The sequence below is a fragment of the Mesorhizobium sp. M1D.F.Ca.ET.043.01.1.1 genome (genome assembly GCF_003952385.1).
Classification (GTDB): Bacteria; Pseudomonadota; Alphaproteobacteria; order Rhizobiales; family Rhizobiaceae; genus Mesorhizobium.
Genome location: NZ_CP034444.1, coordinates 4946389 through 5002042 on the forward strand (window position 1 = coordinate 4946389; position 55654 = coordinate 5002042).

Below are 55654 nucleotides of genomic sequence, written 5' to 3' on the forward strand. Positions count from 1 at the left end.
ACCGGCCGCACTTTCGGCGCAGCCGGTCGGATCGCAGGTCAGGCTTCGGCTAGAGCGGTTCACCGTTTCACGGAAACGTCGAACCGCTCTATCTCTTTGTTTTTACGCAATTCCGGACGGAAAACCGTTACACACTTTTCCTGGAATTGCTCTAGAGTCCGCCGCCCATCAGGTCTTTCACCTTCTTGGCCGCGTCGTCGGCTGCCTGGTCGACGGTCATCGCTCCGGTCAGCGCATTCTGCAGCATGTCCGGGACGATGATGTTCATGATCTCGGGCGACTGCGGCAGCGCCGGGAAGGGGATGCCGTATGGCAGCATCGAGGTCGTGACATCGAGGAACTTGATGTTGTCCAGGCGTTCCTTCATCCACTTGGTCTTGAAGCCGTTGAGGTTGCCCGGGTTCGAGCCGGCGTAGGCCATCTTCAGCGACCATTCGGGGCTCGTCCACATGCAGATGATGGCCTTTGCCGCCGGCTCGTCCACCTTGCCGCCCTCGACATATTCGGGCTTCAGGATGTGAATGTTCGAGCCGCCGAACACGACGGCGCGCTTGCCGTCCGGACCGGTCGGAATGAGGCCGTAGCGCATGTTGTCGATGACCGTCTGCGCCTTGTCCTTGTCGGTGCCCGTCGCCTTCTTCTGCAGGTCGAGCATGACGTTGTAGTCGGACGGGTGCGAGATCATCATGCCGAGCTGGCCGGCCAGGAACAGGGGCTGGTTGTCGGCCTGCTGGTTGGTGAGCGCCGAAACCGGAACCGACTTGTCCCGGACATACATGTCGTAGGAGGCCTGCAGCGCCGCCTTGCTCTGCGGACTGTTGAGCTCGATCTCCTTATAGGTCGGGTTCGTCTTGGCTTCGTCGAAGACGCCGCCGCCATAGGCCCACAGCTGCGGCATGAAGCGGTAGGGCGTGTTGCCGGCGTTCTTGCGCGCCACGAGGCCATAGCCGGCAATGCCGAGCTTGTCGTGGATCTGCTTGGAATATTTGACGACGTCGTCCCAGGTTGCCGGAGGCTTGTTCGGATCGAGGCCCGCGCGCTTGAAGATGTCGGCGTTCCAGATGAACGCCATCGTCTCGTTGTTGGTCGGGATACCGTAGGTCACGCCATCCCAGGTGACGGCCTTCAAGGCGCCGGGCCAGAAATCCTCGGTCGAATACCCCACATCCTCGGGCTTGAGCGGCTGCAGATAGCCCTTCGAGGCGAACTCGGTGCCACCCAGGATCTGCAGGCGGACCGCCATCGGCGCCGCATTGCCAAGGAGCGCCGTGCGGAACTTGTCGAGGAGATCGTTATAGGTGAGGGCTTGTTCCTCGAGCTGGATGTTCGGATAGGTCTTTCGGAAGGTCTCGAAGAAGTCCTTGTAGTACTGGCGCAGGAGGTCGGGGTCGCCCTCGAACACGCCCTGATACCAGAAAGTCAATCGCCCCTTGTAGTCGAGTGGGGTGACCTTGGCGCAATCGCCCGCCGTGTCAAAATCCTGCGTGCCCGCAATCGAGCGCACATACTCCGGCGACCACTTGCTCAAGTCGACCGGCGGTGCGGCCAGCGCCGGCGCCGACATCAACGATGCCATTAAAGCAGTCGAAACAGTGCCGCGCAGGACGGCACCGCCGAGTGTAATCCTCGTCATAGGTATCCTCCAGGTTCTCTCCCACGCCGCTTCGCTTCGGGGCAAGCGGTCCTCGCTCGTTCGACCGCGGGCATCTGCTTCGTGTATCCCATCGGCCATCTTGTACGTTTTCAGATCGTGAATTGTCTGTCAACGCGCCAGATCGTACATTGTTTATCGAAACTTTGCGTGATAATCGGATAATGTGTGTATTAATCTAGGGGGAACCGGCCTTGGCCGAAGCAAGCGATTTCAAAGCCAAGCCACCTGCGGGGATCGATCCCCTAGGGGCCTCCAGCGAGGGCGCCTCGCTTTATGAACTGATCAGGGAAGACATCATCGAGGGACGGCTCGCCGCCAACGAACGGCTTGTGGTCACCGATCTCGCCCGGCGTCACGGCACTTCGACCAATCCTGTGCGCGAGGCCCTTCAACTGCTGCGCGGCGAGGGCTTTGTCATCTTTGCCCCCAACCGGGGCGCGCGCGTGCGACCCATCGATCAGGAATTTGTCCGCGATATTTACGAGATCGGCGTTCTCATCGAGCCGGCCCTGACCAGGTGGTTCGTGAACATGGCTACCGGCGAGGACATCGCCGAACTCGAACGCATCCAGGGCCTGATCGAAGAGAACAACTTTTCCGATACGTTGAGGCACAGCGAGCTCGATACCGCCTTCCACACCGTGATGTACCAGCGGCACTACAACCGCCATGCCGCCGAGCTTTGGTGGAAGCATCGCGAAGTGCTGCGAGCCGTGAGCCGGCGTTTCGATTTCACCCTCGCGCGACGCGCCGCGATCATTCGCGAGCACCGCGAGCTCATCGCGCTCGTAAAGGCGGGAGAAGGCGACAAGGCGGCCGAGCTCGTTGCCCGCCATGTCGAGGGTTCCGGCCGGCACATCCTCGAACATATGCGGGCCCGCAACGCCGCACGGGCCGGATAGGACACACCCGGTCTGGAACGTCGTCAGCCAGACCATTCAGACAAAGGTAGCTGACATGAAAATCACGAGCATACGGCCGTGGCTGATCAAGTCCGGCGGTTCTTACTGGGGAGAGTACCTGTTCGTCGAAGTGACGACCGACGAGGGCGTGAGCGGATGGGGGGAAATCACCACCACGACGAAGCTGGCCAATCGCGCTCTCTGCACGATCCTGCGGCAGATCGGCGCCGCCATGGCAGGTGAGGATCCCGCGCGCATCGAATATCTCTGGCACAAGATCTTCCGCAGCTTCACCTACATGGGCAGCCGCGGCGCCGCCGTCGAATGCGTCAGCGCCATCGACATAGCCCTCTGGGATATCCGCGGCAAAGTCCTCGGCAAGCCGATCTACGAGCTGCTGGGCGGACCAGTGCGCGATGAAATTGCCCTCTACACCCACCCCAACCAGGCCAAGTTTACCAGCAAGGAGGCTGTGGTCCGTGAAATTCGGGATATCGTCGAGTCCGGACATACCGGGCTCAAGTTCGACCCTTTCCCCCATCAGGGGCCCAGCGTCGATGGCCTGCCCCGCGAAAGGCGGGACGGCTACCTCGACGGCGGCATGACCCGCAAGGACGAGCGCGAAGCGGCCGAGCTTACGGCCCTGATCCGCGAAACAGCGGGGCCCGATGTCGACATCCTCATCGATGCGCATGGCCGCTTCGACGTTCCCACCGCCATCCGCCTCTGTCGCAGCCTCGAGGAGGCCGGCCAGATCGACTGGTTCGAGGAACCGTGCCCGCCCGAAAGCCTCAACGCGCTCAAGCAGGTGCGCGAGAAGGTCAGCGCCGCCATCTCGTGGGGCGAGCGCGGCCACACGAAGTGGGATTTCGTGCCGGTGCTCGAGAACAAGCTCGCCGACTACATCATGCCCGACGTCACCTGGACCGGCGGCATTACCGAGCTCAAGAAGATTTCCGCCCTGTGCGAAGCCTATTACGTCCCGGTCTCGCCGCACGACGCTGCGGGGCCGATCAACGTGGTCGCGGGAGCGCAGGTGATGATGACCGTTCCCAACTTCTACAAGCTGGAGACGTCGGAGTGGAATCTCGGCAAATACGATCACCTCATCGACAGGCCGCTCGACGTTTCGAACGGCAGCCTCAAGCTGACGTCGAAGCCCGGTCTCGGTGTCGAGATGAACCGCGACTATCTGCAGGCCCACGAAATCGAGCTGGCCTAGCGACCTTCCATGCCGGCCAGCATGTGGGCAACAAGCCCCGCCAAACAGAACGAGGATAGGCCATGCCAAAAACCGATGGAGCCGACGAGGCCCTCAATCGGGTCAACCCGAATTCCAGGCCGTCCGACCTTCGCATCACCGACATGCGGGTGGCTGAGATCGTCGGCGCGCCTTTCACCTCGGCGCTGCTCAAGATCTACACCAACCAGGGCATCGTCGGGCTTGGCGAGGTGCGCGACGGCGCCAGTGCCACCTTCGCGCTGATGCTGAAGAGCCGGCTGCTTGGCGAGAACCCTTGCGACATCGACCGCCTGTTCCGCCGCATCAAGCAATTCGGCGGGCACGGCCGGCAAGGCGGCGGCGTCTCGGCGGTCGAAATCGCGTTGTGGGACCTCGCCGGCAAGGCCTATGGCGTCCCGATCTACCAGATGCTGGGCGGCAAGTTTCGCGATCAGGTGCGCGTCTACTGCGACACCGACGCCGAGAAACCCAGCGGCACCGAAACCGGCAAGCGCCTCAAGGCGCGCATGGACCGCGGGTTCACCTTCCTCAAGATGGACCTGGGCTTGATGCAGATCGCCCATATACCGGGCGCCGTCGTCGCGCCCGCCGGTGCGCTCGAAGGGTTTCACGGCAATCCGCGCGGCCGCGGCGGCACGCTCGAGGAGCGCAAGGCCCGCAATCTCGCCTACGATGCGCAGAACGTGCAGCACCCGTTCACGGGCCTGCATTTCACCGAAAAGGGGATCGACCTGCTCGAGCAGTACATCCACGAGGTTCGCGAGGTCATCGGCTATGAGATCCCGTTAGCCATCGATCATGTCGGCCACATCTCGCTGCAGGACGGCATACGCCTGTCGCGCCGTATCGAGAAATACGTGCCGGCCTGGCTCGAGGACGTGATTCCCTGGCAGTACACCGAGCAATACCGGCGGTTGCAGGAGGCCACCGCGGTGCCGATCTGCACGGGCGAGGACATCTACCTCAAGGAGGCCTTCGAGCCTCTGCTGAAGAGCGGCGGCCTCTCGGTCATCCACCCGGACCTGCTGACCAGCGGAGGCATCCTCGAGACCAAGAAGATCGGCGACATGGCGCAGGACCACGGCGTCACCATGGCCATCCACATGGCCGAAAGTCCGATCGCGGCGATGGCCGCGGCACATGTCGCGACCGCGACCGAGAACTTCTTGGCGCTCGAATACCACTCCGCCGATGTCGACTGGTGGGACGATATCGTCACCGGCCTGCCCAAGCCGCTCGTCAAGGACGGCTTCATCACCGTCCCGGACAAGCCGGGCCTGGGGATCGACGACGTGGTCGACGAGGTAATCTCGCTGCACCTGCAACCGGGTGTCACGGGGATGTGGCAATCCACCGAGCGCTGGGACAATGAATATAGCTGGGACCGGACCTGGAGTTAGCCCAGATCCTTCCCTCATTCCCCCAGACTCACAGGGCCAACGACCGACCATTCGTGTCGACCTCTCCCAAAGGAGAGGCGAAGAAAGAAAACGGACGAAACCATGATCTACGAACTGCGAATCTATGACTGCCTGCCGGGCAGGCTGCCGGCTTTGCTCAAGCGCTTTTCCGACCAGACGCTGGCCATCTGGGAGAGGCATGGCATCCGCCAAGCCGGGTTTTTCACCACGGCGATCGGCGAAAACAGCAATCGCCTCACCTACTTCCTCGCCTGGGAATCGCTGGCCGAGCGTGAGGTGAAGTGGGCGGCTTTCGTCACCGATCCGGCATGGCACAGGGCTCGGGACGAGTCTGAGCGCGACGGGCAGATCATTGCCAATATCAGCAGCCAGCTGCTCACGCCGACAGCTTTCTCGTCTGTGAAATAGGACTGCGAGCCATGAAGATCACCGACCTGCGCTGTGCCGTCATCGGCAAGCACCCCATAGTGCGCATCGTTACCGATGAGGGCCTCTATGGCCTTGGCGAGGTCGAATACACAAAGACCTATCTCAAGCCCTTCGTGCTGCATTTCCGCGAGGCGCTGATCGGCGAGGATCCGACCGACGTCGAGCGGGTGATGCTGAAGATCCGCCAACGTGGCTCTTTCAAGCCCCACGGCGCGGCGGTGAGCGCCATCGAACATGCGCTGTGGGACATAGCCGGCAAGGCCGCGGGCGTGCCGGCCTACAAGCTGCTCGGCGGCAAGGTGCGCGACAAGGTGCGGGTCTACAACGGCTCGATCCGCCGCAAGCGCACGGGCGACCGGCCGGAAGACTACGCCGCCGACGTCAAATGGATGATGGAGCAGCCGCAGAACTTCTTCATGATCAAGCAGGGCATCTCGTTCCACTCCAACATGAAGGACACGATAGAAGGCTTCCACTACGGCGTGACGCAGAAGAAAGCCGGCTATCACGGCGCCATGGATCAGGGCGTGATCAGCGAGCGCGGCTTCAATCATATGCTCGACTGCGTCGTCGCGATGAAGGAAGTGCTGGGCGACAAGGTCAGCCTGGCGCTCGACTGCGGACCGGGCTGGATGCTGCCCGATGCGATCAGGTTCGCCCGCGCGGTCGAGAAGTACAATCTGATGTGGCTCGAGGACATGCTGACCGGCGACTACGTGCCGTGGGTCAATCCGCAGGCCTATCGCGAGCTGACCACCTCCACCTCGACGCCGATCCACACCGGCGAGCAGATCTACCTCCGGCACAATTTCAAGGAGTTGATCGAGACGCAGGCGGTGCGCGTGATCGGCCCCGATCCTGCCGATATCGGGGGCATTGCCGAGCTCAAATGGGTCGCCGAGCACGCCTACATGCACTCGATCCTGATGGCGCCGCACGGCACCGCCAACGGCCTGCTTGGCCTCGGCGCGCTGATCAATGTCTGTGCCACCTTGCCCGCCAATTACATCGCCTTCGAATATCCGAGCGCCTCCGATCCCTGGTGGGAGGACCTCGTCATCGGGCTGCCGCCGCAGATCGTGAAGGACAGCATGGTGGACCTGCTGGAAGCGCCGGGGCTGGGCCTCGATATCGACGCCGAAGCGGCCAGGAAGTATCTCAGGGAAGAGGATGCGGGCTTCTTCGACTAGATCAATTCCAGGAAAGTGCGTGGCGGTTTCCCGTCCGGAATTGCGCAAAAACAAATGCTTGGAGCGGATCAGCGATTCTGTGAAAGGTGAACCCGCTCCAGGCCACGCTTCCTTCGTTGTGGCCAGCCAGCTTCGTACCTAGCCGCGGGCGGGGCTCTGCCGTACGGGTCATGGCGCCGTGAAGCTGTTGGGCGCGGGCATGAACGATGAAGATCCCGCATCGTGCGTCCCGATCCGGCCGAAATGGTCATTTTCCGGATGCCGAAAAGATCCGTTCAGCGATGCGGTCGAGCGAGAGCGAGCCGGCGCCACGCGTCAGCACAATGAGCAGCAAGGATGCCCACAAGAGGTGCTCCGCCCAGTTTTCCGGATAGACGAAGATCTGGATGACGGACACGACGCCGAGCAGCATCAGCGCGGCGGGGCGCGAGAACAGTCCGAAGAAGATCAGCACCGAGCCCGTCAGCTCGGCGGCCGTCGCGAGCGGCGCGGCGATCGAGGGATCGATGAACGGCAGGTTGTATTCGTCGGCGAACAACTGCAGCGTCACCGGCCAGGATGCGAGCTTCGACTGCGCCGATTGCCAGAAGACATGTGCGACCGCCACGCGTGCGGCGAGCTGGACCAGCGAAAACGGGATGTGCTCGGGCAGCTTGATGATGCGCCTGTAGAGGCCGACAAGACCGGCCGGGTTGGACGAAGATTGCTCTGAAATTGCGGTCATGACCGTCTCCATCAGTTTGAGGGGGAATTCGCGGCGACCCGCACATTGGTGACGAGCCTGTCGCGAAACAGACGCACAAGGGCGGAAACCAGGTCGAAGGCGGGGTCGAGCGCCAGGGCACGGCCAGTGGCATGCTCGAGGCCGAGACCGTGCTTCAACGAATGCCAAAAGGCGAAGCTCGCGCGGTCGAGCAGAAAGAGCCGGACGTAGTTCCCCGATCGCCACAACGCCACGCGTTCGGGGCGCCTTGCCCAGGTGCTGTTTTGGTCGACCGCCGTCTCCTGTTGATGCGCCATCCATACCGACAGGATCGACCAGTGCGAGATGATCAGTCGCAGTGAGGGCTGGAGCAAGATATCCGGCGAGAGCCCAAGGTCGGTGTTGCCGTATTCCGCGAGGCTGCGGGGTGGCAGCGAAGCCGTATCGAGCGCCTCCGCGATGGCCCATTCGAGCCGCGCCGTTTCGGCGACGATTGGCATGTCGGACAGCGTGTCGATCGATTTCAGGAAGCGCGGGAAGCCGGCGCCATAACGTGCCAGACGCGACTCCACTGGCGGATGCCGTCGAATGAATTCGCTGGCCGCAAAGCGGAAGAAGCGCTCGTCGACGAGGCGGACGGTCACAGGAAACACCGCCATCAGCGCCGCGGTCAGCGAGCTGCGCGTGTTGTTCTGGTAGATGCGCAGGCGGGCCAGCGGATCGGCCTTGCCGGCGGTCAGCATGTTTGCGGCGACCACTGGCTCCATGGCCAGCACCGAGCGCGCCATGGTGGTCTGCAGGTGTTCAAGCGGCAGCATGGTATTCCTCCTCGATTGAGACCAGCGCCGCAGACATGGACGGCCTGGCGCGCCTGGCGGCGGCAAAAGCGGCAAGCACCGGCATGCTGGTCGTCGTTTCGCCTTCGACAGGAAGGCAGATGGGCGTCGGTCGCGCTTCGGTCGTTTGCTTGCGTATCGCGGCTTGCCTGCGGTTGAACAGGATCGACGCGGTCAGCATGTCGGCCCACATCGCTTCGCCAAGCAGCACATCAAGAACCGGAACGTCGGTGTCCCATTCGATCAATGTCGGGCGTGGCCCGAGCCGGTCTATGGCATGCTGGTAGAGCGCCCAGACGACCGGGGGCACACGCGAGCCATGGTCGTCGATGAGCACGGTGTCGGCTCCGACCTGGTTGGTCGCATGCCCAGCGAGATGGATCTCGCCGATTGCCCCGGCCGGCAGCGCATCGATGAAGGCTTTGGCGTCGTATTGCAGATTATGGGCCGAGACCTGGACGTTGTTGACGTCGAGCAGCAGGCCGCAGCCGGTCCGCGCCACGAGCTCGGCCAGGAACTCGGCCTCGCTCATCAAGGAATCCGCGAAGGCCAGATAGGCCGACAGGTTCTCGATCAGCACGCGCCGTTTCAGCGTGTCCTGGACGGTCTCGACATTGCGGGCGACGATCGCTAGCGCCTCTTCGTCATAGCGCAGCGGCAGCAGATCGTTGAGGTAGGCGCCGTCGGCGACGCTCCAGGCGAGATGCTCGGAGACCAGGTCGGGCTGGAAGCGCTCGCAGACCTTGCGCAGCCTTTCCAGATGGTCGCGATCCAGGCCGCCTGCGCTGCCCAGGGACAAGCCTACGCCGTGCACGGACAGCGGGTAGATCCGGCGCAGTTTTTCCAGCGCCTCGACGCCGGCGCCATCGCCCATGTAGTTCTCGGCGTGGACCTCGAGCCAGCCGGCGGAGGGCCGCCGCGTCAGCATTTCCGCGACGTGCGGCGAGCGAAGACCGATGCCCGCCGATGCTGGGATTGCGAGTGGTGAAAACATGGTGGACATCGGTCTCCTCCTTTTGGTCTGGTCGCTCGAGGTGGAAAGTCGGCTACGCTTTCGGCTTGTCGCTGCCGCCCGTGATCTTGGCGCAGCTGCCGGCAGGCACGTAGAGCCAGGAATCCGGCTGGTTGTCGGCGGTCGAAGTGCCGGCGCAGGAATGCGTCGCGGTCTGGCAGTCGTTCTGGCCTGCCTTAACGACGCCGTAGCATTTCTCAAAGGCGAAGCCGGGCTTGGCGGCGGGGCCGCTGTAGGCCGCCGTCGCGGCGAGCGAGGTGGCGGCTGCAAGGGCCGATCCGATAAGGGTCTTGGTGCTGATCACAGACTTGTCTCCTGGTTGGCGTTTCGAGAGAAAGACCGGCCTCTAGGCCCGTCTGGTGATCAGTGTCTCCGATCGTCGGGCCGAGCTGAAATGCTGTCTCGGCATCGAATTGATACGCAGCCACTATGTCCCCGGAAGCGACGCGAAAAAGCCCTCCGGCGGGGCACCGGAGGGCTTGGCGCCTGCATTCGGGAGTATGCGAAGCAGGCGCGGCTAGGCGGGAGGGAGGCGCGCCTAGGTGTATCGTCTTTCGCAATTCATGGCGGCGGTTTCGTCGGTGCGCAGAGGACCGGCGGCAAGCCAGTCCGCTGCACGCTGCCGCCCTCTGTCGCGCATGCCTGTCAACTCGCCCCAGTCGATCCAGGGTCTCACGAAGAACGCAGCCCCAGCTCGGTACTGGCTGTCGAAGATGGTGTGAACCGGCGCGCATTTGGTCGCGCATTGGGTGGCGGCGACGCTGCGATCCGGACACGGTGCCACGAACAGTGAGGGCCTGCCCGCGATGACAAGGCGATGGCCGGCTTTCGGCGACCGGGGAGGCGGCAGCTGCGAGAGCTCGCCGTCGCCCCAATAAATATCGCCGTCGATCTCGACGGGCGCGGAGATGAACGGGACGGTGGCTGCCGCCACGATCGCGTTGATCGACAACTGCTCGCCGGAGAACATCTTCACGGCGTCGGTGCGGGCGTTGACGGCCAGGACGCCCAGTTTCACCGGGCAGCGTTCATCGCGGATTTGCTCGATGTCGATTGACTGTTCCAGGATCGATCGAAGCAGGCCCGCTCTGTCGACGGCGAACATCGAGGCGTGGCTGACGCGCCGCCAGAAATTGGCGAGCGCCGTCCGCGCGCCGCGTCGTCCGCCGAGGCTCAGGCCATAGGCAAAGACCGCCGCTTCCACCGCTCCGAAACCAGAGGCGGTTATGGCCTCGAAGGTGAAGGTCGGCTCGTCCAGCAGGCGGTCGAGCACACCCCAGACGAAGGCGCCATTCGCGTCGCTTGCAAGGACAATATCGACCGACAGGACACCCTCCAGCCCGGAAGTCGTTCCGCAAATGATGGCCCGGTCAGTTCGCGTTTCGGACTGGACGTGCATTTGTCTGTCTCCATCCCAAAGCCGCCGACAGGGCGACTGGTGAAAAGACTGCCGCATCTTCTTCCTTGGCCGAAATGCCAAGGCGGCATGAAGTCGATAGGCAGATTGCATTGGCTGCCGGTCTGCGCGCGTCGCAGTCTCGACCAGGCCGGGTGATGCGATGCGTGTCGCCAGCTCCGGTACCGTTGTCGGAACAGGAGATGAATGATGAGAAGACAACTCGCCTGCGTGGCCACACTTGCAATCGGTATCGGTGTGAGCCCGGCGTCAGCCAACCCGTTCAGCGACCTCGCCGCATTGCCGACATTCTATACGGACGCCACGATGAAGACGATGAAACCGATGGCCGGGTTCAAGAAGGCTTGGTTCGCCCTGTCAAAGCATGACCGGATCAAGATGACGAAGGCTTGCAACGATCCGGCGATGAGCAAGCCTCACGCCCAGTTCTGCGCCAACGTCCTGGCTTTGGGCGGAGCCAACTAGCGACTGTGCCGGTAAGCATCCGTGAGATGCCGAGCCGGCATAGCCTTCATACGCAGGTGGCATTGTCCAGTTGGCAGGCGGTTGCAGCAAAGTTCATACCGGCAAGGAGGAACCAGTAATTCCGAATTGCTGTCGATCAATTCAACGGTTGTCCACAGGATGACTACCCAGCCAAAGAAGGACTTAAAATGAATCTCAAAGCTATCTGCCTCGGCGCTTTTGCCCTTACCGTTCTTGGCGGCGTCGCTTTCGCCGGCGCCCTTGACGAACCGTCCAACATGCAGCCCTTCTTCACCGATTTCGGCATGAAGACGATGAAGCCGAGTGTCGATTTCGAAACCGCGTGGAAGGCGACGCCGAAATCGACGCAGAATGCGATGATGAAGGAATGCAACGACGCCGCCATGAGCAAGCCGCACGCGCAGTTCTGCGCCCAGCTCTTTGCCCTGGGCCATCACAGCTGACACTGCGGACGGCGACCAGATCCTGGACGCTCAGTTGGCGGGCCTTGGCCCGCCAACTGCCATGACGAAAGGCTATCGACTTAATAGCCCCCCTGCATTGGCGCGATGGAACGCTTTGCGGCACGGTTCGAGCCTGCACTTTCATCTCTGCAGCTGAGGGACGATCCGCATGGACATTCATCACATCCGCTATTTCCTGGCCGTGTGCGAAACGCGGAACTTCACGCGCGCCGGCGAAAGATGCAACGTGACCCAGCCGGCGTTGTCGCGCGCCATACAGCAGCTGGAGGACGAGGTCGGCGGCCTGCTGTTTCGCCGCGAACGGAACCTGACCCATCTTACCGATCTGGGCGCATTGCTTCGCCCGCGGTTCCAGCAGATCCTCGATGAGGTGACCGGCGTGCGCCAGGAGGCGTCGAGATTCCTCTGCCTGGAGAACGCCAATCTCAAGGTCGGCGTCATGTGCACCATCGGTCCGCGCCGCTTCACCGGCCTGCTGACCGATTTCAACAGGCGGCAGCAGGGCATCCAGCTGCAGCTGGTGGAGGGTGTGCCGGCCTCGCTGTCGCAACTGCTCGAAGCGGGTGAGATCGACGTCGCCATCATGGCGTCCAGCAACGCTTTTCCGGAGCGCTTCGACGTCACGCCGCTCTATCGCGAGCGGTTCGTCCTGGCGTTCCCGAATGGCCATCGGCTGGCCCGCAACGACAATGTCGCCATTTCCGAGCTCGACGGCGAGAACTACCTGAGGCGGCTGAACTGCGAGTATCGCGATCACCTCGCCGGTCTCTGCAACGATCGCGGCGTGAAACTCAGGATCTCCTACGCCAGCGAGCGGGAAGACTGGATCCAGAACATGGTTTCCGGCGGGCTTGGCATCTGCTTCATCCCCGAGTTCAGCGCCGTCATCCCAGGCTTGCAGATCAGGCCCGTCATCGATCCGGAAGTCTGGCGCGAGGTCTCGCTGGTCGTGGTGGCCGGGCGCCGCTTCTCGCCGGCGACATCGACGTTCGTGAACAGCGTCAAGGCGCACAGCTGGCCGGAAAGCGGCATCGACCTGTCGGTCAGGAAAACGGCCGCGTAGCAAATCGAAGTGAAAGCCTGACGCGGTGATGAATGTCATGGCGGAGATGGCTTGTTGGCGCGATGATCCACCATAGTTTTCAGGTATCGATTTAAGAGCCAGTCAGCATTTCTCTTTCTTCGAAGCTGCCGTCACTCTCCTGTCATGCCCCGCTTCCGCGATTGGGCACCGACAAAGGAGAACTAGACATGGCTTCCAAGACTATTGCATTGCGGGTGCCGCTGAAGCTGGCGCTGACGCTCGGACTTCTTACCGCAACCGCCGCGTTTTCCGTGGCCCCGGTCTTCGCAGGCGAGTGCCCTGCCGGCCAGGCCGCCACGACCGACATCCAGGAACATCCCAGCAAGCCGGTCGGCGTGACCGACACGGTTCTCGCGGCGATCGACCTGAGCAGCAAGGGCGAGGCCTGGAAGGGCAACATGCTGCGCCTGCGCAAGCTGGTCGTTCAGCCCGGCGGCGTCGTGCCGTGGCATGAGCACAATGTCCGCCCGGCCAACATTATCGTCGTCGAAGGCTCGATCACCGAATACGCCAGCACCTGCAAGGTCGGCATCGAGCATCCGGCCGGCGACGTGACGGCCGAGTTCGGCCAGCTCGCGCACTGGTGGAAGAACAACGGCAAGGTTCCGGCCGTCCTCTACTCGGCCGACGTCCTGCCGCCGGCCATGCACGACGACCACATGATGTGAGCCGCTCGTCGCAGTGAGCCGATCCCAGCAACCAAAAAGCGCGTCCTCGGGCGACGACCCGGGGACGTGTCACCCACGGAGCCTGTCATGACGACCAGTGACCATACCGAACCGACGCGGCTCCGCATGGTGGCCGCGGACAGCTGGCGCTTCGGCCTGATTGCGCTGATCGCGTTCCTGACGCTGGTCGATCTGTTCGCCGCCCAGGCCATCCTGCCTTCGCTGGTGACACGATTTGGCGTCAGCCGCGCGACCATGGGCTTCGCCGTCAATGCCAGCACGTTCGGCATGGCGGTGGCCGGCATCGCGGTCGCGCTCTTCGGGCGCGGCATCGATCGCCGCAACGGCATCTGGATCAGCCTGGCCATCCTGGCGATCCCGACGACGCTGCTTTCGCAGACCGACAGCATCGTCGCCTTCGCCCTGCTGCGCGTGGCGCAAGGCCTGTGCATGTCGACCGCCTTCACGCTGACGATGGCCTACCTCGCCGAGCATTTTTCCGCGCGGCAGACGACGAGCGCGCTCGCGGCCTATGTGACGGGCAACGTCGCCAGCAACTTCTTCGGCCGGCTGATGTCGGCGGCAGTCGCCGATACGTTCGGCATCTCCACCAACTTCCTGACCTTCGCCGCCCTCAACCTTGCCGGCGCCGCCCTTGTCTGGTTCACGCTGCAGAAGACCTCGGCAATGATGCGCGCCGGCGCGACCGGCGGGGTCGCCCGCGCGGCCTGGAAGGCGCCGCTGCAGAATCCCGAGCTGCGCGCCTGTTTCGCGATCGGCTTCCTGATCCTTTTCGTCTTCATCGGCACCTTCACCTATGTGAATTTTCAGCTCGTCGCGCCACCGCTGTCGCTGACGCCGATGGCTCTGGGCACGGTCTATTTCGTCTTCCTGCCGTCGATGCTGACGACGCCGCTTGCCGGGCGCGTCGCGGCAGGTCTCGGTGCGCGCGGAGGGATCGGAGCGACGCTCGGGCTGGCGATCGCCGGGCTGCTCCTGCTGCTTGCCGCCAGCCTTCCGGTCGTTCTTGTCGGGATGGCTTTGGTTGCCATCGGCACCTTCCTGGCGCAGGCAATCGCCACTGGGCATGTGAGCCGGACGGCCTCCCGCGACCGCGCCGCCGCGAGCGGCATCTACCTTGCGTCCTATTATGCGGGCGGGCTCGCCGGAAGCTTCATCATCGGGCAGCTCTACGACCATATCGGGTGGACGGCATGCGTGGGCGTGCTCGCCGCGGTTCTCGCCGGCGCCATCGCGGTCGCGCGCGTGCTGCAAACGCCAAGGACGTGACATTTTCGAAACCGACACCTTCGCCATCCAACAAAGGAGACTGACATGACAAACCACCTGAAAACCCTTGTTGCCGGCACCGCCATGCTGATGGCGGTTGTCCTCCCGGCCGCCGCATCCGACGGCGTCGTCACGGTCAAGAGCGACTATTCCGTCGCCGAGACCGTCGCCCGCATCAAGAAGGACGTGCTGAAGAAGGGCATCATGTTCTTCGGCGTGATCGACCAGGCGAGGCTCGGCAACAAGGCCGGCAACGACGTCAGGCCGTCGCGGCTGGTGATGTTCGGCAATCCGGCGCTCGGCACGACCTTCATCACGTCCAATCCCGAGGCCGGGCTGGACTGGCCGGTGCGGGTTCTGGTCTACCAGACCGCGGACGGTTCGGTTTACGCCGCCTACAGCGATTTCGACTGGATCGCCAAACGGCACGGCATCACCGACCGCACCGCGCAGTTCAAGATGGCGACGGAGGTCATCCAGTCCGTGACCACGACGGTGAGAAAGAACTGAGCGCACGTGCGGCGGAGATCCGCTGCCTGGGCATTCGGGGAAGGCGCGCCTCGCGCTGCGAAAACTACTCGGCGGCGGCGGCGGACAAAGCCTTCGCCCGCTCCCCGAACCATTTCTTCTGCGTGGCCTCGCGCACCAGCGCGCCGACCGCGGGCGAATGCCGGCGGCCGCGCACAGTGACGAGATTGACCTCGCGCCAGAATTCCGGCTCGGTGATCGGCAAGGCCACCACGCCGGGATGCTTGGCGGTGTGCTCGGGCATGAATCCGAAACCGAGTCCGGCGGCGATCATGGCCAGCGTCCAGTCGTCGCGATCGCTCCAGTAGACGGGGCTGACCGTGACGCCCTGCTCGGCGAGGATCGCATCCGCATAGCCGGCAAACTCGCAGTTGTTGCGGTGGATGTAGCTTTGTTGCTCATATCCTTCACCCGCACCACGCTCTGGTTGGCGAGGCGGTGGGCCATGTGAACAGCCATCACCATCTGTTCTTGAAACAGGTGCAGGGAATGCACTTCTTCGTCGGGGACATTCGACGGCAGCGCATAGATGGCGGCCTCGAGGTTGCCTTCCAGCAACCTTCGCCTCAGGCTCACGGCGTCTGAATCACAAAGGTGAAGCTCCACGCCGGGGTGATGTCCGCGGACGGCCGCGATGAGCTCGATGATCTCGTCCGGGGCGATCGTGCTCATGATGCCGACCCTCAGTGGCATCTTTTTCAGATTCACATACTGCTCGGCGATCTGCTTTGCCTGGCGCGAGTTCGCGAAGACGCCCTCGAGATAGGTCTCGACCATGCGGCCGAGCTCGGTGAGGTGGGTGAAGCGGCGCTCGCGGTGGAAGAGCGCGCCGCCGAATTCATCCTCCAGCAGCTTGATGGCGCGCGACAGCGCCGGCTGCGTCACATTGCACTGCTCGGCCGCACGAGTGAAATTCAACTCCTTGGCGACTGCCAAGAAGTATCTGACCTGGCTGATCTCCACTGCACGCTTCCCTCACCGGCCGCGCATACGGCACGACCCCGCGTTGCCGGACGATCTTACTAGCTGCCCTTACGTCAAACAACCCGATCGACATCCAGTCGCGGCGCGACGGTCTGACCGTCGGCTATCGAATCCATGTCTCAACGGCATTTCCGCGGTTTCGGGCAGCTAGCCATACTGATCCGCAGATCAAGAGCCGGGCGCTGCCCGTCGCTCGCAGACGCCGGGCCTGCGGCCCAAACAGAGGGAAAACCAATGCTTAGTGGCAAGACAGCACTCATCACCGGTTCGACCAGCGGCATCGGCCAGGGTATCGCGGAAGCCTTCGCGGCCAAGGGCTGCAACATCGTTCTGAACGGTTTCGGAAATGCCGGCGAGATCGAGTTGCTGCGGGCGAAACTGGCCGCCGACCACGGCGTGACCGTCCGCTATGACGGCGCCGACATGAGCAAGAGCGACGCCGTCACGGCGATGATGGACAAGGCCATCGCGGAATTCGGCGCCGTCGACATCCTGGTCAACAATGCCGGCATTCAGCACGTCGCGCCGATCGACGACTTCCCGATCGAGAAATGGGAAGCGGTCGTTGCGATCGATCTGATGTCGTCCTTCTACACGATCCGCCGCGCCCTGCAGGCGATGAAGGCCCGCAAATGGGGCCGCATCATCAACGTCGCCTCGGCGCACGCGCTGGTCGCCTCGCCCTACAAATCCGCCTATGTCGCGGCCAAGCACGGCGTCGCCGGCCTGACCAAGACCGTCGCGCTGGAAGTCGCCGAGCAGGGCATCACCGTCAACGCGGTCTGCCCCGGCTACGTGCTCACCCCGCTGGTCGAGAAGCAGATACCGGACACGGCCAAGGCCCGCGGCATCACCGAACAGCAGGTGATCAAGGATGTGCTGCTGGCCGCGCAGCCGACCAAGCAGTTCGTCACCGTGGAGCAGGTCGCAGCGCTCTGCCTGTTCCTCGCCTCCGACGAAGCGGCCTCGATCACCGGCGCCGTCATGCCGATCGAAGGCGGCTGGACCGCTCACTAGATCCGGCACGAGGAGCCAAAGCCATGAACAAGTTCACGCGAAATCCGCCCGTCTCCGAGCCGGCGGTCGAAGTCAGCCATCAAGGCGAGGCCAGACGCCAGACTGTCCTTGTCCTGCAAGGCGGCGGCGCGCTTGGCGCCTACCAGGCCGGCGTCTACCAGGCGCTCGTCGAAGGCGGCGTTGAACCGGATTGGGTGATCGGCACCTCTATCGGCGCCATAAACGCCGCGCTGATTGCCGGAAACGAGCCCAGGGATCGCCTGCCGAGGCTCCAGGAGTTCTGGGAAGGGGTTAGCCGGAGCAGCCCGCTCGACGAGTTCTTCCGGATGATGGTTCCGAGCAACATCTTCGCCAATATGGGCACTGTGATGCGCGGCATCCCGGGGTTCTTCGAGCCCAACCCAAGCGCCATGTTCGGGGTCAATCGCGAGGTCGGCGTCGAGAATGCGTCCTATTACACCACCGATCCGCTCAAGAGGACGCTGGGCAATCTGATCGACTTCAACTACCTCAACGGCCGCCACACGCGGCTGACGGTCGGCGCGGTCAACGTCAACAGCAGCGAGCTCAAATATTTCGACACGCGCGAGATGACGCTGTCGGTGGCGCATGTCATGGCATCTGGCGCCCTGCCGCCGGCATTTCCGGCCGTCTGCATCGACGGCGAGCCCTACTGGGATGGCGGCATCTATTCGAACACGCCGATCGAGGTCGTGCTGGACGAGCGTCCGCGGCGCGACGCGCTGATCTTTGCCGTCAATATGTGGCAGCCCCGTGCCACCGAGCCGAAATCGATCTGGCAGGTCATGGGGCGGCAGAAGGACCTTCAATACGCCAGCCGCGGCAAGAGCCATGTCGCCCGCCAGGAGCAGTTGCACCGGCTGCGCCATGTGGTGCGCGAGATGGGAAAGCTGGTGCCGGAGGACCGGCGCGAGGATCCGATGTTCAAGGAACTCGCCTCCTATGGCTGCCCGTCTGTCATGCATCTCGTTCGGCTGCTTTCGCCGCGCCTCGACGGCGAGGACCACACCAAGGACATCGACTTCACCCGCTCGGGCATCCGCACCCGCTGGCAGGCGGGATACGAGCATGGCCGGCGTGTGCTGACGGACAAGCCCTGGGAATGCGAAGTCGACATGCTGCAGGGCATCGTCATCCACGAATCGCAAGAATGATGGGCTCAGGTGCCCTGGCGCCGAGCAAACAGACGGAGACCACCGATGCAGATCATCGCTCCCGGCATGCGGTTGATCCCGGAAGCCGTGCTTGCCAACAACGCCGCGCTCTTCCGTACGATCCCGGAGACACCTTCCCATGCGGACAAGTCACTGCATCGCGTGGTCATCGTCGGCGGCGGCGCGGGCGGACTGGAACTGGCGACGCGCCTCGGCCGCAAGTTCGGCAGGCGGCGAGCCTCCATCACGCTTGTCGACCGCAACCGCACCCATATCTGGAAGCCGCTCCTGCATGAGGTGGCATCCGGCGCGCTGAACGCGTCGCACGATGCCGTCGAATACATCGCTCATGCCAGCCGGCACCACTATCGCTACCGCATCGGCGAGGTCGTCGGCATCGACCGTGCCAAGCGCCAGGTCTTTGTTGCTCCCAGCTTCGATGATGACGGCAGGCAGGTCATACCGCCGCGGGTGCTGGGCTATGACACGCTGGTGCTCGCCGTCGGCAGCATCAGCAACGATTTCGGCACGCCGGGCGCTGCGCGCCATGCCTTTTCGCTCGATACGGCCGAGCAGGCCGCCCGCTTCAACAAGCGCATGATAGACGCATGCCTGCGCGCCAATGCGCAATACGAGCAGCTGTCGCCCGGTCAACTCCATTGCGTCATTGTCGGCGCTGGCGCCACCGGCGTCGAGCTGGCGGCCGAACTGCACAAGTCGATGCGGGAAATTGCGTCGCACAATCTCGACAACATCGATTTCGAGAGGTTGATCCGCATCACCATCGTCGAGGCCGGGCCGCGCATCCTGCCGGCACTGCCGGAACACATGGCGCGCGCTTCGGCGCAACTGCTCGTCAAGCTGGGCGTGCAGATCCGCTGCGGGATCAAGGTCACCGAAGTGACCGAGGAAGGCATCCGGCTCGACGAGAAACTGTTTGTGCCGGCGGAGCTCGTCGTCTGGGCGGCCGGGATCAAGGCGCCAGATTTCCTGAAAAGTCTCGATGGCCTCGACACCGATCGCATCAACCGCCTGAAGGTGGACGAGACATTGCGTGCGGTCGGAGACGAGAACGTGTTCGCGATTGGAGACTGCGCGAACTGCGTCCTGCCGGGCGAAGACAATGCTTTGCCGCCCCGGGCGCAGACAGCGCATCAGCAGGCAGATCACCTGGTGAAGGTGGTCGCCGTGCGCCTCGCGGGACGGGCCGCGCCGGCCTTCCGCTACCGCGACTACGGCTCCCTCGTCTCCCTCGCCGACTACGGCGCGTTCGGCAGCCTGGTCGGTGGCCTGAGGATCGAAGGCCTGCTTGCCAGGCTTGCTTATCGCTCGCTCCACAAGATGCATCTCAGGGCGGTGCACGGCCTTGCAAAGACCGTGTTGAATTCGATCGGCGAGATGGTGATCAGGCGCACCAGGCCCCGGATCAAGCTTCACTAGCGGCGGCGGCGCTGCGATGGAAAAGTATGATGTCGTGATCCTGGGCGGCGGCAACGCCGGAATGGGTGTCACCGTCGCGACCCTGCCGCGGGGGCTTTCTTCGCGCTCGCCATGAAACACGCCATCATGGCATCGCAGCCTGCCGGCATGGTTCCACGGCTTCCCGACATTTTCCGCCGATATCAGGAACATGTTGTAACGAACTGGGGTGATGCGGCGAACAGAATGCGAACCTCGTCCGCTTTGATGCGCGCAAGGCATCAAAACCATGCAAGAAAAACATGGCCGTCGCAGAGGGGCTTCGATGATAGGCTGCTTCAGATCGATGAAAGTGCAGAAATGGCCGCCGACGACCAGCCCATGACATTCGAACAGGCCGTCCAGGCAGCCGTCGAACTTGATGCGCCTCTCAACGAGCGGCTGGCGGTGATCGCTGCGGCGGTCCGACGGATCGACGGGAATTTCGCCGATGCGGTAGACCGCCTGGTGGAACGCCTGGAGAAACAGGGAGCCGGAGCAGCGGCGCCAACTCCGGGCGATGTCATGCCACCGTTCCTGCTGCCCGACGACGAGGGCAGGCTGGTTGGCCTTGCCGACATCCTGCTCAAGGGTCCCGCCGTTATCACTTTCCAGCGCGGGCATTGGTGCCCTTACTGCCGGCTGAACGCGATCGGCATCGTCGAAGTCCAGCAGGAGATCGCTGCTTTGGGCGGGCAAATCGTGGCGATCATGCCCGAGCGAGGCAAGTTCGCCAGGGCGATGAAATCCGCGGTTGGCGCAAGCTTCCCCTTCCTGACCGACATGGACAACGGCTACGCCCTGTCTCTCAACCTGGCGATCTGGATCGGGGCGGAGATGGAGCGATTGATGGGCGTTGCCTATGACCTGCCAAGCTACCAGGGCAACTCCAGTTGGTTCCTGCCGATCCCGGCGACCTTCATCGTCGGGACGGACGGCGTCATCATGGATCGCTTTGTCGATCCCGATTACCGCCGGCGCATGGACATTGACGACCTGATCGCCGCGCTCAGGCGGGCTCGCTGACGCCGAAGGACGACCAGTCAGCCGACCTCAGCAGGTTGAGCAAGGTCGTGGCGACCGCGGATCGATGCCTGCCGGCAACCGCGTAAACGGAGACGATCCGCGAAATGTCGAGGTCGCGAAGCTTCAGCCGGCGCGTGTTCGGCGACCGGGGTGCGGTCAGGGAGACGAATCCAACTCCGGCGTTGGCCTCGAGCAGCGCGAGAAGATCCTGGTCGGTCTCGACTTCGTGCGCGGTTCGAGGGGTAAGGCCTTTCTCGGAAAGACGGCGCGACAATTCCTCGCTGGTTTCCCAATCGATACGGCTTAGAACCGGTTCGGCGGCCAGCTGGGTCAAGGCGACATCGGCCTCGTTGCGCCGCGCCAGCGGATGATCGGAATTAACCGCGAGCTCTATCCCCTCCTGGAACAGCGGCCATGCGTCCAGGCGATCCCACGCCTGTCCCAGCGGGCCGGCAATCGCCAGCTCGACATCGCCACTCTTCAGCGCGTCGATGACGGCAGCCGGCGAGCCACGGTTGATCTTGAGGTGCGCGCCAGGATAGGCCCGGAACAGCTCCGTGAAGGGCGAGACCAGCAGGGCAGTATTGATACTGTTGGAAATGGTGACGTTGAGCGGCGCGACGTCGCTGCTTTGCACCGCCTTTGCCAGCGATTTGGCGGAAGTGGCGGCGTCGTAGCACTGTTGCAGCAGCGGCAGCATGCGACGCCCAAGCTCGGTCAGGTGAGAATGCTGGCGCTCGCGCCGAAGGAGCTCTCCACCCAGTTCCTCCTCGAGCGTCTTGATGGCACGGGTCAGCGCTGGCTGCGTGACATTGCATTCCTCGGCCGCCCTGGTGAAGTTCAGCGTGTTGGACAGGGCCAGGAAATAGCGGACCTGCTGCATCTCCATGTAATTTCGCCCCCTCAGCGAAAATGGTCCATCAGCGACCACGCATGTTGGCAGGCTAACGCAATCGAGCGATTTCGGCAAAGCATGGCCAGTCCGAAATGTGCCATGCAGCGGCCAGCCACCTGGAATCCAGCTTGCAGGCCGGGTATTTGTCTGACATGATTTAACACTTCCTAATGTTGCACTTGGCGATTGGGGCATAGTGATGGCTAAGGAATCTTCGAGTGCCGCTGCTTCAGCAAGCAAAGCGGACGCAAATCTGATAGGTAATCCAGAGGGAAACGGACTGAACTTCATGGCCGCCCAGGCACGCGAGGGCGGGGCAGGCGGTGACGCTCCAGGTGTCGACAAGATACGCGATCTTTTGTTCGGCAACCAGATGCAGGACTATGATCGCCGCTTCTCCAAGCTTGAGGAGCGGTTCCTGCAGCGCTTCAAGGATGTCGAATCCGAAGCCAAGCGCAATCTTGAAACCTACGAGTCGAATGCGAAGAAGCAGGTTGACTCGCTGGCGACGCAGTTGCGCAACGAAAAAGATGCGCGAGCCGAGGCTGACAAGGAGATCGACCGCAATCTTCGCGATCAGAATCAGGCGCTCGAAAAGCAGGTGCGCGCGTTGTCTGATCAATTGAGCGAGCTCGAGCGCGAAATAGCGGATCGCATGAACAGAAGCGACCATTTGCTGCGCGAGGAAATCAAGCAGAAGAACGAAAGCGCTCAATTGCTGATGGAGAAGATTTTTTCCGATCTCAGCAACGTCAAGACCGACCGGAATCTTTTGGCCGGCCTGTTTGTCGAGGTCGCGAAGTGTCTCAATCAGGATCCCGTCGGCAGCAAGGGCAATTCGGAGCGTGGCTGGAAAGTGAGTTGATCGGAACTTGACGTCGAGCGTCGAACCAATCAGCCTACCTCAAAGACGAGCTTCGAACGATACCGAGATTGATCGCGAGGCTTTGGCCCGCCTTTTGGTGGAAATTGCCCGGAACGTCGATCCGGACAACCATGCGCTTTACGAAGGAATTCCAGCCGCAGATCATCAACTGGAAACGCTTCGCCAGTTGCTCGTCGGCGGCGAGATCTCGGAACTTTCACGGGTTACGCACCTGCTCGACGAACCCGAGCAGCTTGCGGCCGCGGTGGGGAACGTTCTCCCCGACGCTACCGCGCGCGCGTCTCATGAGCAACTCGGCGAGGCCCTCGCGCCGGCTGTCGAGAGGGCCGCGCAGCGGTCCATCCAGAAGAATCCGCACACGCTGACGGATATATTGTATCCGGTGTTTCTGCCGGCCATTCGCAAGTCGATCGGCGAAAAGATCGACCAGACCTTCCAGTCGCTGAATGAATCTTTAAGGCATATATTCACCTGGCACGGACTGAAGTGGAGATTTGAGGCCTGGCGCACCGGCACAAGCTTCTCCGAGGTCGTTCTCAATCATTCTCTCGTCTACCGTGTTGAACATGTCTTTCTGATCAGCCGCAGTTCCGGGCTTCTGATCGCGCATGTAACGGCCGAAAACGCCACCAGCGAAGACCCTCAGCTCATTTCCTCGATGCTCAGCGCAATCCAGGATTTTGTGAGGGACTCGTTCAACGAGAAGGAACAGAGCGGCCTCGACACCATCCGGTTCGGGGAGCTTCGCCTCTGGTCGGAAGTCGGACCGTTCGCGACCTTGGTGGCGGTGATCCGGGGAAATCCGCCGGAGGAACTTCATGAAGTAATCCGCGATGCATTGCTTCGCATCCACGATGAATCCTCGCAGGCTTTGGAGCGGTTCGACGGTGACACGTCGCAGTTGCCCGGCGTGGAGACGCAGTTGCAGACCTGCGTCGAACTGCAGCATACGGATTCGAAAGAAGGATTTCCCTGGCTGGTGGTGACGGCGGCCCTGCTGATTTTGATAGCGGCAGGCGGCTGGTTCTTTCTCTCCTGGCAATCCGGACAGCGCTGGCAGGCCTATGTGTCGCGCCTGGCGGCCCAGCCTGGCATCGTCGTTGCCGAACAAAAGGTGCGCGGTGGCGAATTCTATATTGCCGGCCTGAGGGACCCGCTTGCCGCCGACCCGCAGTCGCTGTTGTCCGGAACTGAGGTCGATCCCGCGCGCGTTCACGCGAGCTGGCAATTCTACCAGAGCCTCGAGCCGGAGTTCGTGCTGAAGCGGCTGACGGCGTCACTGGCCCCGCCGGAGTCGGTGCGGCTTTCGGTCGTCGATGGCCGCATCGTCGCCGAGGGCGAGGCAACCACCGCGTGGATCAACCGGGCGCGAGCCGCCGCCCAGCAGCTTTCGGCAGGCGGACCGGTATTCGATATCGCCGGGGTCCGCGATGTGAGCCCCGAGGAGCGCTGGCAGGCCTATGTGTCGCGGCTGCAGACTCAGCCCGGCATCATCGTTGCCGAACAGAATGTGCGCGATGGCCAGTTCTATATTGCCGGCCTGAGGGACCCGCTCGCCGCCGACCCGCAGTCGCTGTTGTCCGGAACGCAGGTCGATCCCGCGCGCGTTCATTCAACCTGGCAGTTCTACCAGAGCCTTGAGCCGCAGTTCGTGCTGAAGCGGCTGACGGCGTCGCTGGCGCCGCCGGATTCTGTGCGGCTTTCAGTCGTCAATGGTCGCATCGTTGCCGCGGGTGAGGCCACCACCGCGTGGATCAACCGGGCGCGGGCCGCCGCCCAGCAGCTTTCAGCCGGCGGACCGGTCTTCGACATCTCCGGGGTCCGTGACGTGAGTCCCGAGGAGCGCTGGCAGGCCTATGTGGCGCGTCTGCAGACTCAGCCCGGCATCATCGTCGCCCAGCAGAACGTGCGCGACGGCCAATTCTATATTGCCGGCCTGAGAGACCCGCTTGCCGCCGACCCGCAGTCGCTGCTGTCGGGAACCGAGCTCGATCCCGCGCGCGTTCATTCAACCTGGCAGTTCTACCAGAGCCTTGAGCCGCAGTTCGTGCTGAAGCGGCTGACGGCGTCGCTGTATCCGCCGGATACAGTACGACTTTCGATCGTCAAGGACCGCATCGTTGCCGAGGGTGAGGCTCCCGACACCTGGATAGATCGAGCGCGTGCAGCAGCTCGACAGCTTTCAGCAGGCGGACCGGAGTTCGACATCTCCAAGGTTCGTGATGTTAGCCCCGATGCACGCGCGGCGGAGCATTGGCAGTATTATGTGTCGCGACTTGAGGCCCAGCCGGGAATCATCGTCGCTCAACAAACGGCGAGGGGCGGACATTTCTACATTTCCGGTCTGAGAGACCCTCTTGCCGTCGACCCGCAAGCTCTGCTGTCCGGAACGCAGGTTGATCCTGCCCGCGTTCATTCACAGTGGCAATTCTATCAGAGTCTTGATCCGAAGTTCGTGGTGAAGCGGCTGACGGCGTCGCTATCCCCGCCGAAATCGGTTCGGCTGTCGATCATCCAGGGCCGCATCGTTGTCGTGGGCGAGGCTCCTGCCGGCTGGATCGGCCGGGCGCAGGCCGCCGCCGAACAACTTTCGGCGGACGGAGTGGTTCTTGATGTCTCGCAGCTGCGCGAGCTGAACCTTGCAGAACTTAATCATTTGAGAGATTCCATCCAGACGACCGATATTTTCTTCTCTTCCGGGAGAGTTGTCCCGGGACCGGAGCAGACGCCGGCGCTCGACAGATTGGCTGATCAATTGAAGGAATTCGCCGAAAATGCCCGCAAGGCAGGCGTGACAGCGCGGTTTATGTTGACCGGCCATTCGGACACGACGGGCCGTGAGACGGCCAACGCGTCGATCAGCGCCGCCCGCGCCGAGACGGTTCGCGCGCTTCTCAACAAGCGCGGCGTCGCTCCGGAACTGCTGCTGGTTCGAGGCGCTGGCACCTTTGAGCCAGCGGTGCCCGAAAATGAAAATAGTCGAACTGGGAACTCCACCAATCGCCGGGTTTCGGTTACGGTGAACTTGGAGTAGTGCGGGGCCCAGGATGCTGCAAAAAAAGATCTGCATGTTGGGCGGGTTTGCTGTCGGCAAGACGAGCCTGGTGCGCAGGTTCGTCCAAAGCATCTTTTCAGATACCTACTTGACCACGGTGGGCGTGAAAATCGACAAGAAAAGCGTCGCGTTTCCGGACAAGACAGTGGACCTGATTTTGTGGGATCTGGCCGGCGAAGACGATATCGGCTCATTCCGCGTCAGCTATGTGCGCGGTGCGGCCGGGCTCGTGCTTGTCGTCGATGGAACCCGGCCCGCCACTCTCGCCGTGGCGCTCACGCTGCGTGAGCGGGCCGAGGCCGAATTCGGCACCATGCCGTTCGTATTGCTATTCAACAAATCCGATCTGGCCGATCGGTGGGCGATATCGGATGGCGAGATCGACGAACTGAAGCAACGTGGCTGGCAGATCTATCTGACAAGCGCGCTTTCGGGCGTACATGTCGACGATGCGTTTCGTCAGCTTGCTTCGATGGTCGCCAAGTAGACCATGGCCAGCGTGCCGAAAGAAGTCAGAAGCTGGATATACGATTTCTTCTATAATGAGCGTTCTGCCGCATATCTGAAAATTGACGCCCGGCAATGCATAGCCGCGAAGGGCGGCAACATTGAACATTACGGACTCTCGTCGCTTCGCGTCGGCAAGCCCGTCTCCGACCAGCTTGAGTTCATGGAAGGGCTGCTCCCTTGCCCGGAACTTCCATTTCACATGCCTATGATGGAACTGCCCGGCGGGCGTGTCGCGGACCTCCATCTCTTTGGCGACGGCAGCTCGGTGTGGCTGCTCTTTCTCGACGCCACTCCCGAACGCGACCACCAGCAGCGTCTTCAACAGAAGGCTTATGAAATGACGCTCCTGCAAGAGAGGGAGCGTCAACTCAATGCGAAACTGCAATCGACGAACGAGGCGTTGAGGGAGAGCCAGGAGGGTTTGTCGCGCGAATACAGGCGCGCCGAATCCCTTCTCCTCAACATTCTTCCGGCGTCGATCGCGGAGCGGTTGAAAGCGGACGAACAGATTGCGGACAGCCACGCAGAGGTGAGCGTGCTTTTTGCCGACATCGTCGGTTTTACGGAAAGGGCGCGCAACGTCGGAGCCGCGACGACGCTCGCTATCTTGAACTACTTCTTCAAGGCGGCGGATCTGCTCTCGGAACAATATGGTTGCGAAAAGATCAAGACCATCGGCGATTGTGTCATGGCGGTCGCCGGCCTGCCCGTCGCGCGATCCGATCATGCGGAAGCCCTTGCGCACTATGCGCTTGAGCTGCGGGAGACGGCGAGGCGCGAGCGCTTCGCAGGCGAACCGCTAAGCCTCAGGATTGGAATCCACTCCGGACCGATCGTGGCGGGCGTGATAGGCAAAAGGCGGTTTGTCTATGACCTGTGGGGCGACACCGTCAATCTCGCCGCGCGGATTCAAAAGGCCGCGGAGCCCGATGAAATCCGCATTTCGGATGCGACCCACGAATTGCTCGGCGCGGATTTTTCTTGCGACCCACTCGGGGAAACCGAATTGCGTGGAACAGGCCGCGTGCGAATGTGGCGGCTCCGGGCCTGACTTGGCGCCTGAAGCGCGTCGCGATCTTCAGATTCGCTGCATGCAAGCCACGCCCGACGCGGCGAATTCGCAACCTTACTCGGCGGCCGTCTCCGATGGCGCCTCTGCCGGCCCCGAAGGCTCGGCCTCGGCACCCGGCTTGCGCCATGAAAACAGCGACCTGAGCGTGACGTAGAACACGGGCGTCAGGAACAGGCCGACGAAGGTGACGCCGAGCATGCCGGAGAACACCGCGGTGCCGAGCGACTGGCGCATTTCTGCGCCCGGGCCCGTCGCGATCAGCAGCGGCACGACGCCGAGGATGAACGAGAAGGCGGTCATCAGAATCGGCCGCAGCCTGAGCCGGCAGGCTTCGACGGCAGCCTCGGCGGCCGACAGGCCGCGTTCCTGCGCCTGCCGCGCGAATTCGACGATCAGGATCGCGTTCTTGGCAGCAAGCCCGATCAGCACGATGAGGCCGATCTGCACGAGGATGTTGTTGTCGAGCCCCCGGAAAGACACGCCGAGCAACGCCGCGAGCACGCCGAGCGGCACCACAAGCACAATGGCGAACGGCAGCACCAAGCTCTCATATTGCGCCGCCAGCGCCAGGAACACGAACAGCACCGACAGTCCGAAGATATAGACAGCGGCATTGCCGGTGTTGCGCTCCTGATAGGCGAGCTCGGTCCATTCATAGGAGGTACCGTCCGGCAGCGTCTTTGCCGTGATCCCTTCCATCAATGCCAGCGCGTCGCCCGTGGAAACGCCGGGCGCGGCGTTGCCCTGCAGCGGCACCGAGACGTACATGTTGTAGCGCTGGACCAGTGCCGGGCCGGTGACGTCGCGGATCTCGATCAACGTGCCGAGCGGAACCAGCGCGCCGGCCGCCGAGCGCACCTTCAGTTTCAAGATATCGGCGCGATCGAGGCGGAACGCCTGGTCGGCCTGCGCCCGCACCTGGTAGACGCGCCCGAAAGCGTTGAAGTCGTTGACGTAGGCGGTGCCCAAATTGATCGACAGCGTCTCGAAGATGTTGGGGATCGGCACGTTCAGGATGCGCGCCTTGTCGCGATCGATCGCCAGGAAGAATTGCGGGCTCGACGCGGAGAATGTGGTGAACACGCCCGTCAGCCCCGGCGTCTTGTTGGCCTTGCCGGCGATTTCGTTGGCAAGCGCCAGGATCTGCCGCATGTCGGCGCTGTTGCGCTCCTGGATCTGCAGCTTGAAGCCGCCGGCATTGCCGACGCCGCGGATCGGAGGCGGCGGCAGTGCGATAATGAAGGCTTCCTTGATGCTTTGCAGGCTGCCGAACAGGTTGCCGATGACCTGGGTCGCCGACTGGCCGGCTTTCAGTCGCTCGTCAAACGGCTTGAACCTGGCGAAGATCACGCCCGCGTTGCTGGCGTTGGTGAAGGTCGCGCCGGAGAAGCCGGCGAAGGCGACTGCGTAGTCGACGCCTGGCGTTTTCTGGATGATCTGCGACGCCTGCTGGATGACCGCATCGGTCCTCGACAGCGAGGCGCCGTCCGGCAACTGGACGACGACGATCGCATAGCCCTGGTCGAGCGACGGAATGAAACCGCGCGGCACCGCCTGCACCATGTAGACCGTGGCATAGATGAGGGCCGCGAAAACGGCCAGCATGGCGGCGATCGTTATCCACGAGCCGACCAGCACGCGGACGATGCGCGAATACCAATGGGCGACCCTGTCAAAGCCGCGATTGAAGCCGTCGGCGAGCCCCCGTCCGAGCCGCGCCAGGAAAAAGCGCGGCATCGCCGCCGCGGCGTAGTGCGGCTTGAACAGCAGTGCGGCCAGCGCCGGCGAAAGCGTCAGCGAATTGAATGCCGAGATCGCCGTCGACACCGCGATGGTGATCGCAAACTGCAGGTAGAACTGCCCAGAAATGCCGGGGATGAAGGCCGTCGGTATGAACACGGCTATCAGCACCAGCGAGATCGCGATGACCGCCGTTCCGACTTCGTCCATGGTCAGGTGCGACGCCGGATTGGGCGCCAGCCCTGTGGCGATATTGCGCTCGACGTTCTCGACCACGACGATAGCATCGTCGACGACGATGCCGATCGCCAGAACGAGGCCGAACAGCGTCAGCATGTTGAGCGAGAAGCCGGCGGCGTAAAGCACCGCCAGCGTGCCAATCAGCGACACGGGGATGGCCACGATCGGCACGATCGCCATGCGCCACGATTGCAGGAAGACGATGATGACGATGATGACCAGCAGCATCGCCTCGAGGATCGTCTTGTAGACCTCCTGGATCGACTCGGCGACGAACTCGGTCGGGTTGTAGACGATGTCGTAGCTCAACCCTTTCGGGAAGTCGAGGGAAAGCTCCTTCATCTTGTCCTGGATTTCCGCGGCTGCGGCGAGCGCATTGGTGCCCGGCCGCTGGAAGATGGCGAGCGCCACCGCCGGTTTGCCGTTGAGATAGGAGTTGGTGACGTAATCCTTGGCGCCGAGCTCGATGCGCGCCACGTCCTGCAGCGAGATCAGGCGGCCGTCATCGGTCGATTTGACGATCACGTATCGGAAGTCGCGTGCGTCGTTGAAGCGGCCTTGCGTGGTGACCGTGTACTGGAACGCCGTGCCGGTGTTGGTCGGCGGCGCGCCGATCGAGCCGCCCGACACTTGCACGTTCTGGTCGCGCAGCGCCTGCACCACATCGCCCGAGGTCATGCCCAGGGCGGACAGTTTTTCCGGATCGAGCCAGATGCGCAGCGAATATTCGCGTTCGCCGAAGATGATGAGGTCGCCGACGCCGTCTAACCTGAGCAGTATGTCGCGCACCCGCGAGCGGGCGTAGTTCGAGACGTAGAGCTGGTCGTAGGTATTGTCGGGCGACAGCATGTGCACGACCATCATCAGGTCGGGCGAGCTCTTGATGGTGGTGATGCCGAGGCGGCGGACTTCCTCGGGCAGGCGCGGCTCGGCGACCGACACGCGGTTCTGCACCAGCACCTGCGCCTGATCGAGATCGGTGCCCAGCTTGAAGGTGATGGTCAGCGCCATCGCCCCGTCGCCCGACGAATAGGACGACATGTAGAGCATGCCCTCGACGCCGTTGATCTCCTGCTCGATCGGCGTTGCCACCGTCGCTGCGACCGTCTCGGCGTCGGCGCCCGGATACTGCGCGCGAACGACGATGGTCGGCGGGGCGATCTCGGGATATTGCGCGACCGGCAGCTGGGTATAAGCAATCCCGCCGAGGATCAGCAGGACGACCGAAACGACCGATGCGAAGATCGGACGGTCGACGAAGAAATGTGCGAACCTCATTGCTGCAACTCGGCGGTCTCGGCCCTGGGCGGCAACGTCACCATCTCGACCTTCACCTTGGTGCCCGGCCTGGCGTGCATGAGCCCGTTGACGATGATCGTCTCGTCGCCGGTCAGGCCCTCGCGGATCACCCTGTAGCCGTCGAGACGCGGGCCGGTGCGCACGGGCTTCGCCGATACCGTCCCGGCCTCGTCCACCAGGAACACGATGCGGCGATCCTGATCGGCGCCGATCGCCTCGTCGGGCACCAGCACGCCGCTATACGGCAGCGACCCCGGCACGTTGATGCGCCCGAACATGCCTGGCTGGAGAATGCCATCGGCGTTGGGAAACCTCGCACGCACCCGCATGGTGCCGGTCGCGTTGTCGATCCGGTTCTCGGCAAAATCGAGCTTGCCTTTGAATACCGCCTGCGCGCGGTCGGCGACGTGAACCACCACGTCGAGCCCGCTGGCGCCTTCCTGCATGCTGCCGCCACGCGCCTTCGCGTCGCGGGCGTAGCTGAAATACAGGCGCTCATCGACGTCGAAATAGAAGTCGATCGGATCGCGCGTGACGATGGTTGTCAGCAAGGTGGAATCCGGCTGCACGAGGTTGCCGACCGACACCAGCCGGCGGTCGATGCGGCCGGACAAGGGCGCCTTGATCTCGGTGAATTCCATGTTCAGGCTGGCCGTCGTCAGCGCAGCCGTCGCGCCCTGCATCTGCGCCTGCGCCGAAAGGTATTCCCGCCGGCGATCGTCGACGGTCGCGGTTGAGATATTGCCGGTCTTGGCGAGTTCGTCGGCGCGATCCAACTGCATCTTGGAGAATTCGAGCAGACTCTTGGCGACGTCCACTTGCGATTTGGCGGCATCATAAGCCGCCTGGTAGGGACGCTGGTCGATGGTGAAGAGCAGGTCGCCCTTGTTGACCAGTGCGCCGTCCTGGAAGCTGACCTTGTCCAGATAGCCGCTGACGCGCGAACGGATGGCGACCTGGTCGACGGCTTCGAAGCGCCCGACGAACTCGTCATCTTCGACGATTTCACGGACCACCGGCTTGGCCGCCGTCACCACGGGTGGCTGCTGGTCCTGCGCAAACGCAACGCTGCTGAAAGCCACGCCGAGCAGGAACGCCGCCGACACAGCGGCGCGGGCAAGCCAGCCGGCCGATCGACGGGGTCGCCCGCCCGCGTCGCGATGCAATTGCCCATTCTCTCGGGTGTCCATTTGCATCCTCGCTCGCCGGACTTGGAGGTCTGATGATAGGCTTCTAGGCTCAGGCTTTCTCTTCGCGATCAGAGCCCTGCAGTGCGCATGGCGACATTGATCATTTTCCAAGTGGGCTGAAATGTCCATCCTGTGGCTGCCCCGCCATCGGGCTAGGTCAGCCGCGGCGAAAGGCCCCGGCTTTGGCGAGGGTGGTGCCGCTGAGCGCGTTCGGCTGTCTGTTCACGCCCGGCTGCGCGGTCCTTCTCCCGACCGGCCTGAGGTCCCGGAGCGCCCGGCTGCCCTCAACGGACATGGATCGAAGGGACCCACGGGCATTGCCCTCATGGTCAAAAGACGAGCCTATATCCTGAAGAGAGCAAGCCGGCGATCCAAAGCAATGCGCTTTTTAGTCGGGAAGGCCAGCCTTGCGGTAGCCTTCGACGAAGCGCTGGAGCACTTCCTCGTCGTCGAATGGCTGCGATGTTGCCCAATGCCTGATGCTGAAATGGGGATTGCTCATCATGAAGAACTCCGCTTCCTGACGGGCTTCATCCAGGCGCCCGACCTGCGCGAGGGCTGCCGCCAGCATGCGCCGCGACGTGGTGCGGTAGGTTTCCGGTTTGCGTAAAGCCTCGACCGCGGATTGATAGTCGCCGAGCGCATAATAGGCTTGGCCTGCCATCCAATAGTACCACCCCGGTGGGTGCGGATTGAGCCGCAAAGCCCGCTTCACGAATTCGACGCCCTTGACCGCGTCGCCCCTCAAGGTGATGAGATCCGAGCGCATCGCCCAGGCATCGGCATGGTTGGGATCGAGCTTGAAGGTCGTCTCGAATTCGGCATCCGATTCCGCGTATCGCCGTTCGTGACCAAGTATGATTCCCAGCACCCAGCGGTTCCCGGCATCGTTAGGGTCGAGCGCCACAGCCCGCTGCGCTTCATCCAGCGCGCGAGGCTGGTTGGTTTCCTTCGGCTCGTTCCAGAACAGCCAGCCGAGCCAAAGATTGAGGGCCAGCAAGCTATGTGCTTCGGCATAGTCGGGATCGAGTCCGATCGCCTTTTCCAGGAGCATGCGCGCTTCCCGCGCGCCTAACCCGGTCTGAAAACTGACGCCGCGGGCTCGCACGCAGAGGTCATAGGCTTCGAGACTTGTCGGCCGTTTGCGCGCCGGCTGTCCGGCCAATCGGCCGATAAGGGCTTCGACGATCTTGGCCGTGACCTCGTCCTGCACTGCAAAGATATCCTCGAGGCCGCTGTCGTAGCGCTCGGCCCAGATATGATCGCCGCCGATCGCGTCGATCAACTGCGCATTGATGCGCACGCGCGCCGCAGCGCGCCGGGCGCTGCCTTCAACCACATAGCGCACCCCAAGATCACGCGCGGCCAAACGCACATCGACCGATCGCCCCTTGTAAGCAAAGGTCGAGTTGCGCGCGATGACGAAGAGGCCGGCTGAGCGAGACAGATCGGTGATCAGGTCTTCGGTCAAGCCGTCGACAAAGGTTTCCTGCTCCGGATCGTTGCTCATGTTGGTGAAAGGCAAAACCGCGATTGAGGGCTTGTCGGGCAATTCCAGCGATGCCAATCGCCCGACCGGAGCTGCTCTCGGAAGCTGCAGGTTCACGCGATAGCAGTATATCGGCTCGGCTATGTTCTTCACCCGCTGCTCGCCCATGGGCTCGAACGCAAACGCTAGCTTCTGCCTGACCTCCTTGGACACCTTCTCCGAAACGCAGATGCCACCGGGCTCGGCGAGTTGTTGGAGGCGCGACGCCACATTCACGCCCTCGCCATAGCGATCGTCCCCTTCGACGATCACTTCCCCAAGGTTGATTCCGATCCGGACTTCGAAGCGCTGGTCTTCGGCGACGCTCGCGTTACGTTCCGCCATGCCGCGCTGAAGCGTGACCGCGCATTCGACCGCATCTACCACGCTGCCGAACTCCGCCAGCAGGCCGTCTCCCATCAGCTTGAAGATTCGCCCGTGTCGCGTCTCGATTTCCGGCTCGAACAGCTCTTTGCGGCCACGTTTCAGCCGATCGAAGGTGCCCGCTTCATCCGCCTCCATAAGCGCCGAGTATCCTACGACATCGATGGCAAGGATGGCAGCGAGCTTCCGCTCCATGTCGAGCCCCCGTCAAGATCCGCGACACGCAAGCCGCAGGCCCGAGGCAGGTAGGGACCGGGGCTTCCAGCGTGCCCTCACCAGCCTATCATACCACAGGTCACGCTTCGTGATGCTATGACTCGCGCGACGCCTTGGCGATCCTGCCGCAGCGCCACTGACGAGCGAGTCCCACCTTCCCTACCGCTTGTTCGCGGCAGTTGGCTCGCAATCGGACCGTGACGGCTTCGGGTCCAATCCAGGACCTTAGCTCCATCGGTTTAAATGTCCGCTATTCGCTTCGCGTACGCCAGAGGCGGTCGGTCCGCCCTCGGCCCCAAACAGGACGCTGACCTGCTCGATGTTGAGCGACGCCATGGCGACTATGCGGATTCCTGACCGTTTGTTACGCAGACTAACGACGCTTCGACCTTGAAGCGCTTCTATGAATTAACTAACTATTTGAAATAATTGACTTATTAGAAAAATTCTGGCGGAGAGAGCGGGATTCGAACCCGCGTTACGGTTTCCCGTAAACACACTTTCCAGGCGTGCGCCTTCAACCACTCGGCCACCTCTCCGTCCTTGCATCTCGCGCTTGGCCGGTTTCGCCGCGCGGGTTGGGGAGATGCGCCTCCCTCGGGAAGTCCTCGACGGAGGATTTGGGGTGCCTTCAACCGGCGGGCGACCCTTTCCCAGCACCTCTAGCCGTCTAGGCAAAACAGGCGCGGGGCTCATCTAGTCGATCCTAACGCGAAAGCCAAGCCATAATGACTGCACAAAAGCTTTTGCCGCGCATGGCCGGAAGGTGCTTTCACCAGGGGGGCGGCTTCCGAATGATGTGCACAGGCCGGGTCGCGCCGCTTGCCGCGCTTGACTTCGGTCGCGGCCGCCTGTCGACTGCCTGAAATGTTCGTTTTCTGCGCAATTCCGGACGGAAAACCGCTGACGCACTTTTCCTGGAATTGCTTCGTTTGGTTTAGGCAGTTCCGGACGGAAAACCGCTAACGCACTTTTCCTGGAATTGCTTTGGGCTTTGCGAGGGGCACTGTCCTGACATGGCATCGATCGACCAGGAACCCGCGGGCCGGCCGGACAGCGGGCTTTCCTTCATCCCGGTGGCGTGGCTGATCATCGTCATGGGCCTGTCGGCCTATGGCCTGATCTCGAACTGGCGGCTGATCGGCGACTTCAACCTGCCGCAAAGCGTGTTCTTCCTGATTTATGGCGGGCTGGCCGGCAGTGTCGTCACGATCCTGTGGGGGCTTTACCTGCTCGGCCTTGCCTTCAACCGGTCGACGCGCTTCCCGCGTCACTACACCATCTGGCAGGTCGTCATCCTCCTGTGGCTCATCGTGCGCCAGGCCTACACCCTTCTGGTGCCGGACTTCGTCTTCTCGGCCGAAGCGCTGGGCTTCACCGTGGCCGAGATCGCCGTCGGCCTGCTCTGCATCTATCTCCTGCGGCATGGCGCCGGCGCCGAGGCCGTCTATGCCAATCCCGAGACCGAGCGCCCGCCGCTCCTGGTCTCGCTCGTTGCCGCGCTGCTCGGCATCATCCTTGGCGGCGCCATCGGCGCTTGCGCGGGATTTTTCGCCGGATCGCTGATCGCCGACGCCACCCATATGAGCTGCTTCGAAGGCGCCTGCGGGTTTTTCGCCGCCTTTATCGGCCTCGCGGGCCTGATCGTCGGAGCAATCGCCGGCGGAATCTTCGCCGTCTGGCGGGTCAACCGGCGCAAACCGGCAAAAGCAGCCTAACCTCAAAATCGCGTGTCGCGATTGCGTGGCGGTTGCGCACGCTCTATGTCGGTTGCGGGGCAAACGGGAGCTTTTCCCGGGGAGTGCGTTGGATGCTGCGTTTCATCTTTCGGCTAGCGGCCATGATTGCATTGTCGATTTCGGTCATCATGGCGGTGATCGACACCACGCGCTCGGTGGCGGCGTCCGCGCTCGTCATGACGCCGCTCAACGCGAGCTGGCTGGCGGTATCGCCCGACACCCGCGCGGCCTTCGAAACCTATGTGCGCGCCAAGGCCAATCCGCTGGTCTGGGACGGCGCCGTTGCCTGGGTACTCGGACAGCCGGGGTTCGCCGTGTTCGCAGTATTGGCGTTCCTGCTCTACGCCATCGGCTACCGTCGGCGCCGCCACGAATTCGCCCCGACCAACTGACGCACACGTTTCGCTCCGCTCGAAACAGTCCGCCTGGACGCTTTTTCCAACAGGTCAAAATTCCACGTGAATTTTGTTTCGGGCCGTGCCAGATTGGCCGCCAGCGGGGAGGGGCAAACACTTCCTGCCTGACGTCGCGTGCCTGCCGGAGAACCGGGCGGGAATGCGGTGCAAACGGAAAAATAACCGACAGGGTGTGGATCACATGAAACGTATCGTTCTCGGCCTCCTGGCCGCTACCGCAATGGTTCTTCCGGCTTTCGCCGCGGATGTCCAGCCGGCCATCCTCTACGATCTCGGCGGCAAGTTCGACAAATCCTTCAACGAGGCCGCCTTTCACGGCGCCGAGAAGTTCAAGGCCGAAACCGGCGTCGCTTACGTCGAATTCGAAGTCTCCAACGCCTCGCAGCGCGAGCAGGCGCTGCGCCGCTTCGCCGAGGACGGCCGCAACCCGATCGTGATGGCCGGCTTTGCCTGGGAGGATGCGCTGAAGAAGGTGGCGGCCGAATATACCGACCTCAACTTCGCCATCATCGACGATGCCGTCGACCTGCCCAATGTCCGCTCGCTGGTATTCAAGGAGAACGAGGGCTCCTACCTCGTCGGCATCATGGCGGCGATGGCGTCGAAGTCGAAGAAGGTCGGCTTCGTCGGCGGCATGGACATCCCGCTGATCCGCAAGTTCGAATGCGGCTATGTCGGCGGCGCCAAGTCGGCCGGCGCCACCGACGTCATCCAGAACATGACCGGCGACACGCCGGCCGCCTGGAACGACCCGGCCAAGGGCGGCGAGATCGCCAAGACGCAGATCGACCAGGGCGCCGACGTTGTCTACGCCGCCGCCGGCGGCACCGGCGTCGGCGTGCTGCAGGCGGCCGCGGATGCCGGCAAGCTCGGCATCGGCGTCGATTCCAATCAGAACGGCCTGCAGCCCGGCAAGGTGCTGACCTCGATGCTGAAGCGCGTCGACGTTGCCGTCTACACCGCCTTCATGGACGGCAAGAACGGCACCTTCAAGGGCGGCGTGCAGAATCTCGGCCTTAAGGAAGGCGGCGTCGACTACGCCATGGACGACAACAACAAGGCGCTGGTGACCGACGAGATGAAGGCGGCCGTCGAAAAGGCCAAGGCCGACATCATCGCCGGCAAGGTCGAGGTGCACGACTACACCGCCGACAACAAGTGCCCGTATTGATCGGCAGTTGAATCAAGGTTCATCGACCGCCGGGCCTTCGCCCGGCGGTTTCTTTTTTGGATGAGCATCATGGAGGGCGAGCCGATGGTGCTGATGGCGCGATCTTTATAGTGTGCCTGCGAGATAGCCCAGCGCGAACGCCGCAAGCAGCGCCATCGCGATGACAAATCCAAGCTGGCCGCCCAGGGAATGCAGGCCGACGCCATAGGGTTTGCGCTCGATCTTATTGATCACGACGGGCGGCGGCTTCGCCTCGCTCTCGCTCAATCCGGCAAGCCGCATCTGCGGCAGTTCGCCGAGGCGTTGCGCGACCAGCTTCCAGCGATTGTCCGCCGCTCCACCGGCGGACGCTCCGGTCGGATCCAGCGCACGCATGCGTTCGGCAAGCCGCAGCACCGCGTCGCGAAAGGCGGGATCGATCTCAAGGTCGCGCTCGGCACGCGCCCGCTCCCTTGCGTCCATCAGGCCGAAGACATAGTCGCCGGCCCTGGCGATCCGGTCTCCTTCACTGGCCATGACCGTTTTCCCCCATGGCTTGCTCACCCCAATCCCACTCACCAGTGCGGCGGCTTGGTCACAGGCGTATCGGAAGCGGCCTGCTCTTCCAGCGCCAGGAACCGGTCGGTGAGCGCGGCAAGCTTGCGTTCCATGCGCTCGATCACCTTCCACTGCTCGGCGATCTGGCCGGACAGTTCCTCGATGGTCTTCTCCTGCTCGGCGGCACGGATTTCCAGCGTCGTCAGCCGATCGTCAGGCATGGTCATTCAAAACCCGATCTCTGTGAATGTGAAGCTCCCGGCCACCTTCGAAATTGACAAGCGCGCGGGGATTTGTCGAGAGTGAATGGCGTTCCGGCCAATTGGCACGGGCGGGGCATCATGCTAGGCATTTTGACCAAGCGATAAAAAAATAACGAGTGGGACAGGCTGCATGGCGCAAGCCGCAATCGAGCTCATAGGCATCAACAAGAGTTTTGGCGCCGTGCGTGCCAACCGCGACATCAACCTGGAAGTCGCGCGCGGCACCATCCACGGCATTGTCGGCGAGAACGGCGCCGGCAAGTCGACGCTGATGTCGATCCTCTACGGCTTCTACCAGGCCGACAGCGGCGAGATCCGCGTCGGCGGCAAGCCGGTGTCGATCAACACCTCCAACGACGCGATCGCGCTCGGCATCGGCATGGTGCACCAGCATTTCATGCTGGTCGACAATTTCACGGTGCTGGAAAACGTCATCCTCGGCGCCGAGAACGACGCGCTCCTGAAGAGCAGGATCGCCAAGGCGCGCTCCGAGCTCGAACGGCTGGAGCGCGAATACGGCCTCGAGGTCGATCCCGACGCCGTCATCGAGGAGTTGCCGGTCGGCCTGCAGCAGCGCGTCGAGATACTCAAGGCGCTCTATCGCGGCGCCGAGATCCTGATCCTCGACGAGCCGACCGGCGTCTTGACCCCGGCCGAGGCCGACCACCTGTTCCGCATCCTCAAGCAATTGAAGGAGCAGGGAAAGACGGTAGTGCTGATCACCCACAAGCTGCGCGAGATCATGGCCATCACCGACACGGTCTCGGTCATGCGCCAGGGAACCATGGTGGCCACCAGGGTGACGAAGGAAACCACGGTCGGCGAACTGGCCGAGCTGATGGTCGGCCGGCGCGTGCTGTTGCGGGTCGAGAAGGGTCAGTCGGAAGCCGGCGCTATAAAGCTCTCGGTCAAGAACCTGACGGTGAAGGACCAGCGCGGCGTCACCATGGTCGACAATGTCTCCTTCGACGTGCGTGGCGGCGAGATCGTCGGCATCGCCGGCGTGGCCGGCAACGGCCAGTCGGAGCTGCTCGAGGCGATCTCCGGCATAAGGCACGCCGTCTCGGGCGAGGTCATGCTGGAAGGCAAGCCGGTCGACCTGACCGGCAAGGCCGACCCGGGCGAATTGCGCGATCGCGGTCTCGCCCACGTGCCGGAGGACCGCCACCATGTCGGGCTGGTGCTCGCCTTCGAGGAGCACGAGAATTCGATCCTCGGCTATCACGACGACGAGCGCTATCTGAAGGGACCGCTCCTCAACGTCGATGCCATCATGGCCGACGCAAAGGACAAGATCGAGAAATACGACATCCGTCCCGGCAATCCGCGGCTGAAGACCGCCAATTTCTCCGGCGGCAACCAGCAGAAGATCGTGCTGGCCAGGGAGATGGAGCAGGATCCCGGCGTGCTGATCGTCGGCCAGCCGACGCGGGGCGTCGATGTCGGCGCCATCGAATTCATCCACAAACGGCTGATCGCCATGCGCGACCAGGGCAAGGCGGTGCTGGTGGTGTCGGTCGAGCTCGACGAGATCCGTTCGCTGTCGGACCGCATCCTGGTGATGTTCGCCGGCCGCATCGTCGGCGAGCGCGGGCCGGACGCGACGGAAGGCGAGCTCGGCCTGCTGATGGCCGGGGTCGAGCACGAGGAGGCCGCCGAATGAGCACGCCTTACGCCAAGCTGCCGGCCTGGGCCGACTATGGGCTGATCCCGCTGATCAATCTGTCGGTCGCCTTCATCGTCGCCGGCTTCGTCGTCATGCTGGTCGGCGAAAATCCATTCCGCGCCGCCGTCATCCTGGTCGAAGGCGCTTTCGGCAAGGGCACCGGCATCGCCTTCACCTTGTTCTACGCCACGACCTTCATCTTCACCGGGCTGTCGGTGGCGGTGGCGGCGCATTGCAGCCTGTTCAACATCGGCACCGAGGGCCAGGCCTATATCGGCGGCCTCGGCATCGCGCTCGTCTGCCTCAGCTTCGACAGCGTGCTGCCCTGGTGGGCGATCTTTCCGATGGCGATCGTCGCAGCGGCGGCGTTCGGCGCGCTCTGGGGCTTCATTCCCGCCTATCTGCAGGCCAAGCGCGGCTCGCACATCGTCATCACCACCATCATGTTCAACTTCATCGCCGCCTCGGTGATGGTCTATCTGCTGGTCGGTCCGTTGAAGCCGGCAGGATCGCAGGCGCCGCAAACGCGCAATTTCCTTGCCGGCGCGGAATTGCCGAAGCTCAACTGGATGCTCGAATTGTTCGGCGCCAAGATCCGCTCGGCGCCGCTCAACATCTGCTTCCTGCTGGCGCTGGTCATGGCGTTCCTGGTCTGGCTGCTGATCTGGCGCACCAGGCTCGGCTACGAGATGCGCACTTACGGCCACAGCCCGAAAGCCGCGCGCTATGCCGGCATTTCGGAAACCCGCATCATCCTCACCGCGATGATGATCTCGGGCGCGCTGGCCGGCATGATGGCACTCAACCCGGTGATGGGCGACCAGCACAACGTCGCGATCGATTTCGTCTCGGGCGCCGGCTATGTCGGCATCGCGGTGGCGCTGATGGGCAGGCTGCATCCGGTCGGCATCGTTCTGGCGGCGATCCTGTTCGGCATGCTCTACCAGGGCGGCGCCGAGCTTGCCTTCGAGATGCCGGCGATCAGCCGCGACATGATCGTCATCATTCAAGGGCTGGTCATCCTCTTCGCCGGCGCGCTGGAGCACATGTTCAGGCCCTATATCCAGGCGCTGTTCGCCTCGATCAGCCCGAAATCGGTCGGCATGCAGGCGGTCAACGGGAAGGGGGCCTGAGATGGACGTCTTCAACGCGATCGTCCAGGTTCTGGATTCCACCGTCCGCCTGTCGGTGCCGCTGCTGCTTGCCTGCCTCGCCGGCCTCTATTCCGAGCGGGCCGGCATCTTCGACATCGGTCTCGAAGGCAAGATGCTGGTCGGCGCCTTCGCCGGCGCCGCGGCAGCTTCCGTCTTCCATTCCGCCTTGATCGGCCTCGGCATGGCCATCCTGATCTCGGTCGCCTTCGCCATGGTGCATGGCTTCGCTTCGATCACGCATCGCGGCAACCAGATCGTCTCCGGCGTCGCCATCAACTTCGTCGCCGCCGGCTCGACCATCATCCTCGGCCAGGCCTGGTTCCAGCAGGGTGGCCGTACGCCGGCGCTGCAGCCGGGCGAACGCTTCGAGGCGATCATCTGGCCCGGCGCCGAAGCCGTGCGCGACGTGCCGATCCTCGGGCCGATCTATGCCGAGCTGATCTCCGGCCACTCGATCCTGGTCTATTTCGCCTTCGCCATGGTGCCGTTCACCTGGTGGGTGCTGTTCCGCACCCGCTTCGGCCTCAGGATGCGCGCCGTGGGCGAGAACCCGGCCGCCGTCGACACCGCCGGCATCTCGGTCGCCTGGCTGCGCTACCGGGCGCTGATCTGCACCGGCATTCTTACGGGCGTCGCCGGCGCGTATCTCTCCATGGTGCAGAATGGCGGCTTCGTGAAGGATATGACGGCGGGCAAGGGCTATATCGCGCTTGCCGCACTGATCTTCGCCAAATGGAAGCCGGTCAACGCCATGTTCGCCTGCCTGCTGTTCGGCTTTCTCGACGCGGCGGCGATCCGGCTGCAAGGCTCGCCGCTGCCCATCATAGGCAAGGTGCCGGTGCAATTCATGCAGGCGCTGCCCTATGTGCTCACCGTCGTCCTGCTTGCCGGCTTCATCGGCAAGGCGATCCCGCCGCGCGCCGGCGGCGTGCCTTACGTCAAGGAACGCTGAGGTCAGGACTGCAACAACGGTTCGGCAGCATAGGCACCGGCTTTTGAACAAGATCGTGGGAGAGAAGAAGCAAATGTCGCATGATCTGTTCGAAGCGGCGAAGACGGCGATGGCCAAGGCCTATGCGCCCTATTCCAAGTTTCCCGTGGGTGCGGCGCTGCGCACCGAGGACGGGCGCGTCTTTGCCGGCGCCAATATCGAGGTGGCGTCCTATCCCGAAGGCTGGTGCGCCGAGACCACCGCGCTCGGCCACTACATCATGGGCGGCGGCGGCGAGATCACCGAGATCGCGGTGATCGCCGAGCGCATGGCGAAATGCTCGCCCTGCGGCGGCTGCCGCCAGCGGCTGGCGGAGTTCTGCCGGCCCGAGACGAAGCTTTATCTCTGCGACGATGGCGGCGTGGTCGAGACCGTCACCATGGGCGACATGCTGCCTTACGGCTTCAGGGGCGATATTTTGAAATGAAGGAAGCGCTGGATCATCTGGTCGAGAAACTGGACGGGCTGGCCCCGACCGCGGCGCTTGTTCTGGGCTCCGGCCTCGGCGGGCTGGTCGACCAGGTCGAGGACAAGAGGCGCATCTCCTATGCCGAGCTGCCGGGCTTCCCGCGCAGCGGCGTCTCCGGCCATGCCGGCGAGGTCGTTGCCGGCCATTTCGCCGGCACGCCGGTGCTGATGCTGTCCGGCCGCGCCCATTACTACGAGCATGGTAACGCCGCCGCGATGCGCCCGGCACTGGAGGTGCTTGCCGGCATTGGCATCTCGCATCTGATCCTCACCAACGCCGCCGGTTCGGTCGACCCCGGGATGGGGCCGGGCTCGGTGATGATGATCACCGACCACATCAATTTTTCCGGCTCCAATCCGCTGATCGGCGAGCCGAGCGACCGCCGCTTCGTCGGCCTCACCGAGGCCTATGACGCCGGCCTGCGCAAGGCGATCGAGGCGGCGGCGAAGGCAACCGGCACCGCGCTTCACCAGGGCGTTTACATGTGGTTCTCGGGACCTTGTTTCGAGACGCCGGCCGAGATCCGCATGGCGCGCGTCATGGGCGCCAACGCGGTCGGCATGTCGACCGTGCCGGAAGTCATCCTTGCCCGCTTCCTCGGCCTCAAGGTCGCTGCCTGCTCAGTCATCACCAACCTGGCGGCGGGCATGACCGGGGCGGAACTCTCGCACCAGGAAACCAAGGACATGGCGCCGGTCGGCGGCGCGCGGCTGGCGACGATCCTGCGGCGCGTCTTCGAGCAAGGCTTGCCGGAAAGCTGATGCTCCCCCAGGAAATCATCCGCCGCAAGCGTGACGGCCACAAGCTCTCGGCGCCCGAGATTTCAGCCTTCATCGAGGGAATAACGGCCGGCACGCTCTCGGAGGGCCAGATCGGCGCCTTCGCCATGGCCGTGTTCCTCAAAGGAATGAGCCGCGAGGAAGCGGTGGCGCTGACGATCGCCATGCGCGATTCCGGCGATGTGCTCGACTGGTCCGATCTGCCGGGCCCGGTCACCGACAAGCATTCGACGGGCGGCGTCGGCGACAATGTCTCGCTGATGCTGGCGCCGATCGTCGCCGCCTGCGGCGCCTATGTGCCGATGATATCCGGACGCGGCCTTGGCCATACCGGCGGCACGCTGGACAAGATGGACGCCATTCCCGGCTACACCAGCCAGCCGGATGTGGCGCGCCTGCGCAAGACGGTGCTCGAGACCGGCTGCGCCATCATCGGCCAGACCGCCGATCTGGCGCCGGCCGACCGCCGGCTCTACGCGATCCGCGACGTGACCGGCACGGTCGAGTCGGTGCCGCTGATCACGGCCTCGATCCTGTCGAAGAAGCTTGCGGCGGGCCTGGGCTCGCTGGTGCTCGACGTCAAGGTCGGCAACGGCGCCTTCATGGAGAAGTCGCGCGACGCGGTCGCGCTGGCGAACAGCCTGGTCGAGGTCGCCAACGGCGCGGGTCTCAAGACCTCGGCGCTGGTGACCGGCATGAACGAGCCGCTCGCCTCGGCCGCCGGCAATGCGGTCGAGGTGAAGAACGCGGTCGACTTCCTGACCGGCCGGTTCCGCGACCGGCGGCTGGAGGACGTCACGCTGGCGCTCGCCGCAGAGATGCTGCAATCGGCCGGAATCGTCTCGTCCAACCAGGACGGGATCAGGCGCGCCGCCGAGACGCTGGCCGGCGGCCGCGCGGCGGCGGTCTTCGCGCGCATGGTGACGGCGCTCGGCGGCCCCGCCGACTTCGTCGAGAATCCGGAAAAATATCTTCCCAAAGCGGCGGTGGAGTTGGCGGTTCAAGCGGCCGACGACGGCTTCGTCAGCGGGATCGCGACGCGCGACATCGGGCTTGCCGTCGTTGGCCTCGGCGGCGGGCGCACCCGTCCGGACGACAGGATCGATCACGCCGTCGGCCTCACCAGGCTGTTGCCGGTCGGCGCCGAGGTGCGGGCGGGCGAGGCGCTGGCGCTGGTCCACGCGCGGACCGGAGCGGACGCCGAGGCTGCCGCCGCGACGGTGCGTTCCGCCTATGCGGTCGGAGCCTCGAAGCCATCCGCCGAAAAGACCGTGCTCAGGCGGATCCTGCCTCTGTAATATCGCGCCTATTGGACGAGCAGCAGGGCGCCGTTCTCGACTTCGTATTTCTGCAGCCGCTGCAGGAAGCTCAAGCCGATCAGATTGGTTTGCAGCGCCCGGTCGTCGAGCACCACCGCCTGGACGTTGTCGACGGAGATCTTGCCGATCTGCAGATGGTCGACCGTGACCACCGCGGCCTTGATGGCGCCGTTCGCCGTGTTCACCTGGTGGCTGAAGTCCGCCTGGTTGAGCGAGATGCCGATCCGCCGCGCCGTCGAGGTGTTGATCGCAACCAGCGTCGCGCCGGTGTCGATCATGCCGTCGATCTGGCGGCCGTTGAACTTGAAGGCCGAGGTGAAATGGCCGCGCTGGTCGGCATTGACCAGCACCTGCCGGCCGAGCGGCAGCGGCGTCGCCGGCTTTGCTGGAACCGAAGCGAGATCGACGTCCGGCTGCGCCTGCGGGATCGCCGGCTTGGCGGCAACCGCCGATCTCAGCAGGGTTTCGACCATCTGCGGGTTCGACTGATAGACGATCGGTATCGATGCCGAGCTTCCGACAAAGACGCCAAGGAGGAGAAGCTTGCGCAGCATGGATCGGCCTTCGTGAAGGCTCGATCCTTAAGCCGACATGGTGTTTTCAGCTTTAACGCGCGCCGGAACCACGGCGTTTCGTAAACGAGCGGTTAAGAAAAGCGCTCACTTGGTCCCGTACATGCGGTCGCCGGCGTCGCCGAGACCGGGCATGATGTAGCCCTTGTCGTTCAATTGGCGGTCGATCGAGGCGGTGAAGATCGGGACATCGGGATGCGCCTTGGTGAAGCGCTCGATGCCTTCGGGCGCCGCGAGCAGGCAGAGGAAGCGGATGTTGGTGGCGCCGCGGCCTTTCAGCTTGTCGATCGCCGCGATCGCCGAATTGGCGGTCGCAAGCATCGGGTCGACAACGATCACCAGACGGTCGGCGAGGTCGCTCGGCGCCTTGAAGAAATACTCGATCGCCTCCAGCGTCTCATGGTCGCGGTAAAGGCCGATATGGGCGACGCGCGCCGCCGGCACCAGGTCGAGCAGGCCTTCGAGCAGGCCGTTGCCGGCACGCAGCACCGAGGCGAAGACCAGTTTCTTACCCTCCAGCGTCGGCGCTTCCATCTCCTCGATCGGGGTCTCGATGGTGGTGGTGGTCAGCTCGAGATTGCGGGTGACCTCATAGCCGAGAAGCAGCGAAATCTCGCGCAGCAACCGCCGGAAGCCGGCCGTCGAGGTCTCCTTCTTGCGCATGATGGTCAGCTTGTGCTGGACGAGGGGGTGGTCGACGACGGTGACGCCCTGCATGATGTGCTCCGACTGGTTCGCAGTGAGTAGTGAATAGTGAGTAGTGAATAGTGAGCCGATTTGCGAGTCCCTGACTGAGGGAAAGCGTCAACCTTCAACCGCGCGATGCGCACACGGCCAAATCGATCACTACTGACTACTCACTATTCCCTACTCACCGCGCCTTCACGTCCAACCGGCTCAACAGCATTGCCTTGGTCTTCCGATCGACGAAGGCCGCCTCGATGGCCGTCCTGGTGACGGCGGCAAGCGCCTTGTCGTCCATCGCGAAATGCTCGGCGGCGATGTCGTATTCGCGCTTCAGCGAGGTCCAGAAATAGGGCGGGTCGTCGGAATTGAGCGTTACCTTGCAGCCGGCCGCGCGCAACGCCGGGAAAGGGTGCTCGGCAAAACTGCCGAACACTTTGAGCGCGATGTTGGAGCCGGGACAGCATTCCAGCACCACGCGCTCGGCGGCGATGCGGCGAACGAGGTCGGGGTTCTCGATGGCGCGCACGCCATGGCCGATGCGCGACGGGCGGATGTGGTCGAGCGCCGCCTTGACGCTTTCCCAGCCCATCAGCTCGCCGGCATGGATGGTGATGCCGAGGCCCGCCTCGCGCGCTATCTCGAAAGCCCGCACATAGTCCTCGAAATCGCCGATGCGCTCGTCGCCGGCGACGCCGAAGCCGGTCACCAGCGGATGGCCGCAGCGCGCCGCGAAGCGCGCGGCCTGCTCGATCGCCTCGATGCCGACATGCCGCACACCGGTGACGATCATGCGCCCCTCGATACCGGTCCTGGCCTTGGCGCGGGCCATGCCTTCGCCGAGAGCATCCGTATAGGCCTTGGGCGAGAGACCGGCCTTCCTGGCGTGATCCGGCGAGGTGAAGATCTCGGAATAGATGGCGCCGTCGCGGGCGAGGCTGGTGAGATAGTGGTCGGTCAGGCGGGCGTAGTCCTCCTCGCTGCGAAACAGGTCTGAGGCGAAGTCGTAGGCAGCGAGGAAGGAGGTGAAATCGTGCCAGACGAAGGAGCCGTCCTGGATATAGGGCGAAGGGTCCTTGCCGTATTTGCGGGCCTGGCTGACGACAAGGTCGGGCGCCGCTGCCCCTTCGATGTGGCAGTGCAATTCTGCTTTCAAAATCATGCGGCCATCCCGTGCGGTATCTTGTTCTCGCGCCGATTCCGGGCGGAAAAATCATGCGAGACTCTTCCCGAACCCGTCTCCAAGGCGCGGCCGAAAACCGCGCTTTGGACAATAGCGCCGGCCCCATCGATCGGCTATGGTCCCGCCGGTTTTATGGCGGATCAAAATAATGTCAGTTGAGAGAACCACGGCCGCGGGCGGCATGGAAACCTCCTATGGTTTCAGGAAGGTGGGCGCGGGCGACAAGCAGTCCCTCGTCAACGACGTCTTCCACAAGGTGGCCAATCGATACGACCTCATGAACGATCTGATGTCGGGCGGGTTGCACCGGCTGTGGAAGGACGCGATGGTCGCGTGGCTCAATCCTCCCAAAAAGGCGGGCTGGAAGGTGCTCGACGTCGCCGGCGGCACGGGCGACGTCGCCTTCCGCATCATCGAGGCAAGCCACCGCCACGCGCATGCCACGGTGCTCGACATCAACGGCTCGATGCTCGAAGTCGGCCGTGACAGGGCCGAGAAGAAAAACCTCTCGGAAAACACCGATTTCGTCGAGGCTAATGCCGAGGCGCTGCCGTTCGAGGACGGCATTTTCGACGCCTATACGATCGCGTTCGGCATCCGCAACGTGCCGCGCATCGATGTCGCGCTGAGCGAGGCCTTTCGCGTGCTGAAGCGCGGCGGGCGCTTGCTGTGCCTCGAATTCTCCGAGGTCGACATGCCGTTGCTCGACAAGGCCTACGAGGCCTGGTCGTTCAACGCCATCCCCAAAATCGGCAAGGCGGTGACAGGCGACGGCGAACCCTATTCCTACCTGGTGGAATCGATCCGCAAATTCCCCAACCAGCAGAATTTTGCTTCCATGATCACCCGCGCGGGCTTCGATCGCGTCACTTTCCGCAACTATTCCGGCGGCATCGCGGCACTTCATTCGGGCTGGAAGCTTTGAGGCCGCAAACCTTGAAGCAGGACGCCTTGAAGCAGGGCGGGCGATGACCAGCGTCGGCGCCGCCTTCCGGCTCGCCAGGGCCGGCTGGGTGCTGGTCCGCGAGGGCGTCGTCGCGGCGCTGCCCGGCGAAGAGCTCTCCGGCATGCCGAAGCTCGGCTGGCGGCTGGCGCGCGTGCTCACCCGCCGCCGCGCCAGGCGCCACCAGCGCGGCGACCGGCTGGCGCAGGCGGTGGTGCGGCTGGGGCCATCCTACGTCAAGCTCGGTCAGTTCCTGGCGACAAGGCCCGATGTCGTCGGCAACGACATGGCGCTCGATCTCGCCCTGCTGCAGGACAAGATGCACACCTTCCCGAAAGCGGAGGCGATCGCGGCGATCGAGGCCTCGCTCGGGCGCAGGATCGGCGATCTTTATGCGAGCTTCGGCGAGCCCGTGGCCGCCGCCTCGATCGCACAGGTGCACAGTGCCGAAGTCGTTCGTGAAGGGATAGTGTCGCGGGTGGCGGTGAAGGTGATCCGCCCCGGCGTGCGCCGCCACTTCTTCCACGACCTCGAGAGCTATTTCCTCGCCGCCCGCCTGCAGGAGAAATACATTCCCTCCTCGCGCCGCCTGCGGCCGATCGAGGTGACCCAGACGCTGGCGCAGACCACCAAGGTCGAGATGGACATGCGGCTCGAGGCGGCTGCGTTTTCCGAGCTCGCCGAAAACACCAAGGACGATCCGGGGTTCCGCGTGCCGGCGGTCGACTGGGAGCGGACCGGCCGCGACGTGATCACCATGGAGTGGATCGACGGCGTCAAGATGAACGATCTGGCCGGCCTTGCCGCCGCCGGCTACGATCTCAAGGCGATCGCCGCCAACCTCATCCAATCGTTCCTCAGGCACACGCTGCGCGACGGCTTCTTCCATGCCGACATGCATCCGGGCAATCTGTTCGTCGAGGCGAACGGCACTATCGTCGCGGTCGATCTCGGCATCGCCGGCAGGCTTGCCAGGAAAGAGCGGCGTTTCCTGGCCGAGATCCTCTATGGCTTCATCGTGCGCGACTATCACCGCGTCGCCGAGGTGCATTTCGAGGCCGGCTACGTGCCGCGCCAGCACAATGTCTCGGCCTTCGCCCAGGCAATCCGCGCCATCGGCGAGCCGATCCATGGCCAGTCGGCCGAGACCATCTCGATGGCGAAGCTCTTGACGCTGCTGTTCGAGGTCACCGAGCTTTTCGACATGGCGACGCGGCCGGAACTGATCCTGCTGCAGAAGACCATGGTGGTGGTCGAGGGCGTCGCCCGCACGCTCGATCCGGCCTTCAACATGTGGAAGACGTCAGAGCCGGTGGTCAGCGACTGGATCGCCAGCAATCTCGGCCCGCGCGGCATGCTCACCGATGCGCGCGACGCCGGCAAGGCACTGGTGGCGCTGGCCAGGCAGGCGCCGGACATTGCGGCCCGCAGCGAGCGGCTGTCGCGCGAAATCGACCTGATGGCCGAACATGGCCTGCGCTTCGACGAGGCGACGGCGCGCGCCATCGGCAAGGCCGAGGCGCGCCATACCCGCTCCGGCCGCCTGGCGCTCTGGGTCATCGCGCTGACGCTGGCTTATATCGCCTGGCGGATTTTCTGACCGCCATCCGCCTTGCCGCGGTCTGATTGCATTGCTATCATTGCTAGCGACAGTTTGAGGTGGGCGCAATCAGATGGCCAGCATCACGATCCGCAACCTCGACGATAAGGTCAAGGACCTGCTGCGACAACTGGCGGCCGAAAATGGCTGCTCGATGGAGGAGCAGGCGCGGGCGATGATCCGGGCGGCGGTTGAAGGCCGGGCAGGACAGGCCGACCGCATCGGCCAGATCGAGAAGACGCTGCGTGCGCTGACCGAGCCCGGCCAGCAAACAACGCCCCCCTCTGCCGAATCTAGCAGGCTGGCGACTCGCGGAACGCTTTCTGGTAAGCGCATCCTGCTCATCGTCGGCGGCGGTATCGCCGCCTACAAGGCGCTCGACCTGATCCGGCGCCTGCGTGAACGCGGCGCATCCGTTCGCGTGGTGATGACGGCCGCCGCGCAGGAATTCGTCACCGCGCTCTCGGTTGGCGCGCTTTCGGCCGACCATGTCTTCACCGAGCTGTTCGACCGCAATGACGAGCATGATGTCGGCCACATAAGGCTGTCGCGCGAGGCCGACCTTCTGGTCGTGGCGCCGGCCACCGCCGACCTGATGGCGAAGCTCGCCAACGGCCATGCCAACGACCTTGCCTCGACGGTGCTTCTGGCGACCGACAAGAGGGTGCTGATGGCGCCGGCGATGAATCCGAAAATGTGGTCGCATCCGGCGACGCGCCGCAACCGGACGGCGCTGCAGAAGGACGGCGTCGCCTTCGTCGGCCCCGCCAGGGGCGAGATGGCCGAAAGCAACGAGGCCGGCGAAGGCCGCATGGCCGAGCCGCTGGAAATCGTGGCCGCGATCGAGGCGATGCTCGACGAGAAGCCAAAGCCGCTTGCGGGCCGCAGGATCATCGTCACGTCGGGGCCGACGCATGAGCCGATCGACCCGGTGCGCTACATCGCCAACCGCTCGTCCGGCAAGCAGGGCCATGCGATCGCGGCCGCGCTGGCGAAGCTCGGCGCCGACGTCCGGCTGGTGTCCGGTCCGGTCAGTATCGCCGATCCGGCCGGGGTCACGACGACGCATGTCGAAACCGCGGCCGAGATGAAGGAAGCGGTCGAGCACCTTTTGCCGGCGGATGCGGCGGTGTTCGTCGCCGCGGTCGCCGACTGGCGCACGGCCGGTGCCGCTGGCGAGAAGATCAAGAAGGTGGCGGGCGAGGGACCGCCTTCACTCAAGATGGTCGAGAATCCCGACATTCTCGCGGGAGTCGGCCATCACATCAAGCGGCCGGGCCTCGTCGTCGGCTTCGCCGCCGAGACGCAGGACCTGATCGGCAATGCCGAGGCCAAGCTGAAGAAAAAGGGCGCCGATTTCATCGTCGCCAACGACGTCTCGCATGAAAGCGGCATCGGCCCGTCCGGCGTGATGGGCGGCGATCGCAACAAGGTGCGCATCGTTTCCAAGTCCGGCGTCGAGGAATGGCCGGAGATGGGCAAGGACGAGGTGGCGGCGCGGCTCGCCGCGTTGATCGCCGAGCGGCTGAAAACGATCGTGGTTTAGCTGGTTGCCTCCCGAGGCCGCATGGCCGGAACGGCAATCCAGAGAGCAGCGATACAGCCCAGGATGCCAAGCGGCACGAAGGCGAGGAACAGCCACCCGGCGACGCCCGCGGCCGCTTCACCATTGAGGCCTTCCGAAAAGCCACTGGCGTTGGCGACAATGCCGGCAAGCGCTGCGCCCACCGCGTAGCCGATGCGCTGCATGGTCGGCACGGCGGCCGACGCGATCGTCTGCTCGCCTTCCCGGGCCGAGGCGACAATGACGCGCGTCAGGAACGGCCAGCAAACGCCGAAGCCGCCCCCTTGCAGCAGGGCGCAGAACAGGATCAGCGGGATCGAGCCTGCCGGTATGGTGTAGGCGAAGCCGGCGAGACCCGAGGCGATCATCAGCGCGCCGACGACGATGATCAGCCGCTCGCGTTCGAGCGGCGCGTTGGCGATCAGGATTGACAGGATCGACCAGGCGATGGATTCGGCAGCGATGATGTAGCCGGTGGTCAGGATCGGAATACCGTGCAGCGTGGTCAGAAGCAGCGGCCCGTAGATGGTGAAGGTGCAGGTGGCGACCGAGAAGGCCGCGACCATGGTCATGCCCGAGCCAAGCGGCGAGCGCCATGAGAACAAGGGAGACGGGAAGAGGCGCGAGCGCGGCCAGAGGGCATCGATGCGGAAGAACAGGGCCAGGCCGACCAGGCCGAGGAGGAGCAGCAGCGACGAGCGCAACAGGGCGATGTCGATGCCGGCGGCTGCGATCAGCACCACGCTGATGGCGAGACAGGCGAGCGCCGGATAGGGGAAGGGCGGCGCCGTGCCGCTGCCCGCCCGCGGCTTCGTCGCCTCGGGCGTGTTCAGCACGATGAAGCTTGCCAGCGCCATCGCCGCGCCGCCTAAGGTGAAGAACCCGAAAGCCCAGCGCCACGACAGGAACTCGGTCATGAGCGCGCCGAGCATTGGCCCGCTGAAGGCGGCGACGCCCCAGATCGCCGACATGATGCCGAAGAGCTGCGGCCAGATGGTGCTGGGAAACAGCCGCTCGACCGAGACGAAGGCCAGCGACACAAGTGCGCCGCCGCCGAGGCCCTCGACCAGACGCCCGGCGAGGAACAGCGGCATCGAGGGGGCCGTGGCGCAGATCAGCGCGCCGGTCGCGTAGAGCAGGGCGGCGACCATCATGTTGGAGCGCAGCGCGACATAGCTGACCAGCCTGCCGGCCGCGGCGCCGGCGACAATGGCGCCAAGCTCGTAGATCGCCAGCGACCAGCCGACCAGCTGCACGCCGGCCAGCTCGCCGACCATGGCCGGCATGATCGTCGCCACCATCGTCTCATTGGTGGCATGCAGCAGGATGCCCAGGCTGACGAAGCAGAAGCGCGCCAGGTCGCCGCTCGCCCACAGCGCCTGCCAATCCACCTTGTTTACGCCCGCCTTATTGCCGCCTGCTGCCGTCACGCCGATCTCCTGCCTGTTTCCGCAGCCTCACCCGTTTTTCGAATGAAGCGCCAGATCCAGTTCGGCAGGGCTTGTAGAACCTCAAGGGCGGTTGAGCTCAAGAGACTTTTTCAGCGCAATCGCGATTGGGCAGAGCCACGAATTCACACAGGCGGTCCGCGCCAAAAGGATGCGGCCCGGAACGAGTGTCCCGGGCCGCATCCGTTCCAATCAAAACGACTGATTGAAAGGCTTCACTTGTAGGAGTGGACGAGATCCAGCGAGGCCACCGCGACGGCCAGATTGACGCCGGTCTGCGCCTGGACGCTCAGCGGCTCCAGCATGAAGGCGCCGTTCAGGCCGCCAACCAGGAGGTTGGCGCCGCCGCCGGTCACGACGCTGGCCTCGGCGTTGACGCCGTAATAGCTGCCGGCGAGGTCGCCCGCGTCATGGCTGCGCGTGGCGGCAAGCACCGCCCAGACGAGCTGGCCCTGATGCGTCTGGCCGACATCGACGCCGAGCTTGGAGATCATGCCCGTGTAGAGCTCGGACGGACCGTGATGGTAGGGGCGGAAGACGCAGGACACGCCCTTGTTGGAGGTGATGACGTAACCGACGCCACCGTCGATGGTGCAGTCGAGCGTGCCGAGCCGGAGCGTGCCGGCGCTGACGGGGGAGGCGAGGACCGTGGTGGCCAGCGCCGCGGCACAAACAAGCTTCTTGATCATCGGGAAGGTCCCTTTCGCAAAATTCGAAAACTAGCCCCGATTTAACGGTCGAGGTGCGTGGAGCGTTCCGCCGAAAACTTGGCGCGAGAATGGCAAGCCTTGGCGCATTGCCGTTGGCGGTTAACGGATCGCTATCGGTGTCTCAATACCGCAACACTGCCACCATCGCCGGCGACGAGCAGGCGTGCGGCACCTGAAGCGCTCACATTAAACGGCTTCAGGCGTTCGGGCGACCTGCGCTGGCTGGCGCCGGCATCCCGTCAGCTGGCGTTGCCGCCGGTGCGCGACAGGCCGTCCTTGGCCGGCTGGTAGTTCGGGTCGAGGTGGATCGCTTCGCGGTAGGACTTGGCGGCCCTTGCCTTGTCGCCGCGCCGCTCGTAGATCAGCGCCTGGTTGGCCCAGGCCTCGGCATTCTTGCCGTCGAGCTTGATGGCCATGTTGAAATCGCTGAAGGCGTTGTCCTCGTCGCCCGTCGCCAGATAGGAGAGGCCGCGGCCGTTGTAGGGCTCGGCGGCGTCCGGCGCGAGCGAGATCGCGGTCGAGAAATCCTCGATGGCGAACTTATGCTGGCCCTGGCTCTGATAGATCAGGCCGCGGTTGTGGTAGGCGCGGGCGTCGGTGGTATCGAGCTGGATCGCCTTCTGGAAATCGTTGAAGGCATCCTGGGTGCGGCCCGCCTTGCGATAGAGATTGCCGCGGCCGATATAGGCGGCATCGTAATTGGCGTTGATCTGGATCGACTTGTTGTAGTCGGCGAGGGCTGCTTCCTGGTTGCCGAGGAAGCGCTGGATGAGCGCGCGGTTCGAATAGGCCTGGTAGAAGCTCGGGTTGAGCTGGATGGCGCTGTCGAAGTCCTTCAGCGCGGCCTGATACTGGCCGCCGCGGCCATAGGCCGAGCCGCGCACATTGTAGCCCTCGGGATCCTGCGGGTTGCGCTGGATCACCGCCGACAGCGAGGAGATGTTCTCGCTCGAGCCCTGCGCCTTGTCGATGTTGTTGAACTCACCCGTCGGGGTCGTCTGGCATGCTGCAAGGGCCAGGCCCGAAAGCAGGGCCGCCGTCAGGGCGAAGCCGCGAAAAGCGGTTCTGCGCTCCACGGAAATTGCGTTCATCTTTGTCCTCACTGCCGGGGCGCCGTCAGTCCGTTCCCTCTCCGAACCGGCTCGAATGCATAAACAAAAGGGTGGCGGCGATTCCGCATCGCGCCACCCTCGGTATCCTTCGAAAAGGACGAAAAATTGGCGTTATGAGCGCGGCGAGCGCGATGCGCCGGCAGCACCAGCCGGAGCCGGGCGCGGGGTCATCGGCAGCAGGCCTTCGCGCTGAGCGCGCTTGCGGGCCAGCTTGCGGGCGCGGCGCACGGCTTCCGCCTTCTCACGGGCGCGCTTCTCGGACGGCTTCTCGTAGTGACCGCGCATCTTCATTTCGCGGAAGATACCTTCGCGCTGCATTTTCTTCTTCAGCGCGCGAAGCGCCTGATCAACGTTGTTGTCGCGGACGAGTACCTGCACGTGCAATCCTGTCTTCGGGTTTGAAATCAACAGGCTAACGACCATAGCCGTTATGCCTCCGCGGCGGGTTGCACCGCGAATTGTGGCGGCTGATAGCAGAATCACGCCGTCCTGTCCACCGTTGATTGCAGGAAACCGCGATCGGAAGCCGGATCGCTGGGTCTCGCCTGCTCGGGCTTAAGCCGTCGCCAGATGCAGGCGGGCGAAATCCTCAAAGAATTCGCCATAGTCGCAGGTGATTTCCTCGCCGGCGGCGATATCACGGATGGCCGTGGCGCCGCCATACTGCGAAAAATCCGTGTTCGGCCGCTCGGAATGGTTCATGAAGCGGCCATTGTCGACCTCATAGACCATGAAACCGGGCTTGTCCGGGCTCGGATAGGCATAGCGGTCGAGCAGCTCGCGCAGATGGGGCGGCGCCGCCTCGTATTTCTCCGTCGGGATCAGCCGGTCGAAATCGGGGTCGAGCCGCCAGATCGAGGCGCCTTTCCTGATCGGCTCGGCGGCGAACACGCCGACGCCTTCGATGGCGCTCTGGGCGACATAGGTTCTGATCAGCAGCATGGTTCCGGTCCGATTTTCGACGGAAACGAAAATCGTCAAAACGGACCGGAATGCAAGACCGCGATCGCGAGATTCCAGCGGATGAGCATGCCTGCCGTCCGCATGGCGGATCACGTCCGGTTGATCGAGACGCCGCCATCGGCAAACAGCGCCGTGCCGGTGGTGAAGCTCGATGCGTCGGAGGCGAGAAAAAGCGCCGAGCGGGCGATCTCTTCGGGCTCGGCGACACGTTTCAACGCATGCAGGCTTTCCACGAAGGCCCGCGATTCCGGTGTCTTGAATGTCGCCGCCGGCGTGTCGGTGCCGCCCGGCAATAGTGCGTTGACGCGCAACCCCTGTGGTCCGTATTCGGCCGCCAGCACCTGCATCAGTCCGATCAGGCCGGCCTTG

Annotated in this window: 54 protein-coding genes and 1 tRNA gene (1 of these 55 cut by a window edge); 31 read left to right on the top strand and 24 right to left on the bottom strand. The window is 63.7% G+C overall.

Going from position 1 to position 55654, the window contains the following annotated elements; genetic code table 11:
- Positions 1 to 151: 151 nt before the first annotated feature.
- Complete coding sequence (locus EJ067_RS24015; protein WP_126087686.1) at positions 152 to 1633, bottom strand: sugar ABC transporter substrate-binding protein; 1482 nt, start codon at positions 1631 to 1633, stop codon at positions 152 to 154.
- A 212-nt stretch (positions 1634 to 1845) separates the two neighbouring features.
- Between EJ067_RS24015 and EJ067_RS24020 the strand changes: the two genes are divergently transcribed.
- The 5 genes from EJ067_RS24020 to EJ067_RS24040 all read left to right on the top strand — a co-directional run bounded on the left by EJ067_RS24020 (position 1846) and on the right by EJ067_RS24040 (position 6839).
- Positions 1846 to 2556, top strand: coding sequence for a GntR family transcriptional regulator (locus EJ067_RS24020; RefSeq protein ID WP_126087687.1), 711 nt, complete (start codon positions 1846 to 1848; stop codon positions 2554 to 2556).
- Positions 2557 to 2611: 55 nt separating this feature from the next.
- The gene (locus EJ067_RS24025; protein WP_126087688.1) at positions 2612 to 3778 is read left to right on the top strand and encodes a mandelate racemase/muconate lactonizing enzyme family protein; all 1167 of its coding nucleotides are present in this window, start codon (positions 2612 to 2614) and stop codon (positions 3776 to 3778) included.
- Positions 3779 to 3840: 62 nt separating this feature from the next.
- Positions 3841 to 5199, top strand: coding sequence for a mandelate racemase/muconate lactonizing enzyme family protein (locus EJ067_RS24030; protein ID WP_126087689.1), 1359 nt, complete (start codon positions 3841 to 3843; stop codon positions 5197 to 5199).
- Between the two features lie 102 nt (positions 5200 to 5301).
- The gene (locus tag EJ067_RS24035) at positions 5302 to 5628 is read left to right on the top strand and encodes an NIPSNAP family protein (protein ID WP_126087690.1); all 327 of its coding nucleotides are present in this window, start codon (positions 5302 to 5304) and stop codon (positions 5626 to 5628) included.
- Between the two features lie 11 nt (positions 5629 to 5639).
- Positions 5640 to 6839 (top strand): mandelate racemase/muconate lactonizing enzyme family protein, encoded by a 1200-nt coding sequence (locus EJ067_RS24040; RefSeq protein WP_126087691.1) that lies wholly within the window; start codon positions 5640 to 5642, stop codon positions 6837 to 6839.
- A 247-nt stretch (positions 6840 to 7086) separates the two neighbouring features.
- On the opposite strand, the gene EJ067_RS24045 is transcribed toward EJ067_RS24040, so the two are convergent.
- The 5 genes from EJ067_RS24045 to EJ067_RS24065 form a co-directional block, all read right to left on the bottom strand.
- Positions 7087 to 7563, bottom strand: coding sequence for a DoxX family protein (locus EJ067_RS24045; RefSeq protein ID WP_126087692.1), 477 nt, complete (start codon positions 7561 to 7563; stop codon positions 7087 to 7089).
- 11 nt (positions 7564 to 7574) lie between these two features.
- Positions 7575 to 8360 carry a DNA-binding domain-containing protein gene (locus EJ067_RS24050; protein WP_126087693.1) on the bottom strand — a complete coding sequence of 262 codons (786 nt, stop codon included), beginning with the start codon at positions 8358 to 8360 and terminating at the stop codon, positions 7575 to 7577.
- Positions 8347 to 9381, bottom strand: a complete 1035-nt coding sequence (locus EJ067_RS24055) for a DUF692 domain-containing protein (protein WP_126087694.1) — start codon at positions 9379 to 9381, stop codon at positions 8347 to 8349. The genes EJ067_RS24050 and EJ067_RS24055 overlap by 14 nt, the downstream gene beginning before the upstream one ends.
- Before the next feature lie 43 nt (positions 9382 to 9424).
- Positions 9425 to 9694, bottom strand: a complete 270-nt coding sequence (locus EJ067_RS24060; protein WP_126087695.1) for a DUF2282 domain-containing protein — start codon at positions 9692 to 9694, stop codon at positions 9425 to 9427.
- A gap of 234 nt (positions 9695 to 9928) precedes the next feature.
- A complete protein-coding gene (locus EJ067_RS24065; protein WP_126087696.1) occupies positions 9929 to 10789 on the bottom strand; it encodes a hypothetical protein in 861 nt (286 codons plus the stop codon).
- A 324-nt stretch (positions 10790 to 11113) separates the two neighbouring features.
- Between EJ067_RS24065 and EJ067_RS34715 the strand changes: the two genes are divergently transcribed.
- The 6 genes from EJ067_RS34715 to EJ067_RS24090 all read left to right on the top strand — a co-directional run bounded on the left by EJ067_RS34715 (position 11114) and on the right by EJ067_RS24090 (position 15309).
- The gene (locus tag EJ067_RS34715) at positions 11114 to 11272 is read left to right on the top strand and encodes a hypothetical protein (protein ID WP_189510084.1); all 159 of its coding nucleotides are present in this window, start codon (positions 11114 to 11116) and stop codon (positions 11270 to 11272) included.
- A 188-nt stretch (positions 11273 to 11460) separates the two neighbouring features.
- Positions 11461 to 11736: a hypothetical protein gene (locus tag EJ067_RS24070; protein ID WP_126087697.1), complete on the top strand. Its 276-nt coding sequence runs from the start codon at positions 11461 to 11463 to the stop codon at positions 11734 to 11736.
- A gap of 169 nt (positions 11737 to 11905) precedes the next feature.
- The gene (locus tag EJ067_RS24075; protein WP_126087698.1) at positions 11906 to 12820 is read left to right on the top strand and encodes a LysR family transcriptional regulator; all 915 of its coding nucleotides are present in this window, start codon (positions 11906 to 11908) and stop codon (positions 12818 to 12820) included.
- Positions 12821 to 13008: 188 nt separating this feature from the next.
- Positions 13009 to 13509 (top strand): cupin, encoded by a 501-nt coding sequence (locus EJ067_RS24080; protein WP_126087699.1) that lies wholly within the window; start codon positions 13009 to 13011, stop codon positions 13507 to 13509.
- An 87-nt stretch (positions 13510 to 13596) separates the two neighbouring features.
- Positions 13597 to 14799, top strand: a complete 1203-nt coding sequence (locus EJ067_RS24085; RefSeq protein ID WP_126087700.1) for an MFS transporter — start codon at positions 13597 to 13599, stop codon at positions 14797 to 14799.
- Between the two features lie 45 nt (positions 14800 to 14844).
- Positions 14845 to 15309, top strand: a complete 465-nt coding sequence (locus EJ067_RS24090; RefSeq protein WP_126087701.1) for a DUF302 domain-containing protein — start codon at positions 14845 to 14847, stop codon at positions 15307 to 15309.
- A gap of 64 nt (positions 15310 to 15373) precedes the next feature.
- Here the strand turns inward: EJ067_RS24090 and EJ067_RS35715 are convergent, their stop codons facing one another.
- Positions 15374 to 15712: a LysR family transcriptional regulator substrate-binding protein gene (locus EJ067_RS35715; protein ID WP_348639548.1), complete on the bottom strand. Its 339-nt coding sequence runs from the start codon at positions 15710 to 15712 to the stop codon at positions 15374 to 15376.
- Positions 15598 to 16290: a LysR family transcriptional regulator gene (locus EJ067_RS24095; protein WP_281058933.1), complete on the bottom strand. Its 693-nt coding sequence runs from the start codon at positions 16288 to 16290 to the stop codon at positions 15598 to 15600. The genes EJ067_RS35715 and EJ067_RS24095 overlap by 115 nt, the downstream gene beginning before the upstream one ends.
- A gap of 255 nt (positions 16291 to 16545) precedes the next feature.
- Between EJ067_RS24095 and EJ067_RS24100 the strand changes: the two genes are divergently transcribed.
- From EJ067_RS24100 to EJ067_RS24115, 4 genes are all read left to right on the top strand, one after another.
- Positions 16546 to 17328, top strand: coding sequence for a 3-hydroxybutyrate dehydrogenase (locus EJ067_RS24100; protein ID WP_126087702.1), 783 nt, complete (start codon positions 16546 to 16548; stop codon positions 17326 to 17328).
- Positions 17329 to 17351: 23 nt separating this feature from the next.
- Positions 17352 to 18503 (top strand): patatin-like phospholipase family protein, encoded by a 1152-nt coding sequence (locus tag EJ067_RS24105; protein WP_126087703.1) that lies wholly within the window; start codon positions 17352 to 17354, stop codon positions 18501 to 18503.
- A gap of 45 nt (positions 18504 to 18548) precedes the next feature.
- Positions 18549 to 19943 (top strand): NAD(P)/FAD-dependent oxidoreductase, encoded by a 1395-nt coding sequence (locus EJ067_RS24110; protein WP_245468032.1) that lies wholly within the window; start codon positions 18549 to 18551, stop codon positions 19941 to 19943.
- A gap of 360 nt (positions 19944 to 20303) precedes the next feature.
- Positions 20304 to 20987, top strand: a complete 684-nt coding sequence (locus EJ067_RS24115) for a peroxiredoxin-like family protein (protein WP_245468033.1) — start codon at positions 20304 to 20306, stop codon at positions 20985 to 20987.
- Here EJ067_RS24115 and EJ067_RS24120 read toward each other — a convergent pair.
- Entirely contained in the window at positions 20971 to 21876 is a 906-nt protein-coding gene (locus EJ067_RS24120; protein WP_126087705.1) for a LysR family transcriptional regulator, read from the bottom strand. The genes EJ067_RS24115 and EJ067_RS24120 overlap by 17 nt on opposite strands.
- A gap of 205 nt (positions 21877 to 22081) precedes the next feature.
- Between EJ067_RS24120 and EJ067_RS24125 the strand changes: the two genes are divergently transcribed.
- Genes EJ067_RS24125 through EJ067_RS24140 form a run of 4 tightly spaced genes read left to right on the top strand, consistent with a single transcriptional unit; the run spans position 22082 to position 27384 of the window.
- Positions 22082 to 22747, top strand: coding sequence for a hypothetical protein (locus EJ067_RS24125; RefSeq protein WP_126087706.1), 666 nt, complete (start codon positions 22082 to 22084; stop codon positions 22745 to 22747).
- A gap of 7 nt (positions 22748 to 22754) precedes the next feature.
- Positions 22755 to 25802, top strand: coding sequence for an OmpA family protein (locus EJ067_RS24130; protein WP_126087707.1), 3048 nt, complete (start codon positions 22755 to 22757; stop codon positions 25800 to 25802).
- A gap of 13 nt (positions 25803 to 25815) precedes the next feature.
- A complete protein-coding gene (locus EJ067_RS24135) occupies positions 25816 to 26310 on the top strand; it encodes a Rab family GTPase (RefSeq protein ID WP_126087708.1) in 495 nt (164 codons plus the stop codon).
- A 3-nt stretch (positions 26311 to 26313) separates the two neighbouring features.
- Positions 26314 to 27384, top strand: a complete 1071-nt coding sequence (locus tag EJ067_RS24140) for an adenylate/guanylate cyclase domain-containing protein (RefSeq protein WP_126087709.1) — start codon at positions 26314 to 26316, stop codon at positions 27382 to 27384.
- A 75-nt stretch (positions 27385 to 27459) separates the two neighbouring features.
- On the opposite strand, the gene EJ067_RS24145 is transcribed toward EJ067_RS24140, so the two are convergent.
- The 4 genes from EJ067_RS24145 to EJ067_RS24160 form a co-directional block, all read right to left on the bottom strand.
- Positions 27460 to 30663 (bottom strand): multidrug efflux RND transporter permease subunit, encoded by a 3204-nt coding sequence (locus EJ067_RS24145; RefSeq protein ID WP_126087710.1) that lies wholly within the window; start codon positions 30661 to 30663, stop codon positions 27460 to 27462.
- Complete coding sequence (locus tag EJ067_RS24150) at positions 30660 to 31874, bottom strand: efflux RND transporter periplasmic adaptor subunit (RefSeq protein ID WP_126087711.1); 1215 nt, start codon at positions 31872 to 31874, stop codon at positions 30660 to 30662. The genes EJ067_RS24145 and EJ067_RS24150 overlap by 4 nt, the downstream gene beginning before the upstream one ends.
- Before the next feature lie 388 nt (positions 31875 to 32262).
- Positions 32263 to 33981 carry an adenylate/guanylate cyclase domain-containing protein gene (locus EJ067_RS24155; protein WP_126087712.1) on the bottom strand — a complete coding sequence of 573 codons (1719 nt, stop codon included), beginning with the start codon at positions 33979 to 33981 and terminating at the stop codon, positions 32263 to 32265.
- A 470-nt stretch (positions 33982 to 34451) separates the two neighbouring features.
- Positions 34452 to 34541, bottom strand: a tRNA-Ser gene (locus EJ067_RS24160).
- A 477-nt stretch (positions 34542 to 35018) separates the two neighbouring features.
- Between EJ067_RS24160 and EJ067_RS24165 the strand changes: the two genes are divergently transcribed.
- The 3 genes from EJ067_RS24165 (at position 35019) to EJ067_RS24175 (ending at position 37328) form a co-directional block, all read left to right on the top strand.
- Positions 35019 to 35720, top strand: a complete 702-nt coding sequence (locus EJ067_RS24165; protein ID WP_126087713.1) for a hypothetical protein — start codon at positions 35019 to 35021, stop codon at positions 35718 to 35720.
- A 92-nt stretch (positions 35721 to 35812) separates the two neighbouring features.
- Positions 35813 to 36133 (top strand): hypothetical protein, encoded by a 321-nt coding sequence (locus EJ067_RS24170; RefSeq protein WP_126087714.1) that lies wholly within the window; start codon positions 35813 to 35815, stop codon positions 36131 to 36133.
- A gap of 205 nt (positions 36134 to 36338) precedes the next feature.
- Entirely contained in the window at positions 36339 to 37328 is a 990-nt protein-coding gene (locus EJ067_RS24175; RefSeq protein ID WP_126087715.1) for a BMP family ABC transporter substrate-binding protein, read from the top strand.
- A 105-nt stretch (positions 37329 to 37433) separates the two neighbouring features.
- On the opposite strand, the gene EJ067_RS24180 is transcribed toward EJ067_RS24175, so the two are convergent.
- Positions 37434 to 37844 (bottom strand): hypothetical protein, encoded by a 411-nt coding sequence (locus tag EJ067_RS24180; RefSeq protein ID WP_126087716.1) that lies wholly within the window; start codon positions 37842 to 37844, stop codon positions 37434 to 37436.
- Positions 37845 to 37882: 38 nt separating this feature from the next.
- Positions 37883 to 38092 (bottom strand): SlyX family protein, encoded by a 210-nt coding sequence (locus EJ067_RS24185; protein WP_126087717.1) that lies wholly within the window; start codon positions 38090 to 38092, stop codon positions 37883 to 37885.
- A 166-nt stretch (positions 38093 to 38258) separates the two neighbouring features.
- Between EJ067_RS24185 and EJ067_RS24190 the strand changes: the two genes are divergently transcribed.
- The 6 genes from EJ067_RS24190 (at position 38259) to deoA (ending at position 44485) form a co-directional block, all read left to right on the top strand.
- Positions 38259 to 39791: an ABC transporter ATP-binding protein gene (locus EJ067_RS24190; protein WP_126087718.1), complete on the top strand. Its 1533-nt coding sequence runs from the start codon at positions 38259 to 38261 to the stop codon at positions 39789 to 39791.
- Positions 39788 to 40927: an ABC transporter permease gene (locus EJ067_RS24195; protein WP_126087719.1), complete on the top strand. Its 1140-nt coding sequence runs from the start codon at positions 39788 to 39790 to the stop codon at positions 40925 to 40927. The genes EJ067_RS24190 and EJ067_RS24195 overlap by 4 nt, the downstream gene beginning before the upstream one ends.
- A gap of 1 nt (position 40928) precedes the next feature.
- The gene (locus EJ067_RS24200; RefSeq protein ID WP_126087720.1) at positions 40929 to 41900 is read left to right on the top strand and encodes an ABC transporter permease; all 972 of its coding nucleotides are present in this window, start codon (positions 40929 to 40931) and stop codon (positions 41898 to 41900) included.
- Between the two features lie 73 nt (positions 41901 to 41973).
- On the top strand, positions 41974 to 42366 hold the full coding sequence (gene cdd / locus EJ067_RS24205) for a cytidine deaminase (RefSeq protein WP_245468034.1): 393 nt from the start codon (positions 41974 to 41976) through the stop codon (positions 42364 to 42366).
- Positions 42363 to 43169 carry a purine-nucleoside phosphorylase gene (locus EJ067_RS24210; RefSeq protein WP_126087722.1) on the top strand — a complete coding sequence of 269 codons (807 nt, stop codon included), beginning with the start codon at positions 42363 to 42365 and terminating at the stop codon, positions 43167 to 43169. The genes cdd and EJ067_RS24210 overlap by 4 nt, the downstream gene beginning before the upstream one ends.
- A complete protein-coding gene (gene deoA / locus EJ067_RS24215; protein WP_126087723.1) occupies positions 43169 to 44485 on the top strand; it encodes a thymidine phosphorylase in 1317 nt (438 codons plus the stop codon). Before EJ067_RS24210 ends, deoA begins: the two co-directional genes overlap by 1 nt.
- Before the next feature lie 8 nt (positions 44486 to 44493).
- Here the strand turns inward: deoA and EJ067_RS24220 are convergent, their stop codons facing one another.
- The 3 genes from EJ067_RS24220 to EJ067_RS24230 all read right to left on the bottom strand — a co-directional run bounded on the left by EJ067_RS24220 (position 44494) and on the right by EJ067_RS24230 (position 46924).
- Positions 44494 to 45060, bottom strand: coding sequence for a TIGR02281 family clan AA aspartic protease (locus EJ067_RS24220; RefSeq protein WP_126087724.1), 567 nt, complete (start codon positions 45058 to 45060; stop codon positions 44494 to 44496).
- Positions 45061 to 45165: 105 nt separating this feature from the next.
- Entirely contained in the window at positions 45166 to 45795 is a 630-nt protein-coding gene (gene upp, locus EJ067_RS24225; RefSeq protein ID WP_067002624.1) for a uracil phosphoribosyltransferase, read from the bottom strand.
- 154 nt (positions 45796 to 45949) lie between these two features.
- Positions 45950 to 46924, bottom strand: coding sequence for an adenosine deaminase (locus EJ067_RS24230; RefSeq protein WP_126087725.1), 975 nt, complete (start codon positions 46922 to 46924; stop codon positions 45950 to 45952).
- A 169-nt stretch (positions 46925 to 47093) separates the two neighbouring features.
- On the opposite strand from EJ067_RS24230, the gene ubiE reads away from it, so the two are divergent.
- The 3 genes from ubiE to coaBC all read left to right on the top strand — a co-directional run bounded on the left by ubiE (position 47094) and on the right by coaBC (position 51034).
- On the top strand, positions 47094 to 47870 hold the full coding sequence (gene ubiE / locus EJ067_RS24235) for a bifunctional demethylmenaquinone methyltransferase/2-methoxy-6-polyprenyl-1,4-benzoquinol methylase UbiE (protein WP_126087726.1): 777 nt from the start codon (positions 47094 to 47096) through the stop codon (positions 47868 to 47870).
- Positions 47871 to 47913: 43 nt separating this feature from the next.
- Positions 47914 to 49488 (top strand): 2-polyprenylphenol 6-hydroxylase, encoded by a 1575-nt coding sequence (gene ubiB / locus EJ067_RS24240; protein ID WP_126087727.1) that lies wholly within the window; start codon positions 47914 to 47916, stop codon positions 49486 to 49488.
- Positions 49489 to 49561: 73 nt separating this feature from the next.
- Complete coding sequence (gene coaBC / locus EJ067_RS24245) at positions 49562 to 51034, top strand: bifunctional phosphopantothenoylcysteine decarboxylase/phosphopantothenate--cysteine ligase CoaBC (protein WP_210211669.1); 1473 nt, start codon at positions 49562 to 49564, stop codon at positions 51032 to 51034.
- Here coaBC and EJ067_RS24250 read toward each other — a convergent pair.
- The 6 genes from EJ067_RS24250 to EJ067_RS24275 all read right to left on the bottom strand — a co-directional run.
- Positions 51031 to 52482, bottom strand: coding sequence for an MFS transporter (locus tag EJ067_RS24250; protein WP_126087728.1), 1452 nt, complete (start codon positions 52480 to 52482; stop codon positions 51031 to 51033). The genes coaBC and EJ067_RS24250 overlap by 4 nt on opposite strands.
- A 233-nt stretch (positions 52483 to 52715) precedes the next feature.
- The gene (locus EJ067_RS24255; protein ID WP_126087729.1) at positions 52716 to 53189 is read right to left on the bottom strand and encodes a DUF992 domain-containing protein; all 474 of its coding nucleotides are present in this window, start codon (positions 53187 to 53189) and stop codon (positions 52716 to 52718) included.
- Positions 53190 to 53449: 260 nt separating this feature from the next.
- Complete coding sequence (locus tag EJ067_RS24260) at positions 53450 to 54301, bottom strand: tetratricopeptide repeat protein (protein ID WP_126087730.1); 852 nt, start codon at positions 54299 to 54301, stop codon at positions 53450 to 53452.
- Positions 54302 to 54433: 132 nt separating this feature from the next.
- A complete protein-coding gene (gene rpsU / locus EJ067_RS24265) occupies positions 54434 to 54700 on the bottom strand; it encodes a 30S ribosomal protein S21 (protein WP_027165252.1) in 267 nt (88 codons plus the stop codon).
- Positions 54701 to 54877: 177 nt separating this feature from the next.
- Complete coding sequence (locus EJ067_RS24270; RefSeq protein ID WP_126087731.1) at positions 54878 to 55264, bottom strand: SET domain-containing protein-lysine N-methyltransferase; 387 nt, start codon at positions 55262 to 55264, stop codon at positions 54878 to 54880.
- Between the two features lie 110 nt (positions 55265 to 55374).
- Positions 55375 to 55654 carry the final stretch of an SDR family oxidoreductase gene (locus EJ067_RS24275; RefSeq protein WP_126087732.1) on the bottom strand. Its footprint extends 479 nt past the window's final position, so the window shows 280 of its 759 coding nt (coding positions 480-759); its start codon lies beyond the right edge, outside the window — the gene reads right to left on this strand; it ends in the stop codon at positions 55375 to 55377.

What these genes read in the sequence shown, in the direction of transcription:
- EJ067_RS24195 (WP_126087719.1), top strand. Translation starts at nt 39,788, where the DNA reads ATGAGCACGCCTTACGCCAAGCTGCCGGCCTGGGCCGACTATGGGCTG.
- EJ067_RS24140 (WP_126087709.1), top strand. Translation starts at nt 26,314, where the DNA reads ATGGCCAGCGTGCCGAAAGAAGTCAGAAGCTGGATATACGATTTCTTC.
- upp (WP_067002624.1), bottom strand. Translation starts at nt 45,795, where the DNA reads ATGCAGGGCGTCACCGTCGTCGACCACCCCCTCGTCCAGCACAAGCTG.
- EJ067_RS24070 (WP_126087697.1), top strand. Translation starts at nt 11,461, where the DNA reads ATGAATCTCAAAGCTATCTGCCTCGGCGCTTTTGCCCTTACCGTTCTT.
- EJ067_RS24165 (WP_126087713.1), top strand. Translation starts at nt 35,019, where the DNA reads ATGGCATCGATCGACCAGGAACCCGCGGGCCGGCCGGACAGCGGGCTT.
- EJ067_RS24065 (WP_126087696.1), bottom strand. Translation starts at nt 10,789, where the DNA reads ATGCACGTCCAGTCCGAAACGCGAACTGACCGGGCCATCATTTGCGGA.
- EJ067_RS24055 (WP_126087694.1), bottom strand. Translation starts at nt 9,381, where the DNA reads ATGTCCACCATGTTTTCACCACTCGCAATCCCAGCATCGGCGGGCATC.
- EJ067_RS24090 (WP_126087701.1), top strand. Translation starts at nt 14,845, where the DNA reads ATGACAAACCACCTGAAAACCCTTGTTGCCGGCACCGCCATGCTGATG.
- EJ067_RS24075 (WP_126087698.1), top strand. Translation starts at nt 11,906, where the DNA reads ATGGACATTCATCACATCCGCTATTTCCTGGCCGTGTGCGAAACGCGG.
- EJ067_RS24190 (WP_126087718.1), top strand. Translation starts at nt 38,259, where the DNA reads ATGGCGCAAGCCGCAATCGAGCTCATAGGCATCAACAAGAGTTTTGGC.
- EJ067_RS24050 (WP_126087693.1), bottom strand. Translation starts at nt 8,360, where the DNA reads ATGCTGCCGCTTGAACACCTGCAGACCACCATGGCGCGCTCGGTGCTG.
- EJ067_RS24270 (WP_126087731.1), bottom strand. Translation starts at nt 55,264, where the DNA reads ATGCTGCTGATCAGAACCTATGTCGCCCAGAGCGCCATCGAAGGCGTC.
- EJ067_RS24175 (WP_126087715.1), top strand. Translation starts at nt 36,339, where the DNA reads ATGAAACGTATCGTTCTCGGCCTCCTGGCCGCTACCGCAATGGTTCTT.
- deoA (WP_126087723.1), top strand. Translation starts at nt 43,169, where the DNA reads ATGCTCCCCCAGGAAATCATCCGCCGCAAGCGTGACGGCCACAAGCTC.
- ubiB (WP_126087727.1), top strand. Translation starts at nt 47,914, where the DNA reads ATGACCAGCGTCGGCGCCGCCTTCCGGCTCGCCAGGGCCGGCTGGGTG.
- EJ067_RS24110 (WP_245468032.1), top strand. Translation starts at nt 18,549, where the DNA reads ATGCAGATCATCGCTCCCGGCATGCGGTTGATCCCGGAAGCCGTGCTT.
- EJ067_RS24145 (WP_126087710.1), bottom strand. Translation starts at nt 30,663, where the DNA reads ATGAGGTTCGCACATTTCTTCGTCGACCGTCCGATCTTCGCATCGGTC.
- EJ067_RS24085 (WP_126087700.1), top strand. Translation starts at nt 13,597, where the DNA reads ATGACGACCAGTGACCATACCGAACCGACGCGGCTCCGCATGGTGGCC.
- EJ067_RS24180 (WP_126087716.1), bottom strand. Translation starts at nt 37,844, where the DNA reads ATGGCCAGTGAAGGAGACCGGATCGCCAGGGCCGGCGACTATGTCTTC.
- EJ067_RS24080 (WP_126087699.1), top strand. Translation starts at nt 13,009, where the DNA reads ATGGCTTCCAAGACTATTGCATTGCGGGTGCCGCTGAAGCTGGCGCTG.
- EJ067_RS24135 (WP_126087708.1), top strand. Translation starts at nt 25,816, where the DNA reads ATGCTGCAAAAAAAGATCTGCATGTTGGGCGGGTTTGCTGTCGGCAAG.
- EJ067_RS24150 (WP_126087711.1), bottom strand. Translation starts at nt 31,874, where the DNA reads ATGGACACCCGAGAGAATGGGCAATTGCATCGCGACGCGGGCGGGCGA.
- EJ067_RS24255 (WP_126087729.1), bottom strand. Translation starts at nt 53,189, where the DNA reads ATGATCAAGAAGCTTGTTTGTGCCGCGGCGCTGGCCACCACGGTCCTC.
- EJ067_RS24220 (WP_126087724.1), bottom strand. Translation starts at nt 45,060, where the DNA reads ATGCTGCGCAAGCTTCTCCTCCTTGGCGTCTTTGTCGGAAGCTCGGCA.
- EJ067_RS24035 (WP_126087690.1), top strand. Translation starts at nt 5,302, where the DNA reads ATGATCTACGAACTGCGAATCTATGACTGCCTGCCGGGCAGGCTGCCG.
- EJ067_RS24105 (WP_126087703.1), top strand. Translation starts at nt 17,352, where the DNA reads ATGAACAAGTTCACGCGAAATCCGCCCGTCTCCGAGCCGGCGGTCGAA.
- EJ067_RS24230 (WP_126087725.1), bottom strand. Translation starts at nt 46,924, where the DNA reads ATGATTTTGAAAGCAGAATTGCACTGCCACATCGAAGGGGCAGCGGCG.
- EJ067_RS24155 (WP_126087712.1), bottom strand. Translation starts at nt 33,981, where the DNA reads ATGGAGCGGAAGCTCGCTGCCATCCTTGCCATCGATGTCGTAGGATAC.
- EJ067_RS24025 (WP_126087688.1), top strand. Translation starts at nt 2,612, where the DNA reads ATGAAAATCACGAGCATACGGCCGTGGCTGATCAAGTCCGGCGGTTCT.
- EJ067_RS24210 (WP_126087722.1), top strand. Translation starts at nt 42,363, where the DNA reads ATGAAGGAAGCGCTGGATCATCTGGTCGAGAAACTGGACGGGCTGGCC.
- EJ067_RS24185 (WP_126087717.1), bottom strand. Translation starts at nt 38,092, where the DNA reads ATGACCATGCCTGACGATCGGCTGACGACGCTGGAAATCCGTGCCGCC.
- EJ067_RS24120 (WP_126087705.1), bottom strand. Translation starts at nt 21,876, where the DNA reads ATGGAGATGCAGCAGGTCCGCTATTTCCTGGCCCTGTCCAACACGCTG.
- EJ067_RS24100 (WP_126087702.1), top strand. Translation starts at nt 16,546, where the DNA reads ATGCTTAGTGGCAAGACAGCACTCATCACCGGTTCGACCAGCGGCATC.
- EJ067_RS24030 (WP_126087689.1), top strand. Translation starts at nt 3,841, where the DNA reads ATGCCAAAAACCGATGGAGCCGACGAGGCCCTCAATCGGGTCAACCCG.
- EJ067_RS24040 (WP_126087691.1), top strand. Translation starts at nt 5,640, where the DNA reads ATGAAGATCACCGACCTGCGCTGTGCCGTCATCGGCAAGCACCCCATA.
- EJ067_RS24045 (WP_126087692.1), bottom strand. Translation starts at nt 7,563, where the DNA reads ATGACCGCAATTTCAGAGCAATCTTCGTCCAACCCGGCCGGTCTTGTC.
- EJ067_RS24125 (WP_126087706.1), top strand. Translation starts at nt 22,082, where the DNA reads ATGGCTAAGGAATCTTCGAGTGCCGCTGCTTCAGCAAGCAAAGCGGAC.
- EJ067_RS24200 (WP_126087720.1), top strand. Translation starts at nt 40,929, where the DNA reads ATGGACGTCTTCAACGCGATCGTCCAGGTTCTGGATTCCACCGTCCGC.
- EJ067_RS24015 (WP_126087686.1), bottom strand. Translation starts at nt 1,633, where the DNA reads ATGACGAGGATTACACTCGGCGGTGCCGTCCTGCGCGGCACTGTTTCG.
- ubiE (WP_126087726.1), top strand. Translation starts at nt 47,094, where the DNA reads ATGTCAGTTGAGAGAACCACGGCCGCGGGCGGCATGGAAACCTCCTAT.
- EJ067_RS34715 (WP_189510084.1), top strand. Translation starts at nt 11,114, where the DNA reads ATGAAGACGATGAAACCGATGGCCGGGTTCAAGAAGGCTTGGTTCGCC.
- EJ067_RS24260 (WP_126087730.1), bottom strand. Translation starts at nt 54,301, where the DNA reads ATGAACGCAATTTCCGTGGAGCGCAGAACCGCTTTTCGCGGCTTCGCC.
- EJ067_RS24115 (WP_245468033.1), top strand. Translation starts at nt 20,304, where the DNA reads ATGACATTCGAACAGGCCGTCCAGGCAGCCGTCGAACTTGATGCGCCT.
- cdd (WP_245468034.1), top strand. Translation starts at nt 41,974, where the DNA reads ATGTCGCATGATCTGTTCGAAGCGGCGAAGACGGCGATGGCCAAGGCC.
- EJ067_RS24170 (WP_126087714.1), top strand. Translation starts at nt 35,813, where the DNA reads ATGCTGCGTTTCATCTTTCGGCTAGCGGCCATGATTGCATTGTCGATT.
- coaBC (WP_210211669.1), top strand. Translation starts at nt 49,562, where the DNA reads ATGGCCAGCATCACGATCCGCAACCTCGACGATAAGGTCAAGGACCTG.